Genomic DNA, 55752 nt, shown 5'->3' on the forward strand with positions numbered 1-55752 from the left:
CGGAACGCGCTGAAGATCCGCTCCAGCAGGGACCCCATGTCGCCCAGGGCCTTCTGCGAGTCGACGGTGGCGTTCTGGATGCGCGGCATGATGAACAGCATCATGACCGTGACCATCGCGACCATGGCCATGGTGGTGCCGAACAGGACCGGGTCGAGCCAGGCCATGAGGCCGATGCCGCCGAGGATCATGAACGCGTCGGTGACGCCGCCGATGACGGTGGTGCTGGCGACGGTGCGCAGCAGGTTCGTGTCGGAGGTCAGCCGGGACACCAGGTCGCCGGGCTTGAGCCGGTCGACCTCGGCGACCTGGAGGCGCACGAGCCGCCCGATGAGCTGCTTGCGCACGGTCAGGACGACGTCCTGACCGGCGATCTGCATGAGGTAGGGGCCGAGGGCGCTCAGGGCGCCGCCGACGATCACGACCGCCCCGAGGTACAGGAGCGGGCGCGTGAGGGACTCGCCGTTGGAGAGGGTGTCGATCACGTCCATCGCGATGAGCGGCTGGACGAGGCCGACGAGCCCGCCCGCGAACGAGAGCGCGCCGCCGATGAGCAGCAGGCGCAGGTGCTGGCGGGCGTACGCCCACAATCGGGTGATCGGGGCCCTGGCCGGGGCCTCGGGTCCGGCGTCGGTGGCCGGGGTGGTGTCGGTCATCCTGGTTCCTTCGATAGGCGCAGCGTCGTCGCTGCTCCCGCCGGGTGTTGCGGGACCCTGTCGAAGCTACCCGGGGCGACCGACACCGGCCTCCGCTCACGGGAGTAATTCGTGCTCCACCGGAGGTCGTAAGACCTCAGTCTTCGGCGAGCACGATGATCTTGTCGGTGGGCTGGACCATGAACTGGAGCGACTTGTCCGGGTTCAGGTGGACGCCGTAGCTGGGGGCCTGCTGCGCCTCGGCCACGACCCGGTACCCGATCGCGGTCTCGCCGCGGCGGCGCGCCGACTCGGCGACGGTGTAGAAGTTGACCGGCACCCCGGGCCGCACGTAGTGGTCGGCGGGCTTGAGGTAGATCTCCGAGCCCTCGGGGCTGAACAGGTTCCCGAACACGTGCGACAGGTGCGGGTTCTCGGCGGTCTGCGTGAGCAGGAGGCTGATGAGCTTGTCGCTGACGATGAAGTCGTCGGCCTGTGTGACCTGCGCGAGCGTGCGGTTGCGGTCGTCGGCCATCTCGGAGACGACCTTGAAGCGGGTGTTCGCGCGCTGCGACATGTCGCGCAGGTGGAGCAGGGTCACGAGCGTCCGGGAGTCGGCGAGCTGCGGCGCCACGTCGTCGGAGCACAGGGCGATGATGTGGTCGTACGAGCCGGGGTTGAGCGATTCGAGCAGGACCCGGTCGGTCGTGTCGTCCTGCTTGAAGTTGAGGCCCTGGACGCGCATCGTGGGGCCGATCTTGCGGATCGCCTCGGCCGCGTCGGGGTGGTCGGTGACGACGTCGGTGACCGAGCCGGGCGCGACGTACTGGTCGAGCTGCTCCAGGACCATGCGGGTCTTGGCGTTCCAGCCGAGGATGAGGGTCCGCTCGGGCCGGTGCGCCGGCTCGGCGCGGGCGACGATCGCGGACTCGTCGATGACGGGCCGCGAGCCGTCGAGGCGGATCGCGGAGTCGTCGGAGGCGATGAGGATGAGCTTGTCGCCGGGCTGGAGCTGCGCGTTCGAGGGCGGGTTGACGATGCACCGGCCCTCCTTGGTGAGGACGCCGAGGAACGAGGACGTCCGGTAGGAGTGCAGGGCCTGGCTCAGGGGGCGGCCGAACAGGTTCGGCTCCTCGACCATGTAGATCTCGTCGCCGCCGAAGTCGAGCAGGTCGGTGTAGACGACCGAGAGGCCGGACTGGCGGCAGGTCTGGACCATGAGGCGGGCCATGAGGTCGTTCGCGTCCACCACGTGCGCGCCGCGCCCGCCCGCGAGGCGGGCCGCGGGCAGGTTCCGGCTCTCGGCGACCGCGCCCACGACGTGGCACTTCAGCGCGCCCTGGCCGCCCTGGGTGACGGCGAGGAGGCTGCGCACGAGCTGCGCGTCGGGGTCGTCCTCGCCGGAGGTGAGGAGGATGACGCTCTTGGCCTGGCCGGGGTTGACGATCCCGATGTCGTCGGGGTCGGCGGGGTCGCCGGTGCGGCACACCACGTGCGTGGTCTTGAGGTCGCCGATCTTGGAGCGGATCTCGTCCTCCATCTCGACCTTGTCGCGGTCGGCGAGGATCGCGATGACCGCGCGCTTCTCGCTCTCGTTGGCCTCCACCAGTTCCGAGATGATGATGAAGACCTGATCGGACCATCCGAGAATGACGGTGTGATCTTTCTCAACGACGAACGAGCGCCCTTTGCGGAGGTCTTCGAGCTTCGCGTCGAGACCGGTGGTGAGGACACCGACGAGCGACGACAGGATGATCAGGCCGCCGATGGTCGTGATGAACATGACGACCATGAACGGATAGCCGACATCGGAGTCGCCGGTAATGGTCCCGGCGTCGAGGATGTGCGCGAAGGAGGTCCACAGTGACCCGCTGAGGCCGTCGCCGCCGCCGACCATCAGCAGGAAGAGGGCACCGATCGCAGTGAGCACCAGAGTGATGACGGTGAGCCATCCGATGAGCGCTTTCGTGCCCTTCGACATGGTGTTGTCGAACCAATAGCGTGCCCGCTGCTTGAATGTCGGATCGGACATCGGGGGCGTCCTTTCTCATTTCACGTGTTGTCGTCCGACCGACTCGGGGCGGAGGCGAGTGGGGCCGGGAGGGTTTCGGAGCGTCGACCATTCATAGCGCATTGCGTCCACTGCGACCGGTCGAAGCGAATTCGCTACTCGGGGTCACCCGCGGCCTTTCGGGGGCCGCGAGGGGGCGGGCGGCGGCCGTCGGGTGCTGAACCCCTCCACCCTAGAACGGGCGTCGGGGAGGAGTCGGGCGGGCCGCTACCCGAGGGCGCCGGACACGGGCGCGACGCGGATCGCCAAGCGGGTGTGGCGCTTCGGGACCGTGAAGCGCACCCCCGCGGCGTCCTCGGGCGGCCCGCCGTCCCGGTACGCGGCGATCTGGAGGCTCACGCCGTCGCGGCACTCGCGGTCCCACAGGTTCGCCTGCGCGGCCACCCGCGCCGCCAGCGCGGCGCCGTCGGGGCCGTGCCCGCGGACCCCGATCTCGTTGCCGCCGGGGACTTTCCGGCACACGACGTACGCGAAGTCGGAGCCCTCGACGACCGCGGGGTTGGCCCAGCGCATGAGGAGCCGCTGGAGGCCGTGGTCGCCGAAGGGGGCGCTCATGCGGCCGTAGCCGGGGAACGCGCACGCGAGCCACAGGGAGAGCTGGTTGGCGTCCTCGTTCACTTTGAGCCGCACGGAGGTCCACACGGTGGAGCCGCGTCCGTCGAGCGCGTTCTCGGCGCCGGCGGCCTCCACCTCCTCGTCCACGTGAAAGGTGAGGATGCGCCCGGAGGCGAGTTCGACGGTGTGGCCTTCGTGGCTGCCGAGACCGCGCATGGGCATGAAGCCGCAGCTGACGATGGAGCGGCTGCGCATGACGCCGCCGCGGTAGTCGAAGGCGACGGAGTGCTCGCACCCGCGGATGCTCAGCGGGGCGACGAGCCGCCCGCCGTCGGCGAGCTGGTCCCACCAGGCGGGCGGGAGGTCCCAGGTGCCGACGGTGGCGATGACGCGGTCGTAGGGGGCGCCGCCGGGCCAGCCGAGTTCGCCGTCGCCTTGGACCGCTTGCACGCGTTCGCATCCGACGTCGTCGAGGGCGCTGCGGGCGCGGGCGACGGCGTCGGCGTCGATGTCCACGGTGGTGACGCCGCCTTCGGGGCCGACGAGCGCGTCGAGGAGCGCGGCGTTGTAGCCGGTGCCGGCGCCGATCTCCAGGACGCGGTGGCCGGGGCGCACGTCGAGCTGTTCGAGCATCTCGGCGACGATGGAGGGCTGGGAGGCGGAGCTGACGGCGTCGCCGTCGCTGTTGCGCTTGGTCACGTAGACGTCGTCGGCGTAGGCGGTCCGCAGGGGCGCCTCGGGGATGAAGCGGTGGCGGGGGACGGCGAGCATCGCGGTCTCCACCGATTCGCTCCGGAGCACTCCGCTGGTCCGCAGGCCGCCGACGAGGCGGGTTCGCAGTTTATGCGCTTCGTTACCGGAGGTATCGATGTGATCACCCACCGGCCAAGCGTACGTCCGATGTGCCACGACCGCCTCCCCCACTTCCGCCCCCGAGACCCCCGCCACCCCGCCCCGGCCCCGGCCTTGGCCCCCCCGCCGCCCGCCGCCCGCCGCGGACTGTCGCACCCCGCTGGCACCGTTGAAGCCGGGGGCGCCTCCGCACCGACACGCCCGACCGCAGGGTACGGAACCCCAGCGCTCGCGGCGAGACTGTCGTACCGGCCGGGCACCGTTGAAGCCGGGGGCGGCCGCGATCCGACACACCCGACCTCGGGGACCGGACCGGCCCCGGCCTTGGCCGCCCGCCGCCTAGTCGGTGCGGCCGCAGCGGTCGTCGAGCATCGCCCACAGGTCCTCGCGCTGGGCGTCGGGGACGGTGATGGGCGTGGGGATCGGGTCGGCGTCATCGAGAAGGACCCAGACGGTGAAGCCGAAGGGCTGCTTGGCGTCGCCGACCGCGTGGCCCTCGCAGCGGAAGGCGTCGAAGACGAGCGGGACCGTGACGGTCTCGCCCGGGTCGCCCTGGAGCGGGGCGTCGGCCAGCGGCGCGGACTCGACCGTGAAGATGACGCTCCCGCGGACTTCGGTCGCGCCGACGGCGGCCCCGTTCAGCGGCCGCAGTGTCAACCCCCCTTCGAGTGTGCCGTCCGCCGCCGCGGTCAGCTCGCCGAGTTCGATCGCGGTGGCGGCGGCGATCGCCTGGGCGGCGCAGGCTTCCCTGAGCAGCCGGTCAAGCGTGCCGTTGGGGTACGACAATTCGGCGGCGACCTCGTGGGCCGCGCCGTCCTCGGTCTCGACGTGCAGGACCGCGGTCGACGGCGCGGCGGTGGAGTCGACGCCGTCGGGGCAGACGGCCTCGCCGTACGCGGTGAGCAGGTCGCGGGTCCGGTCCTCCCCGGGGACCTCGGCGTCGAACTCCTGGACGCCCAAGGGCGCGAAAGAGTCCGAGACGAGTTCGACGCCGGTGACACGGACGGGCGCGTCCCCGTGGTTGGTCACCGCGACGGTGACGCTCCCCGGCGCCATGAAGGAGCGGCGGATCTCGGCCGTCGCGGTCAGGTCCGGCGGCGCGGAGGGCCCGGCGGCCTCGACACCGGTCTCCGGGTCCTCCACGCCGTCGCCCGCGGCATCGCCCTCGGCGCCGGTCCCGGGCCCGGCGTCGCGGCCCGCGACGCTCCCGCCGAGCGCGGCCCCGCACGCGGCCAGCAGGAACAGGCCGATGACACCGATCCGGACCCATCGCATGGCGCCTCCCTGCGGCACTCGCGTCCCTCGAATCCGTCCAGTCTGGCACCGCCGCCCCCGCAGGGGAAGCCCCCGCGGCCGCGGCAGCGCTTGCGCGCCAACCGGACCGCGGCCGCGAAGCGGGGCGCTGTGGCTACTCGGGGACGGCGGCCACGGTCAGCAGGTGGTTGCTCGCGCCGATCAGCGACGGCTCCCGCTCGATGACGCGCAGGCCCTCCATGAGGTGCGCGCGGGCGTCCTCGTCGTCGATGAGCGCCTCCAGCTCGGGGAGGTACCCCGGGAAGCCCTGCACCGCGTACTGCTGCGCCGCCAGGCCCGCGTCCGCGAACTCCGAGGCGGTCTCGGACGGGTGGGAGAGGTGCGCGGTCGTGAACATCTCCTGGTCGTGGAAGCGCAGCTGCCCGTCGCGCAGGACCTGGAGGCTGTCCTCGGCGGTGATGTGCCGGTCGATGCCGTGGGCCATGAACAGGAGCCAGTCGTTCCAGGCCGCCGCCCGGTTGATCGTCACGGCCGCGACGATCCCGCCGGGACGCGCGCACCGCCGCGCCTCCGCGACCGCGCGCACCCGCTGCTCCCGCTCGGTCAGGTGGTACAGCGGCCCCATGAGCAGCACCGCGTCGAAAGCCGCGTCCCCGCAAGGGAGGTCGCGCGCGTCGCCGACGACCGCGTCGACCCCCGGGATCTGCGCGGCGACCTCGACCTGGCTGGGGACCGGGTCCACGAGGGTCACCTTGTGGCCGTCCGCGGCGAGCCAGGACGCGTGGACGCCCGTGGCGCCGCCGACGTCGAGCACGTCCAGGCCATCGCCGGGCAGCACCCGGCGCAGCAGGTCCTGCATGCGCGCGAACTCCAGGCGGCCGCGCGCGTTGCGGCTCAACCGCTCGCGCTCGCCGCCGCGCTCGTAGTACGACGCGATCTCGGCTTCGAGTTCCCATTCATTCATGGGCACGATTGTCTGACGGCGCGTCCGCGGCCCGCCACCGGGTTTCGCGCACAGGAACGGCGGCCGGACTGCCGGGTCCGCGCGCTCCCGCAAGCGCGCAGGCCCGGTCGGCTGGCCGCCGCTGTGCTATCTCACCGCATCGCCCCGCGCCGCCCGCGCGCGGCTCCCCCGGGAGTCGGTCAAGCCATGGCGCGCAACGGAAGCGGTGTCAGTTCGCGGCCACGCGGATGCCGAGGGCGACCATGACGGCCCCGGTCGCACCGTTGAGCCAGGCGCGCACCCGCGGCCGCTCCAGGACCTTGCGCATGAGCCCGATCAGGTTGGCGAGCAGCAGGTAGAACCCGCCGCTGACCGCCGTCCCGACGGCCGCGAGCTCCACGATGACGGTCCAGTCGCCGCCCGTCCCGAGGAACTGCGGCATGAGCGCGGTGAACAGCACGACCGCCTTGGGGTTGAGCAGGTTGCACAGCAGGCCCGACCGGAACGCGGCCCAGCTGCTCATCCCCCGGTCGAGCGCGATCGCCGCGGCGGGCCGGCGCCGCTCCCGGACCGCGGTGACGATCGCGCGAACCCCGAGGTAGACGAGGTACACGGCGCCCGCGAGCTTGACGGCGGTGAACGCGATCGCGGAGGCCGCGAGCAGCGCGGCGAGCCCGACCGAGGTCGCGACGACCCACACGGCGATGCCGAGCCCGATGCCCAGCGCCGTCCACATGCCGCTCCCGCGGCCGGACATGACGGTGTTGCGCACGACCATCGCGAAGTCGGGGCCGGGGACGACGGCGGCGAGGAGGATCGCCAGCCCGAAGATCAGCAGCACGGTCATGCGGGGCTTCCTTTCCGGTGGACGCCTCCGATGGTGCCACCGGCGGGGCCGGGCCGCATCAGGCGATCGACCGGGTCGGGGTACCGGGTCGCGAGGTCGCGGCGACCGGGACGCCCCGAACGCGCGCCCCTAGCGCCGGCCGTCAGGCCGGGTCGGAGAGCCGCCAGTACTGCTTCTTGTCGCGGTCGCGCACGACCACGTCGATCCCGGCGAGCTCCTCGCGCAGCTCCCGCAGGTCGCCGTCGTTGGACTTCTCCAGGGCGCGCTCGCGGGCCTTGAGCAGGGCGTCGGCCCCGCGCGGGAGGCCGTCGGCGCCGGGGACCCAGCGTTTGAGCTCGCCGCCGTACGGGTCGCCGCCGGGCTGCCACGTGTAGCCGTGGCGCCGCAGCGCCGCGGCGAGCTCGTCGCGGTCGAGGTCGAAGTCGACCTGCGCGAGCTCCTGGCGGCGGTGGCCGAGGACCACGAGCCGCTTGCCGTCGAGGAACACGGAGGCGACGTCGCCGCGCGCCACCTCCTGCTCGTCGTCGCCGCGCTTGAACCGCAGCGCGTCGCGCCCGACGGTCACCTTGAGCAGCTCGCTGACCACCCACAGCGCGAGCACGAGCCCGGCGACGAGCCCGAGCGCGGTCCCGCCGATGAGCTGCACGGCCCGCGGCAGGTCGGTCACCAGCTCGAACAGGCCTTGGAACGGGAACCACGACAGCCCGGTGATCCACTCCGCGATGAGGACCAGGCCCCACCCGAGCGCCGCCCCCACGATCGGGAGCGCGATGAGGGCCGCCGGGGCGACCCAGGGTGCCTCGGCGACGACGGTGCTTCCGTCGCCGTCGGTCCTGGTGTGCTCGGTGGGCATGGGGCCGCCGCCTTTCCGTTGAATGCGAACGGCACCAGCATATAACATCCCTTCCCACCTGCATAAACTCAATCCTTAAGGACTAGTTCGCAAGGAGGAGAACGGATGCGGGCGGCGATACTTTAGTCGCGCCGGGCCCGACTTCGGTCAGCTCCGCGCCGCCGCGACGGCTTCCCGCCGGGGCCGCGCCGCCTCGAACGGCAGGTGCTCGGGCACCCGCTCCTCCAAGAGCGCCAGCTGCGCGCGCTGCAACCGCCGCTGCGCCTCCCGTTCCGGGCCGTGAGCGAACGCGCGCAGGAACCGGCGGCGCGATCGCCGCCGCGACAGGCCCCCGGCCTCGTCCTCCGAGAGCGTCCCGGCCGCGACCTCCTCCGCGGAGACCGCCGCCCACCGCGCCCGGAACCCGCGCCGCACCGTGAAGAACACGACCAGCAGCACCGCGAAGTTGAACAGCGGCTTCCCGACCGCCCCCGCGACCCCTTCGAACCACGGGCTGTCGAACAGGAAGTGCATCCCCATCGCGACCGCCAGGCACGCCGCCGCGACCCACACGCGCCGCGCCGCCGACCGCCCCGTCGCGCCCACCAGGTACCCGATGCCCGCGCCCGCGACGGCGCTCATCGTCCAGTGCGACCCGATCCCGGTCAGCCCGACCCGCACCACGACCGTCTGGAGCGTCGCCGCGAACGGCTCCACGCCGCCCGCCATCACCACCCCGTTGAAGCCGTACAGGAAGTTCTCCACCACCTGGAACCCGAAGCCGACGAGCGCCCCGTAGACGAGCCCGTCCGCCGCGCCGCGCACCAGCCGCGTCGAGACCGCCGCGAGCAGCACCACCCCGGCGATCTTCGCGACCTCCTCGTTCAGGGGCGCCGTCAGCGCCGCCGACCAGCTCCCGGCCGTCTCCAGGTCGAACGTGCGCGACCAGATCGAGAACGTCCGCGTGTTCATCAGCAGCGCGAGTCCGCACGCGGCGAACCCGCCCCACATGAGCGCCAGCCAGGTCCCCGACCACGGCGGCGCCTGCACCGGCCGCATCGTCCGCCGCGCCAGCCACACGCCCACGACCAGGCACACCCCGAGCACCGCGACGTTCAGCGCCGCCGACTCCGGGAACGCCAGCGCCATCGGCAGCAGGTTCTTCTGGAGCGTCCACAGTCCGAACGCGGAGGCGGCGATCATCGCCCACAGGGCGAGGGACTTGACGTCGACGGCGGGCCGGACGGCGGTCTCGGGCCTGGCGATGGCGGTCATGCGCGCTGCTCCTCGTCGTCGAAGGCCACGGAGTCGATGATCGACATCGCGGAGTCCCACACCTCGGCCCGCGCGTGGAGGGGGCCGAGGACCTTGGCCTCGACCGCTTGGGTGCCGTCGGCGGCCGGGAGGACGAACGCGGTGCCGATGCGGGTGTCGATCTGGAGGGTGCCGTAGAGGCCGCCCTCGATCCACTTGGTGTCGAATTCGGAGGGCTCGCCGAGGGCGACGTCGGCGCCGGAGTGCCGTTCGATGTCGAGCACGCGGTCCATGCCCTCCCACATCTCGGTGACGTCGGGTTTCGCAGCGTTGAAGGCGATGAAGCCGAGCTGCACGGAGACGTCGCCTTGGGTGAACGCGAGGCCGGAGTCGGCGCTGCTGGCGTCCTTGTCGAGGGTCCAGCCCTCGCCGACCTGGGCGGAGACGTCGCGGTCGCTGCCGAACTCGATGACGGTCCCGGCGGGGAGCTCCTCGCCCGCGGGGAGCGCTTTGGGGATGAGTCCTTCGACGGCGGTGAGCGCGAGGAGCACGCCGACGACGGCGAGGGGCACCCAGATGCGGCGTGCGCCGTGGACCGCGTTCCCGGCCCTGTTGAAATCGTCCACCAGCTCAACATAACGGCTGGACTGTGAGCGAGCTGGGGAAACGGTGAGCAGTCGGGTGTGCGACGGCGCGGGAACGCGAATTTCGATCATCATCCGTACTACGCTCGGTGGATGGCGATTCGATGGACGACCGCGTTCTGGGACTTCCCCGCCGAGGGCTTCGAGGCCGGTGTCGCGTTCTGGCTCAAGGCGACCGGTTCGACGCTGTCGCCGCGCCGCGGCCCCGGCGGGTCGTTCGCGACGCTGGTGCCGCCGGGCGCGGACCCGTGCCTGCGGGTGCAGCGGGTGCGGGAGGGCAAGGGCGGCAACCACCTCGACCTGCACGTGGACGACGTGGAGGCGGAGGCCGAGCGCGCGCAGGTCCTGGGCGCGGCGCCGGTGTTCGCGGAGCCGGGCCTGGTGGTGCTGCGCTCCCCGGGCGGGTTCGCGTTCTGCCTGGTGGACCACCACGGCGAGGTGAAGGTGCCCGCGCCGGAGGCGTGGCCGAGCGGGCAGCGCAGCCGGGCGGACCAGTTGTGCCTGGACGTGCCGCCGCAGGCGTTCGACCACGAGCTGGTGTTCTGGCAGCGTCTGACGGGCTGGCCGCAGGTGCCGTCGAACTCGCCGGAGTTCCGGCGGCTCCTGTCCCCGCCGGACCTGCCGCTGCGGTTCCTGATCCAGCGCCTCGACGCGGCCGAGCGCGGGCAGTCGAGCGCCGCGCACATCGACCTGGCGTGCTCCGATGTGGACGCGGAAACGCTGCGGCACACGGGGCTCGGCGCGACGGCGGTGCGCCGCCACCACTGGTGGCAGGTCATGCGGGACCCGGCGGGCCTGGAGTACTGCATCACCTCGCGCGACCCGGACACGGGCGCGGTCCCGGCCTAGACCTGCGATCCTGGAGTCATGCTCCTCGAACCGGTGACCCCCGATCCGCCGCGGCCGGTCGGCCGGGCGCTGATGACGCAGTCGTGGCTGGACCTGGCGTTCCTGCACTGGGAGGCGGACCCGGAGGAGGTGGCGCTGCTGCTGCCGCCGGGGACGGTCCCGGACCTGTTCGAGGGGCGGGCCTATGTGGGCCTGGTGCCGTTCCGGATGCACCGGGTCGGGTGGTTCTCGCTGCCGGGCGTGCCGTACTTCGGGACGTTCCCGGAGACGAACGTGCGGCTGTACTCGGTGGACGGCACGGGCCGTCGCGGCGTCGTGTTCCGCACGCTCGACGCGTCCCGGCTCGTCCCGGTCCTGGCGGCGCGCACGGGGTTCCGGCTGCCTTACGTGTGGTCGAAGATGACCATCCGCACCGAAGGCGAGGTGACGGTCTACGAGAGCCGCCGCCGCTGGCCGGGGCCGGAGTACCCGACGAGCCGGATCGCGGTGCGCAGGGGCGCGCCGATCCGGGAGCCGTCCGATCTGGAGCATTTCCTCACGGCCCGGTGGGGGCTGCACACCGTGATCGCGGGGCGCCTGCGGTTCATCCCGAACGAGCATCCGCGGTGGCCGCTGCACCGGGCCGAGCTCGTGGAGTGCGACGAGGACCTGGTGGAGAACGCGGGCCTCACCGTGGGCGGCGGTCCGGTGAGCGTCCTGTGGACGCCGGGGGTGGCGGTCCGCTTCGGACGGCCGATGACCGTCAGTTCGTGAAAAATCCGGCAGGACACCGTTTCCAGGCTCTTGTGCGGTTCGACGGAGAAAGTTACATTTATCTATAAGGAAGGCTTCTTAATGATATGAGGTGATCCAATGCTCCGTCGACCCCGCCGGAAGCTGATCGCGCTGATCGGCGCGTTCGTGTTCTCCCTGGCCCTGGCCACCGGCATCTCGATGTCCGCCGCCAACGCGCAGACCGCCTGCGCCGCGGCATGGAACGCGGGCTCCGTCTACACGCAGGGCAATGTCGTCTCCTACAACGGCAACAACTGGACCGCCCAGTGGTGGACGCAGGGCGAGACGCCCGGCACCACCGGCGAGTGGGGCGTGTGGCGCAACCCGGTCGCCTGCGGCGGCGGCACCGACCCGGGCAACCCCGGCACCCCCGCCGGCCTCGACGTCACCGAGGCCCAGTTCAACCAGATGTTCCCCGGTCGGAACTCCTTCTACACCTACCAGGGCTTCGTCAACGCGACCGCGTCCTACCCGGCGTTCAGCAACACCGGAAGCGCCACGGTCCAGAAGCAGGAGGTGGCCGCGTTCCTCGCCAACGTCTCCCACGAGACCGGCGGCCTCGTCCACATCGTCGAGCAGAACACCGCGAACTACCCCCACTACTGCGACACCAGCCAGTCCTACGGCTGCCCCGCCGGCCAGGCCGCCTACTACGGCCGCGGCCCGATCCAGCTGAGCTGGAACTTCAACTACAACGCCGCGGGCAACGCCCTCGGCCTGCCGCTGCTGACGAACCCGTGGCTCGTCGAGCAGAACGCGACGGTCGCGTGGCAGACCGCCCTGTGGTACTGGAACACCCAGTCCGGCCCGGGCACCATGACCGGCCACACCGCCATGACCTCCGGCGCGGGCTTCGGCGAGTCCATCCGGTCCATCAACGGCTCCATCGAGTGCAACGGCGGCAACCCCGCCCAGGTCCAGAGCCGCGTCACCAAGTACCAGTCCTTCACCTCGATCCTCGGCGTCGCCGCGGGATCGAACCTCTACTGCTGATGAGGGGATGAGGACGCGGGCCGGCCGGGAACCCATCGCCCCAGCCGGCCCGCGCCGTCTACATCAGCTCGCCCGTGTACCGGTTGCGGCGCACCTCGATCACGCCGAAGCGGATGCTGTGCCCCGCCGCCCACTTCTCCCCCGGGATCTCGGCGGCCTGCTCCTTCACGGCCGCGTTCAGCCGCCGCTCCGGAATCCGCACCCCCGGGCCGCGGTCGATCCGCCGCACCCCGTTCGACGCGGCCAGGCCCAGCGTGCCCATGGCGGCGAACACGCAGATCATCGGCGGCCACGCGAACCCGCCGGTCGTGAACAGCACCACCGCCGCCGCGACGAACGCCGCCGCCAGCCCGAACAGCCCCAGCACGATCCCGTTGCGCCGCCGCTGGACCCGCACGTGCTCCTCGGGCGCGGACACGAGCACCGGCAGCCGCAGCCCGCACTCGGGGCAGGGCAGCTCGACCAGCTCTGCGCCGGTATCGGGCACATCGACCGAGGCCGCGAGGTCGATCCGGCTGCTGCGGATCATGTTGTCCTCGGCGTGGTACATCGTGCCGTGAAGATGGCCGACGACCACCGGCGTCGAGGTTGCCATTGCGGAGCTCCTTCATGGGGTCCGTTGCAGCGCAGAGGGGAGCACAGCAATCCGTCCCACTCTAGAACCGAACCCGCCGCCCGGTCCAGTACGGACGGAGCGGGGGGCCGGCCGGGGCTCCACCAAGCCCCGACCGGCCCGCGCAGGGCCGCGCGCATCCTGGGGAGATGCGGGCCCTTCAGGCTCCGCGGGCCGCCCGAGGTTCAATCGCCGGGCCGCGGAGTGTCTTTGATGGTCAAGCAGTGTCCGGCGCTTTGATCAGGCCCGCGCACTGCTGCATGATCCACGGGCACCACGGATCGCTGTTCCACGCCCTGCTCCAGGCCGGGGCGTCGTCGGGCTCGTCGGTGAACCGGCAGCACTCCCGCGCGCCCGCGCCGTCGTCCACGTCCAACAGGTAGTCGGTCACCTTCACCAGCCGACCCGGATGGTCGTGGCCCAGGTCGTAGAGCGTGAACACCGCCGGGCCCCTGCGGAAGTCGCCGAGGTAGCCGTCCACCCCGGGCTTGCCGTCGGAGCGGAGGTTGTACGGGCCCTCGTCCCGGACGGCCGCGCTACCCATCGCAGAACCGCGACTCATCAGCCGCCGCGAGCCGCGGCCGGTAAAAGGCCCGGAACGCCTGCTCCTCCACCCACACCTTCGCCTGCGGCTTCAACGTCCGCCAGAACCGGCCCCAGGTCGCCTTCAGGTCCCCCGAGTTCAGGCCCGAGACCACCAGCACCACATCGTCCCCTGCCGCTCCGGTGACCACCTGGAACGAGTCGGGCGCATCGACACTCGACGCGATGACCGTATAGGTGCGGTAGTCGTCCCGAAAGCCTCCTACCGCATTTCGGTCGCCCATAGAACGCCTCCAATTCAGACTGTCGGCTTCCCGACACATTCTCGCCCTTCAGTCGGGCGACCTTCGATGCATTGAATCTATGTGCTTCTCAAGGGAGACAGAAGACTCGACACCGAAGAAGTTCATGCAGGTAAGAGGCATACGAAAGCCTTGCCGGAAAGTTCTGCGCCGCAACCTTTCCGGTGCCCAATCCCCTATTGCGGGCCGCGAAAGCGTCTGTGTACTGTCTCGTTACGGTCCGTTCCCACCAACGAACTCAGGGAGGCGCCATGCCGCTCGCAAAAGTCGCGGATTGGTATCTCAAAGCCGACCTCAACGCACTGGTCTCGGAAACCCGACTCACCCTCGTGCAGATCGCCGCAGAACTCGGTGTCAGCACTAGGACGATCAACAACTGGCTCTCCGGCGAGACTCGCCCGAAGGCCGGCATGGTCGCTCGGTTCGCCCAAATCTGCGGTGCCAGCGAGAAGCGGATCAACTTCCTGGTCCATGTCGTCAACCAGCTCGACAAGGGAACAGTGGTCTCCGACCTGGACAAGCGCAATATCTTCATAGTCGAGCGGGCCGAGGCGACGGCAGGTGAGTTCTGGAAGTTCGAGCCCTTGTACGTCCATGGGCCGCTACAAGACCGGCGCTATCACACGGAGATGCTCCCGGGCCTCGGAAACTCGACGCCGAACTGGCAGCGGAAGCTCCGGCGCTTTCAGACGCTTCAGAATCGGCGCCCTGCCCCGATTGCGCGTTATCTCATGAGCTCCAATGTGCTTCGGAGGCTCAGAGGATGGGAGGGTGCTGGCGGGCTGTTCGACCACCTGCTTCAGGTCGATCGGTGGCCTAACACAGAAATCCGCATCCTCGACGAGCTGATCTACGGTGCCGAACACGCTTTCGACATCTACCTTCCTGGCGGATTCTTGAAGGCACCGCCCTCTCTCGTCTACGTCGAAACTCTCGATCAGAGCCGACACATCGAGGAGGAGGCAACCGTCAGCTTGTACACTGACCGGGTCAAGAGGATGTGGTCGGCAGGCCAACGAATTGGAGGGCGCCTCGATGACTGGATACGGTAGCTGGCGTAAGAGCACCCGCAGTGCCGGACAAGACGACAGCAACTGCGTCGAATGCCGCTCGACCTGGCGTAAGAGCACCCGCAGCGGCGCGCAGAACGACAGCAGCTGCGTCGAGGCCCGCCAACAGCACACCGGCGATTTCCAGGTCAGAGACTCCAAGCTCGGTCACGACTCCCCGATCTTCAACCTCACCACCCCCGACTTCAAGGCCCTCCTCACCTCCGCCGAGTAGTCGCCTAGACATCGCCCTCTGCGGGCCACCAGTCCCATTCGAGTACTCCGATATCCGAGCCCGGCGGGAACCGAACCGAGAACAAGCTCCGCTTGTCCCGCTGGTCGATGTCGGAGGGGTCGTCCCATCAATCGCCTCATCTCCCGTCGTCGGTGGCCTCGGAGGCATCCACGACTTCGACGCCTATGGACGTCCATAGCGCGGCGCTGTCTTCACCGTCATCCTCTCGGGGCACTTCATCCGGGTGCACGGACGGAAAGTATCCCGTCCACATCAACAACGGCTCGCCGTCGTATCCGGGCGGGTTCGCCTCCTCGACACTGACCGGCCGACCTTCAACATGATGGGGTGGGCGCAGGCCAAGACTCATCGCATACTCGCCGAGCTCAGCACTACCCAACACCTCGGCCTTCGCTTTGAGGTCGGCGAGCTGCTCGGGATCAGTGGTCACTACCCATCGTTCGAAGTCATCAGTCATCTTTCAGCGCCTCTCCGGTTCCGCGGTACGTTTTCACTCGTGCGCCGCCATGTTCATACTCCGTGTGGACACGGAGCGTGTAACCCCGCGGAAGGATCTTCGGCAGGTTGGCGTCACAGCCGTTGGGGTCGGGGTCTGCAAAAGGGCCGTAGTCTCCGCATGCTGGAAGATTCAGCCACAGCGACATCTCCTTCGTCTCCGTCGACCGCATGTAAGCTGCCGCTCCTCCTTCGATGTGCCACGAGGTCTTCATCTCTGGTCTACGCCATTCTGGCTTGAGATCGGGCGTGTTATAAACCTGTCCACTCTTCAGCGCTCGCAGCGGAGCATGAAGGACCTGCTTGCCCGAGCCGTCGTAGAGCAACCCTCGCGCCGAGGTCTTCCCGTCGGGTCGCCTGGGCCAACCGAACCGACGAACCGCCGCCGCCTTCGCTGGATCGCGCCTCCGCGAATCAAAACCGCTGCCGCTGGCGCGGCCGCCCGTCGCGGGTGGCCCTGATCCGCCGCCGCTTGCGATCGCGGCGATGTATTCGCCCATCCGATCCGAGCCCGCTTTGAGGGCGGCGAGGGCTTCGGCGAGGCGTTCGAGGACCGCGCTGAGCGCTCCGAGGCCTTCGTGGGCGTCGTGGTTGGCCGAGTCTGAAAGAGCCGCTCGCAGGGGAGCGAGCGCGCCCTCCACCTGCTCATCCACCGCGCGAACCTGGTCCGCCGCCTCATCAGCGGAGGCCACTGCCGTGCGGAGGGCCGCGGCGACGTCGCCGATTGAAGCCATGTCGTGCCTCACCGTAGGGGACCGACAGCGTATGAGACCCCTTGGCGGCGCGCAAGGGCCGACCCGGGAGGCGGGTCGGCCCTTGCGGGGGGCTCAGTTCTCGCGGGGGCGTCTGGGGCGGGCGAAGATCGGGACGAGGATTGCGGCGACCACGACGTGCATGAGGATGAGGACGGCGGTGGTGCCCGGGGTGGCCTCGGTGTAGAAGGGCGGGACCATTTCGAGGGCGAAGATGACACCGGCGCCGATGAGCCAGAGGAGGACGGCCTTGCGGGGGGCGAAGCGGTCGAGGAGGGCGCGGGCGATCCAGCCGAGGCCGCCCGCGAGGAGGGTCATGAAGGCCCCGGCGAAGAAGCCGACCTCGATCGGGTCCTGGCCGGGGTTGGCGGCCCGCATCTCGACGCCGAGCGCGGCGGCGATCACGGCGGTGAGGCCGGCCGCGACGGCGGCGGCCACGAGGGCGATGAGGCGGGCCCGCCAGACCGGGGCGGTCTTCGCGGGCACTGCGGTGTCGGTGTCGGACATGGGGTCTCCGTTGCATAAGTGTGGAATCCGGTGGACACCGTCGACGGTAGAGGGACCCTCCGACAGCGCCAATCCGCGAGCGTCCTCGCTTCATGTCCGATCGTCCCGGCCCGGCTAGGCTTCAGCGATGGACGTGCTCAGCGATGTCATGACGGTGCTGCGGACCGGCAGGCCCTTCGCCGCCCGGTTCGCGAAGTCGGGGCCGTGGTCCGACCACCGGATCGGCCGCCCGAACGGGTTCGGCGTGCAGCTCATGGTGCGCGGCACCGCGGTCGCGGTCACCGAGGGCGGCGAGACGTTCAAGCTCGGCCCCGGCGACGCGCTCCTGGTCCCCCACGGCGCCCCGCACCTCGTCGCCGACTCCCCCGACACGCCGCCGGGCCCCAGGTGCGAACCGGGGCACGCGTTCCCCGGCGCGGTGCTCCGCTCCGACGACCCCGACGCGACGCACGTGATCATCTGCCTCGCTTACGAACTCGCCCCGAACCGCACGCACCCGCTGATCGGCACGCTCCCGGACTTCGTCCACCTCCCGGCCGACCCCGAGGCCCGCCCCGGCCTCGCGAACGCCGTCGCCATGCTCGACGGCGAGCTGGCCTCCGAGCAGCGCGGCGGCGACACGCTCGTCCCCGCGCTCCTCGACGCGGTCCTGATGTACCTGCTGCGCGCGCTCCTGGGCCCCCGCACCGCCGAATGCCGCTTCGCGGGCTGGGCGAGGGCCCTGGCGGACAAGGCGGTCGGCCCCGCGCTGGAGGCGATCCACGCCGACCCGGCCCGCCAGTGGACCGTCGCCGCCCTCGGCGGGGTCGCGGGCCTGTCGCGCTCGGCGTTCTCGCGGCGGTTCACCGAGATGGTCGGGCAGCCGCCGCTCGCGTACCTCACGTCGTGGCGGCTGACGGTGGCCGCGCGGCTCCTCGCCGACACCGAGGCGCCCCTGGCCTCGATCGCGCGGCAGGTCGGGTACGGGTCCGAGTTCGCGTTCGCCGCCGCGTTCAAGCGCGACTTCGGGACCCCGCCGGGCCAGTTCCGCAAGCACGCGCCCGCGTGCGACCCCGCCGCGGCCGAGCCGTTCCGGCGCGAGCCCGTCGCGGCCTGAATCCCCGCCCGGAACCTCCCGGTTTCGGTACGCTCCCGCGCATGGGGAAGCGGATGAGCGGGCGGATGCGGGCGAGCCGGGCGTGGCACGGGGCGCTGTTCACGATCGTGCTGGCGGCCTTGATCACGCAGGTGGTGCTCGTCGTGCAGGGCGGCACCGACGTGAACGCCGCCGAAGCCGAGCCCGCGGAGCTCCAGGAGCGGCTGATCCGCCTGTTCAGCTACTTCACGATCCAGAGCAACGTCCTCGTCCTCGCCGCCTCCGGGCTCCTCGCCGCCGACCCCAAGCGCGACGGCCGCGCCTGGCGGGTGCTGCACCTCGACGCGCTCCTGGGCATCGTCATCACCGGGATCGTGTTCGCGCTGGTCCTCGCCCCGCTGGTCCACCCCGTGGGCGTGGCGTGGTGGGTGAACGCGGCGTTCCACTACGTCAGCCCGGCCGCGTTCCTGCTCAGCTGGCTCGTGTTCGGGCCGCGCGGGCAGGTCGACGGGGGCACGGCGTGGCTCGCGTTCCTGTGGCCCGCCGCGTGGATCGGGTACACGTTCTGGCGCGGGCACGCGACCGGCTGGTACCCCTACCCGTTCCTCGACGCCGCCGAGCTCAGCTGGCCGCGGGCCGCGCTGAACACGGCGATCGTGCTCGGCGCCGCGCTGCTCCTCGCGGCGCTCGCGCAGCTCGTCGACCGGTGGCTCAAGCCCGCTTCCGGGCGCGCAAGGCGATGAGCACGACCGGGACGAGCAGGGCCGCGCCGATCCACAGCACCGTGTTCGGCCCCGAGCCGTCCACGGCGTAGCCGCCCGCGAACGAGCCGGCGGCGATCGACAGGTTGAACATGACGGTGTTCAGCGAGGTCGCCACCTCGACCTCGCCGGGCTCGGCCGCGTTCATGTACCAGGTCTGCACGGCCGGGGAGACGAGGCCGTAGCCCGCGCCCCACAGGACGAGGACCGCGGCGGCCGAGAACAGGTCGCCGACCGCGAACGCCATGAGCGCCATGCCGAGCGCCATCATCACGCCGAGCGCGGCGAGCGTCCCCTTGAGGTGCCTGCCGATGAGCGAGCCGGACGCGACGGTGGCGATGAGCGCGGCCGCGCCGAACACCAGCAGCAGGCCCGAGACCTGCGAGGCGGCGATGCCGTGGGCCTGGAGGATCGGGCTGATGAACGTGTAGGCGATGAAGTGGCCGGTGACGATGAAGAACGTCAGGGCCAGGCCCGTGCGCACGGCCCTGTTGCGGCGCACCAGCCTCGGGAGCGACGCGAACGAGACCGTCGTGACCGACGGGAGCCTCGGCACGAGCAGCGCGATCGCGGCCATGGCCGCCAGCGCGAGGACCATGAGCGTCAGGAGCGCGGCGCGCCAGCCGAAGTGGTCGCCGATGAGCGTCCCGGCGGGGATGCCGAGGACGGTGGCCGCGCCGATGCCGCCGTAGACGACGGCGGTCGCGCGGGGCACGTCGCGGGCGGGGACGAGGCGCAGGGCGATGCCGCCGGCGACGGCCCAGAACGCGCCGATGGAGACGCCGACGAGGACGCGGGCGGCCAGGAGCGGCCCGAACCCGTCGGCGGTGGCGGCGCCGAGGTTCGCGCCCGCGACGAGGAGGGCGAGGCCGAGGAGGACCAGGCGGCGGTCGACGCGGCGGGTGAGGACCACGGCGAGGGGCGCGGAGACGGCGGCGACGAGGCCGGGGACGGTGACCATGAGTCCGGCGGTGCCTTCGCTGACGCCGAGCTCGGCGCTGATGGGCGTGAGGAGGCCCACAGGGAGGACTTCGGAGGTCATGACGACGAAGACGCCGAGGGAGACGGCGGCCACGGCGAGCCACTGCTTGGGCGTGGCGCGCTCGGGTGCGGCGGCGGTCGGTGAGGCGGCGCCCGCAGGGGACGCGGGGCGGTCGAGGGTGGTCACGGCGGTACTCCAGGTGCAGAGTCGGTTCTCGGCAGGACCCTTGCGGGTCGTATTGCCGGAACCGGTCCACCACTCGGTCCGCGCGCGGGCGATGCGGGCCGCGTCCGTACAGGGGCCGCGGCCGGTGGGCCGGGGCCGGGGCGCTGAGGGCCCCTTGGCGGTGTACGGGCGCCTGCCCTGACCGGGTGCCGGAGCTCCCGGGGCGTCGCCTGCCTCAACGGTACCAGCGTTCGGGGGCACACCGCCCGGTCGAACGGCGGTAGCGTTCACCACCGGACGGGACGGCGCCCGCTCCCCGGATGGGGGGTGGCGGGCCCATGACAGACTCGTCCTGCGCCGCATGCAGCGCGCGCACGTTCATGGAAGGAATCACGGGCGCATGTCAGCAGAAGGCGGCACCAAGGCGATCGTCGCGGCACTCGCGGCGAACACGGGGATCGCGATCAGCAAGTTCGTGGCGGCGGCGATCACGGGCTCGGCGTCGATGCTCGCCGAGGGCGTCCACTCGGTGGCGGACGCGGCGAACCAGGTCCTGCTCCTGATCGGCGGCAAGGCCTCCCGCAAGGCCGCGAGCCCCGCCCACCCGTTCGGGTACGGGCGCGAGCGCTACATCTACGCGTTCATCGTCTCGATCGTCCTGTTCTCCATCGGCGGCGTGTACGCGCTGTACGAGGGGTGGCACAAGCTTCAGGACACCGGGCACGGCCTGGAGTCGCCGCTCGTGGCCGTGGTCGTGCTGCTGGTGGCGATCACGCTGGAGTCGTTCTCGCTGCGCACGGCCGTGAAGGAGTCGAACGCGGTGCGCGGCAAGCAGTCGTGGGTGCAGTTCATCAAGGGCTCCCGCTCGCCCGAGCTGCCCGTGATCCTCCTGGAGGACATCGGCGCGCTCGTGGGCCTCGTGCTCGCGCTCCTGGGCGTGGGCCTGACCTGGATCACCCACAACGGGCTGTTCGACGCACTGGGCACCATGAGCATCGGCGTGCTGCTGGTGTGCATCGCGGTGGTCCTGGCGATCGAGATCCGCTCGATGCTCATCGGCGAGTCGGCCACGGCCGAGGACATCGCGGCGATCGAGGGCGCGATCAAGCAGGACGGCACGAGCGCCCTGATCCACCTCAAGACCCTGCACGTGGGCCCCGACGAGCTGCTGGTGGCCGCGAAGGTCGGCATCGACCGGTCCGAGACGGGCGCGCAGGTCGCCGCGGAGATCGACGCGGCCGAGGCGCGCATCCGCGCGGCCGTCCCGAAAGCGAAGCTCATCTACATCGAGCCGGACATCCGGCGGACCGGGGCTTAGGCTGCGGTCATGGCGAAACTGGTGCTGGACCTCCACGACATCTTCAACAAGGGCGACCAGATCGAGAAGGCCCTGCGGGACGTGATGGAGGAGGCGGTCGCGAAGAAGATCGACCTCGTCGAAATCATCCCCGGGAAGGGCTCGGGGCAGCTCAAGAAAAAGGTGCTGCGGTTCCTCGACCAGAAGGACGTCAAGGCCATGTACCACCGGGTCGACAAGGACTCGAAGAACTTCGGGCGGCTGTTCGTGCACTTCCAGCACAAGGACAAGCGCAAGAAGCGCTAGAACGTCGACGGCGGCGCGGTCCTCCTCCCCAGGGGCCGCGCCGCCGCGCTGTATTCACCTGTGCGGTTCAGGCCGCCGGGACCCCTGCCGGGCCCCGGCCGGGCTCAGTCGACCCGGTCGCCGTCGGCGCCGAGCACCTCCAGCAGCCGCAGCACCGGGACCCGGTAGCTGTGGCCGATCCGGAGGACCTGGACGGGGAAGTCGCCGTCCTTCGCCAGTCGGTACGCGACCGTGCGGCCGATCCCCAGGATCTGCGCCGCGGTCTCGACATTGGTCATCACGCCGAGCTGCTTGACTCGGTCGACCGTCCAGATGTCGTCCATGGTGGCGACACTCGAAGGCCCCACCTTCGCATTCGGTGTCATGTTCGTCCTCTCCGGCGTCCCGCGCCGACACGGGGTGCATCGGCGCGATGTTGCCAAGGACCAGTCGAACCCACGCGGCACGTCCGAGTCCAGAGCGGCGCGCCGGTTTTCACTCTTACGCGTGGTGTGCGCGTCCTCACCGGACTAGGGTCCGTTTGGGCGCGAACGGGATTCATTGCCATATGGACCCCTCCCGACCTGCGGGAACCGAGTGTTCCCACTCTGTGACCTTGCGAGATGCAATCGAGACCGACGTAGGTTAGCCTTACCTACATGCCAGACGACGCAGGCTTGAACGGCCGCGCCCTCCGACTCGCCTACTTCGGCGACACCGTCGTGCACGACGCCGACCTCGGCCTCCGCGGCGGCGAGGTCACGGCCCTCCTGGGCCCCAACGGGTCCGGGAAGTCCACCCTCCTGCGGGCCCTCGCGCGCCTCCACCGCCCCGAGGCCGGGACCGTCGACTTCCCCGACGGCGCCCAGGCGGCGTCCCTGAGCCCCAAGGAGTTCGCCCGCCGCGTCGCGCTCCTCTCCCAGTCCCGCCCCGTCCCCGGCGGCATCCGCGTCCTCGACGTCATCGGCTACGGCCGCCACCCCCACCGCGGCCGCTGGCGCCACAGCGACCCCGACGGGCCCGCGAAGATCCAGCGCGCCATGGAGATCTGCGGCGTCGAGCACATGGCCGAACGCGGCATGGAAGCCCTCTCCGGCGGCGAGCGCCAGCGCGTCTGGCTCGCCTCCTGCCTCGCCCAGGACACCGCCGTGCTCCTCCTCGACGAGCCCACCAACCACCTCGACCTGCGCTACCAGGTCGAGATCCTCGACCTCGTGCGCGACCTCGCCGACGACCACGGGACCGCCGTCGGCGTCGTCCTCCACGACCTCGACCAGGCCGCCGCCGTCGCCGACCGCGCCGTCCTCCTCCACGACGGCCGCGTCAAGGCCGCCGGGACCCCGGCCGAGGTCCTCACCGCCGAGAACCTCACGGCCGCATACGGCATCGACATCCGCGTCGACGCCGACCCCGCGACCGGCCTGCTCACGGCCCGGCCCATCGGCCGCCACCACTCCCGCAGGCTCGCGGGCACCACCACCGAATAGAAGGAAAACCCGATGCGCATCGCCCTCAAGACGTTCGCCGTGCCCGCGGCACTGGCCGCGGTCCTCGCCGCCACCGCCTGCGGGACCACCGAAGACGACGGCGCGGACGGCGGCTCCGACACCGGCGCCGGCCCCGTCTCGGTCACCGACTTCCTCGGCCGCACCGTCGAACTCGACGCCCCCGCCGAGAACGTGGTCGCCCTCGAATGGGCCGAGGTCGAGATCGTCGCCAGCCTCGGCCTCATGCCCGTCGGCGTCGCCGACATGGAGGGGTACACGACCTGGGCCGGAGCCGCGGTCCCCCTCGACGACACCGTCACCGACGTGGGCACCCGCCAGGAGCCGTCCATCGACGCCATCGCCGGACTCGGCGCCGACCTCGTCGTCATGGAGACCGACGACGAGGACCTCATCGCCTCCATCGAGGAGTTCGTGCCCGTCCTCGTCACCGAGGGCTCCAACGAGACCGACAACATCGCCCGCATGCGCCGCGACGTCGACATGATCGCCGAGCTCACCGGGAAGACCGACGAGGCCGAGACCCTCTGGGCCGACTTCGAGGCCAAGATCGCCGACACCAAGGCCGCCATCGAGGCCGCCGGGACCGGGACCGTCCCCTACCTGTACGCCGACGGCTGGGCCGAGGGCGACGCCGTCTCCGTGCGCCCCTTCGCCGCCAGCTCCCTCGTCGGCTCCCTCGGCACCGCCGTGGGCCTGGAGAACGCCTGGACCGGCGAGACCGACGGCGCGTGGGGCCTGGGCGGCACCGACATCGAGGGCATGGCCCAGTACACCGACACCGACCTCAAGTTCATCTGGAACAACGCCGACGGCGGGAACATCTTCACCGACGGCGTCGCCGGGAACGCCATCTGGGAGAACCTGACCTTCGTCAAGGACGGCACGATCTACGAACTCCCCCACGGCGTCTGGACCTTCGGCGGCCCCAAGTCCTCCGAGGCGATCCTCGACTACTTCGCCGAGGTCTACGCCAGTTGAGCACCCTGAGTCCGCCGGCGCGACCGGAGGCTCCGGCCCCGAGGGCCCCGCGCCTCCTTCCCACCGCGGCGGCCTTCACCATCGCGGTCGGAGCCCTGGTCGCGCTGGCGGCCCTCCACCTCACGCAGGGCACGTCCGAGGTGGACGCCGGAGACCTGCTCGCGCTGGTCTCCGGCAACGCGGACGCCGGCGTGTGGCACGTCCTCCAAGGGGCGCGCCTGCCGCGCCTCGCCGGGGCGGTCCTCGTCGGGATCGCCCTGGGCGCCTCGGGCGTGCTCCTCCAGTCGGTGGCGCGCAACCCGCTCGCCAGCCCCGACACGCTCGCGGTCAACGCCGGGGCCTATCTCGCGGTGACCGCGGTGGCGGCCTTCGGGATCACGCTGCCGTTCGTCTCCGGGCTCGGCGTCGCGTTCATCGGCGCGCTGCTGACCGCGGGCCTGGTGCTCGCGCTCTCGGCGGGCGGCGGCGAGTCGGCCACGACCCGGCTGATCCTCGCCGGGTCGGCGACGGCGATGGCCGCGAACTCCCTCGTGTCGCTGCTGATCCTGCTGTTCCAGGAGGAGACGACCGGCCTGTTCGCCTGGGGCTCGGGGAGCCTCAACCTCGCCGGGTTCCACTCCATGGCGCAGGCCGCGCCGCTCGTGGTCCTCGCGGTGGCCGCCGCGATGCTGTGGGCGCCGCGCCTGGACCTGCTGCGCCTGGGCGACGACACCGCGTCGAGTCTCGGCGTCCACGTGCGGCGCACCAGGACCGTGGCCGTCGTCTGCTCGCTGCTGCTGGCGGCATGCGCGGTCACGATCGCCGGGCCCATCGGGTTCGTCGGCCTCGCCGCGCCCGTCATCGCCCGCCAGATCGCCCGGCGCTTCCCCTCGCTGCTGGCGCACCGGGTCCTCATCCCGTTCGCCGCCCTGTGCGGCGCGCTCGTCATCGTCGCCGCGGACCTGGCGATCCGCGCGATCCTCGGCGCCGACAAGAGCATCGAGATCCCCGTGGGCGTCACGACGACGATCCTCGGCGCGGCCGTCATGGTCTGGCTCGCCCGCACCGTGACCAGCGCGGGCTCGGAGGACCGCCCCGCGATCCTCCACGGCGCCGCCAACCGGTCCCGGACCGCGTTCGTGCTCATCGTGACCGGCCTCGCCGCCGCCTCGCTCGGCGCGCTGTTCGCCGGGATGCTCTCGGGCGACACGATGCTCCTCGGCGGCGACCTCCTCAACTGGGTCGCGGGCAAGACCGGCGCGAGCTACACGTGGATCATCGAGCAGCGCTACCCCCGCGTCCTCGCCGCGGTCCTCGCCGGCGCCGCCCTCGCCTGCGCGGGCGCGGTCACGCAGGGCATCCTGCGCAACCCCCTCGCCGAACCCGGCCTCCTCGGCGTCACCGCGGGCGCGGGGATCGGCGCGGTCACGCTGATCACCTGGGCCCCTTCGTCGGGCGCGTGGGCCGTCACCGGCGTCGCCGCCGTGGGCGGGCTGGGCGCGTTCGCGCTCGTGTACGCCCTCGCGTGGCGCGGCGGCCTCGACACGTCCCGCCTCGTCCTCGTCGGCATCGGCGTCTGGTCGATCGGCATGGCCGCGATCACCCTGATCATCCTGGCCTCGGACCCGTGGAACACGCCGAAGGCGATGACCTGGCTGTCGGGGACGACCTACGGGCGGACCTCGGACCGGCTCATCCCGCTGCTCGCCGCGATCGTGGTGGTCCTGCCGCTGATCATCGCGCACCGTAAGGAGATCGACCTCCTCGCGCTGGACGACGACACGCCGCGGACGCTCGGTGTGCGCCTGGAGCGCACGCGGCTGCTCCTGCTGGGCGCGGCCGCGGTCCTGACCGCCGCCGCGGTCGCCGTCGTGGGCGTGATCGGCTTCGTCGGCCTGGTGGCCCCGCACCTCGCCAGGGGCCTGGTCGGCAGCCGCCACTCCCGGGTCCTCCCGGTCTCGATCTTTCTGGGCGTCCTCCTCGTGAGCCTCGCGGACACTTTGGGCCGCACGGTGATCGCCCCGGCGCAGATCCCGGCGGGCCTGGTCTGCTCGCTGATCGGGACGCCGTACTTCGTCTGGCTGCTGTGGAGGACGCGCACCAGAAGCGCCTGAGGTTGGGAAGGGGTTCACTGGCGGTTCATCGGCGGGGTCGAGGATCGATCCGACAACTGAACCCTTCCCATCAAGGAGGACCCTTGCCGTCCCGCACCCTCGCCCTCACCGCCCTCGGCGCTCTCACGCTCCTGGTCGCCGCCCCCGCGCAGGCGCACCGCGACGACGAACCGGTGACCGCGATCCTCGAAACCCCCGCCCTGTGGTCCGAGGACGACGCCGACGCCGACGACCCCGCGATCTGGATCGACCCCGACGACCCCGCCGACAGCCTCGTCATCACCACCGCGAAAGAGGCCGGCCTCTACGTCTACGACTTGCAGGGCAACGAACTCCAGCACGTCGCCCCCCGCCCGGCCCCCGGCGAGGACGACGCCCCCGGCCGCTACAACAACGTCGACCTCATCGAGGACTTCAAGCTCGACGGCGAACGCGTCGACCTCGCCGTGGCCTCCGACCGGGGTATGGACGACCTGGGCATCTTCAAGATCGAGGACGGCCGACTGGTCGACGTGACCTCCGAGTCCGCCGGGACGATCTTCACGCAGTCGCAGGAGGAGATCAACGGGGAGCACACCGCGTACGGCCTGACGACGTTCCAGAACCGAAGCGGCAGTTACGCCCTCGTGAGCCGGAACTCGGAGACCGAGGTGGCCCTGCTGAAGCTGAAAGCCGAGGGCGACAAGGTCACCTGGAAGAAGGTCCGCACCCTCGAACTCCCCGCCTCCTTCGAACTCCCCGACGGCACCGAGTGGACCACCTGCGACGACCCCGGCCAGTACGCCCAGGTCGAAGGCATGGTCGTGGACGAGCACAGCGGCACCGCCTACCTCGGCCAAGAACTCGTGGGCATCTGGAAGATCAGCGCCGATCTCAAAGGCGAACCCGAACTGGTCGACACCGCGGTCGAGTTCGGCATCCCCGGCGCCTACAACCCCGAGACCGACCAGTGCGACTACGGCCCCGACCCCGGCTACGGCGGCGACGTCCTCCGCACCGACATCGAGGGCCTGACCGTCTACTCCACCGGCCGCGGCACCGGCTACCTCCTCGCGTCCTCCCAGGGCGACAACACCTACGCCGTCTACAGCCTCCGCGGCGCCAACGCCTACCTCGGCTCCTTCTCCATCGCCAACGGCCCCGTCGACGCCACCCAGCACAGCGACGGCGCCGACGTCGTCAACATCCCCCTCCCCGGCTACCCCGGCGGCCTCCTCGTCGTCCAAGACGGCGACAACACCCCCGAAGGCACCGACGAATCCTCCACCAACTTCAAATACCTCGCCTGGCAAGACGTAGCCACCAACCTCGACCTCCGCTCGAACTGCTCCCGCCGCTGACCACGCCGACAACGGGGCCGCCTGATCCGATCGGATCAGGCGGCTCCGTCGCGTCCGGCCCTCAGAGGCGGTGCCTCGCATGGGAGCTGTCGAGGAGCTCGCAGTGGGCGAGGCGCCAGCCGTGGCGGGTGGCGGTGAAGGAGAAGGTCATGGCGAGGTGGGAGCGGCCGTTGTCGACCATCGCGACGACTTCGGCGGTGGCGGGGGTGGGCAGGGTGGCCTTGCGGACGCGGACCTGGGTGAAGTGGCCGGGGACGCGGCGGCGGACCCGGGCGAAGGCGGCCCAGCCCTCGTCGGTGGCGAAGAGGCGGGCCTCGGAAGCGGGCTTGCGGCCGGTGAGCACGTTGAGGAAGAAGGTCGAGTACGAGACGGCTTGGCGCGGGTGCGGAGCGATGTCTTTGCGGCAGTTCATGGTTCCTCCAAGTCGACAGGTGGGTGTCGCTGAAGGAGAATCTAAAGGCGACTTTGAGTGAAGTCAACGACACCCAAAGTGATGACAGTGCTTGACCGGCGCGATTTTTGTCGGACCCGCACGATGAGGCTCGCTTGTGGACAGGCTCGTAAGCGACAGGCGCCCGTCAGTTAGCGAATCCGCCTGCGGAACCCTACAAAAACCGGAAACTTCGCTTCAGCGTGTCGCGCAATCACTGCCGTGGCATGCGAGCGACGATCAGGTCCCGGTTGATCGCGTGGTCCACGCGGTGCTCGAAGTCCAGGTACGGGGGCGCGTCCAGGACCTCCAGACCCGCGGCCTCCAGCATCCCGGCCATCTCCGCGCGCTCCGTCATGTACGTGTTCCACGACAGGCCCATCGCGCCCCCCGGCCGCAGCAGCTCGGCCCACACGGGGATCGCCGCCTCCAGCAGCTCCGTGGGCCGCCGCGACAGCGCCCGCGACTCCCGCACGGCCGCATGCTGCACGCCGTACGGCACGTCCGACACGATCAGGTCGAAACTCCGCCGCCGGTACACCTCGCCGCTGCGCAGCGTGTCGGCGTTGACGATCTCGACCACCTGCGTCTCACCCGCCCGGTGCAGCTCCTTCGTTGCCGAGAACTCCACCCGCGTCTGCTGCCCCACCCCGCGGCCGTCGCGCTTGACGCGGCTCGTCAGGGCCTTGTGCTTGAGCCGCTTGTCCTTCAGCCAGCGCTGGAGGAACGCTCCGTACGCCTCGAAGTCCCGCTTGTCGACCTCGACGCCGAACGCGTCGAACCCGTACATCGCCGCCTGGTTGAGCGTCGTGCCCCGCCCGCACATCGGGTCGAAGACCTTCAGCCCGCCCGCGAGGATGCGCTCCGCGCCGAACGCGCTCGCCGCCGTCACGTTCAGCAGCAGCTTCGTGAACTGCTCGTTCGTCTTCCCCACGTATTTGAGGATCGACACCAGGTCGTCGTCGTACCGGTCCATGCGCTGCACCGGGACGGGCTCCAGCATCGTCCCGTGCACCTCGAACAGCGCGAACAGCGCAGACGTGTTTGACAGCAGCCGCACGTCCCGCCCGCTCAGCGACGCCGACCGGAACACCAGGTACGGCACCCCGCCGAGCACCCGCTCCTCGACCCCCTCGACCGCCCCGTCCAGTGCTCCCAGCCCGAGCACGGCGATCTCATTGGCCACCATCCGAACCGCGGCCCGGGCGTACACGCGGTTGGCGGAGGGGGCGATCAGCATGGCGTACTGCTGCATTCTCGATGTTCCTAGCGGTCCTCACGGCGAATATTGCGCAGACGAATATAGCAGCGGCAACACCGGCCTCTCAGGCAGTTCACGCAGTCCATCAGGGGGTCCAGGCCCGAAAAATTCAGCCACAGCAAACGCCACTAGTCGCAGAAGATGTCAGACGGCACATTCCTGTACCCAAACGATTGCGCCGCTTCGGTAGTGTCCGAACTTGCACCCACCGACCGGCCGACCGGTCGGTTTCGCACCGAGGAGGGCCGGCATGGGCACCCACATCGAAGTCGATCCCGACGAGCTCGACGCCCACGCCGCCAACATCCTGACGCTCCACCAGCGGTTCGACGCGGTCCTGTCCGCGATCGACACCGTCAGCCAGGACGACCAGGCGTACGGGATCATCTGCCAGTTCCTCCCTCCCATTCTCGAAGGCCGCCAGTCGACGCAGCGCGAGCTCACCTCCATGGAGCAGGGCAACCTGGAGCGGCTCGCCCAGGCGCTGAAGGACACCGCGGCCAGCTACCGCGACGTGGACGACGCGGCGGCGGCCGACCTCGACCAGATCGAGGGCGAACTGTGACACGCCGAGAGGAAGCGCCATGGGCGATTTAGTAGCCACCGAGAGCGACGTCCCGCCCCAGCCGGGCGAATCGGTCGCCGGAGCGGGCATCGTCGAGTCCTACGCCGGTCTCGCCACCGCCATCGACTCAGGTTCGTGGATCGACGCGTCCGTCGCCGGGCTCGGTGCCGCTTTGGAGACCGTGGGGGCCGTGGTCGATCCGATCGGCACGCTCGCGGCGGCGGGGGTCGGGTGGCTGATCGAGCACGTGGAGCCGCTGCAAGAGGCCCTCGACATGCTGGCGGGGAACCCCACGCTTGTCGAGGCGCACGCGATGACCTGGGACAACGTCGCAAACGAGTGCTTCGCCATGTCGGAGGCGATGGAGGCGTTCGTCGACGCCGACATCGAAGGATGGGACGGCGACGCCGCCGACGCCTACCGCGACAAGGGCGACACCAACGCCGACGCGATGGGCTGCATCGGCGGCACGGCGCTGTCGCTCGCCACCGCGACCCGCGGTGCGGGCGAGCTGGTGACGATGGTCCGCGAGTTCGTGCGCGACTTCGTCGCCGAATGCATCGGCGCCCTCATCGCCTGGGCCGCAGAGGTGGCGTTCACCGTCGGCGTCGGGGCCGCCTGGGTCATCCCCAAGGCGGTCATCAGGATCACCGAGTGGGTCGGCAGGATCTTCGGCTGGATCACCGGCCTCATCGACTCCATCTCCGCCCTCCGCGACCTGCTGTTCGGATGAGGGCGACCACATGAAGAGACTGATCCTCCGCGCCGCCGCCGTCTACGTCCTGGTCGTGCTCGTCGGCCTCCACGGCCGCAAGCGGAAGAAGCCCCGCACGCAGCACGACGGCAACAGCCTGTCGGGCGACCAGAGGAAGTCCGAGGAGGTCGTCAAGGACGCGGACGTGGACCAGGCCGACGCCCCCGCGGCCGCGCCTCCGCCGCCGAGGAAGCCCAAGAAGCCGAAGCCCGCGTTCAAGGCCAGCGAGAAGTCCATCAAGCACGCCTGGGACGACCACAAGAAGGGCAGCCAGTACGACAAGGACGGCAAGAACGAGAACATCTGGCACGACGACAAGATGACCGAGCAGCGGCTCCGGGACATGATCGCCACGGTCCAGAACCCCGGGCCCGGGCAGGTGCAGGTGAACCCGCGCAACCCCACCGACCCGCGCGGCGGCAACTACCATGACTACAACACGCACGACGCGAACAACCCGACCGGGCGCAACGGGCAGACCGGCATCCGCGTGGTGGTCGACGGCGACGGCAACATGCTGACCGCGTTCCCTTGGCCGCACAATGACGGCATGTGATGGAGGGCTCCCGAAATGACCACTGAGGACACCGCGATCCGGTTCGACCCCCGCCACGAGGACGAGTCCTGGAACCCGTCCTGGACCCCGTCCCTCACCCTCGGCGAGGACGACGAGACGACCTCCTGGGAGGACCTGCCCGAGGCCGAGTTCCTGGCGTTTCGCTTCCGCGTGAACGCCGTGCTCACCGTTGCGGGACAGGACTTCTCGACCACCTACATCCCGGTGCTCGACTTCGCACTGGCCTGGTCGTGGGTGCCGCGCGCCCTCGCCGACGATCCGCGGGCCGAGACCGCGATGACCGCCGAGGGCCTCGTCTACCGCTTCCTCAGGCAGCAGGACCAGGTCCGCATCTCCTCGAACCTCCACCCGGCCACGGCGTCCGTCCCGCTCCCCGTGCTCACGGGGCTGGTCGACGACATGGTCACGAAGGCGTTCGGCCTGCTCTACGGCGCCCATCCGCAACTGCGGGGCAACCGCTACCTCCTGGACGTGAGCCGCCGGATCGGCCGCGGGTAGGACCGCGCACGTTCGAGGGTTGTGGCGGAGGGTGACCAGGCGCTACCGTCCGCACATGGCAGACAAGGAAACGAAGCCCCGGCGCTCCCCGCTCCACGACCGCCATGAAGCGCTCGGCGCGCGCTTCGAGGAGTGGAAGTGGGGCCTGCGGGACACGCAGCTGGTCCCGATGGACTACGGCGACACCTACGGCGAGCACGCCGCCGTCCGCGAGGGCGCCGGCGTCTTCGACCTGTCCCACCACGGGCAGGTCATGCTGCAAGGGATCGGCACCGGCGACGCGCTCAACGCGATCCTCACCAACGACATCGACCGGCTCAACAGCGTCGGCAAGTCCCAGTACAGCCTCCTGTGCAACCGCGACGGCGGCGTCATCGACGAGATCCTCGTCAACCGCTTCACCAAGTCCAGCTTCGTGCTCCTCGGCACTGCCGCGAACTGGCTCGACGCGGCAATCGTCATCAACGACTACCTCCCCGGCATGGTCGAACTGGCCGTCCTCGACGGCGCCCAGACGATCCTGGAGGTGCACGGCCCCGAAGCGGAGCTGGTCCTCGACCGCCTCGGCATCCCGGTCGGCCACCCGCATCTGGACTTCGAGATCGCCACGGCCGCACTGTGGGAGGGCGCCTGGTCCTGCCGCACCGACCGCTTCGGCGAGGAGAGCTACCTCGTGGTCCTGGACAACGAGCCCGCCCTGAAACTCTGGGACGCCCTGCTCGCCTCCGGCGCGACCCCGTGCGGCCTCGACGCCTACGACCTACTCCGCCTGGAGCACGGGCTCCCCAAGTACGGCACCGAGATCGGCCCGGACATCAACCCCGTCGAGGCCCGCATGGGCTGGGCCGTCGGCTGGAGCAAGGAGGCCTTCCACGGCAAGGAGCCACTGGAAACCGTCCGCATCTCCGGCCCCGCCCGCCGCCTCTGGGGCCTCGAAGCCCTCGACGACGCCGTCCCCCTCGCCGACGAACCGGTCTACGACGGCGAACGCCAGGTCGGCGCCACCACCTCCGCGGGCTACTCCCCCACGGTCGACAAGGGCATCGCCCTCGCCTTCCTCGACCCCGACCTCAAACCCAGCACCGAACTCCACACCCCCGGCCCCGAAGGCCCCGTCCCCGTCCGCATCGTCAAACCCCCGTTCACCCCATAACACAACAAAAAACCCGGCCCCCTCTTTCGAGGAAAGACCACGAGCGCCTCCGCGGCGGCTCGCGCGACGCCATGCTCCAAGCGGCCTACGCCAACACCGACGACACCACCCTCGCCACCTGGGCCCGTGCCGACCGGATCGCCGCCGGGCAGGTCGCCGAGACCGGCGTGGCACTCGGGAACGGACAGACCGCAGGGCGCGGGGACTGGATCGTTACCCGCCACAACCAATACGACCTGAAGTACTGCGGCGGGAAGGACTTCGTCCGCAACGGCGCCACCTGGGACGTGGTCTCGACCCATGCGGACGGATCGCTGAAGGTCAAGTCCCGCGAATCCGGCGGCACCATAGTGCTCCCCGCCGATTACGTGGCCAAGCATGTCGAACTCGCCTACGCCGCCACCGTCCACCGCTGCCAGGGCATGACCGTCGACACCGCCCACCCGATCCTCACCGGCCAGATGACCCGCGACGCCCTCTACGTCGCCGCCACCCGCGCCGCCCTCACGACCACCCTGTACGCCATCACCCACAGCGAGATCCCGGCCGACACCGACCGTCAGTTCGATCGCCCGAAATGGGACCCCGATGCCACCGCCGCCCGCGAAGTCGCCGAACAGATCCTCGCCCGCGAACCCGACAACCTGTCCGCGACCGAGACCGACCAGCGCCTCACCGCCCGATCCGGCGACCTCCACGAGCTCGTCCCCCGCTACCGCACCGCCACCGACATGGCCGCCGACCACCACTACGCCGACCTCATCACCCGCGTCCTCACCTCCGTCCTGGACGCCGAACACTTGGCCGACATCGAAGCGAACGGCCGCGGCGCGCTCGCCGGGACCCTCGCCAAAGCCGAGGCCGCCGGGTGGAACCCCGAGCAGATCCTCACCCTCGCCATCGCTCGCGGACCGGTCGACGACGCAGGCTCGGTCAGCGCCGTGCTGATCGGGAGGATCAACGGCCACATGGACAGCCACACCCCGCCCCCGGCAGGCGCCGAACCCAGACCCGACGACCTCGATCGCTACAGGGAACTCCTCCGGCCCCACTACCCCGAGGCGAACCTCGACACCACGACCGCACTCCACCCGGGGCCCGTCCGGTTCCCGGTCAACGCCGCACACGAGGCCGAGCCGACACGGGCCGCCGACCGCTATCGGACTGAACTCGCCGACATCTTCGGCTCGGAACTCGCCGACCGCGTCACCGCCGAGCGGGCCTGGCCCGCGGTCATCGGGTCGCTGCGTCGTGCTGAGGAGGCCGGCCAGTATTCTGCCGAAGCGCTCTATCGCGCCGCGGCGCAACGCGACTTCGACGGCCTCGACCACATCGCACCCAACCTCGCCTGGCGGATCGAACGCCAGACCCGCCTGATTGAACTCGACCCCACACATGCGGGCCAAGCCTGGACCGTCAAAGCCTGGGAAAACGCAGGAGGCAACCCTGCCGAACTCATCGACGAACTCGCCCCAGACCGCTCTCTCACCGGCCTCGCGCTCGAAGCCGGCCACGAACTCACCTGGCACCAACGCCTCCAAGCCATCGAACACGCACCACACCCGCTCCCCTGGGCCACCACACCCACGTCACTCCACACAAGCGTCGCGAACTCCGCGACTACCTCGACCACGTCGCAGGCGCCATCCAAGCCCGCGTCGACCACCTCACCGACCACGCCATCACCGAACGGCCCGCCTGGACCGAAGCCTTCGGCGAAACTCCCACCGACGAAGCCACCTACGACCGCTGGCGAGCCGCCATCGCTCTCGCCGCCGCCCACCGCGACCAGCTCCGCACCGACACCGACGACCCCGCCCACCCCTTCGGCCCCTAGACCGAAGAAGGCCGCGCCGGACACCACGCCTGGTGGGCCGCAGCAAGCGCCGCCCTCGCCATCGACCAACCCGACGCACCGGCGACTTGCACCGGTCTCGCCGAGAGGGGCGAACAACAGCTCGTCATCACCATCGCGCACGATGTCTACGCCGCGCTCCCAGCAACCGACCGCAACTCCATCCACGACGAGCTCGCATCCGCGTGGGGACCGACCTGGCGGTTGATCGCACCAGACCCGTCAACGGCAGCAACGCAAGCCGCCCTTGCTGCGGACCTCGTACACGCGCTGTCCAGGCGCGGAATCCTGACGCCGGAACTTGCCTCGGAACTCCGGATCACGGCACCGCACCTTGCAGCAGAACACGAGGCACACCATGCGCAGTACGAGCCTGACTTGGATCATCAACTTGCACCAAGATCTGCCCGTACCGTCACTCCTCCGCGGCCGTGATGCGGCTTCCCGCTTCTTCATCCTTCGTGTGCTTCGATCTCCGCTTCCACAATGCTGCCCATCGAGGTCGCGTCCGCGCGAAGAGTCGACCGGCTAGTGGCCCGGCGACACTCGCCAGTAGTAAGGGGTGCAACTCGAAGAGCCAGACGATCAGCGCCCCTGCGATCAATGTCGCTGTACCGATCGGCAGGCTCAACGCCACGGCCAGCACGAGTGTTCTCCAGGTTCGTCCAGGCTCGTCGAGCGCTCGATCCATCAATTCGATCAACGTCTGGGCACGTCCCGCTTCCCGTTCTGAGCGCGGCGCTTCGTCGCTCATCGCCTGCCCCCGTTCCTGCTGTTCGATACAGGCGGAAGTGTCTGTGCGGCTTGGCTTCCGATGATTGCCCGAATCTGCAACACCGGGGTCTTCCCACGGTCAGGGCCAGCGGATGTCCGTATCGGAAATTCGCCGCCGTCCTCAACGACCGTGATGGTGCTGTACTCGTGAACGCTCCAGGAGGAGGCGAACTGGGGGTACAGGGAGATGAAGCCTGCGACGGGGTGCCTGAGTTTCTGTGCTACTTCGGGGATGCTTCGGCGCCAGGGGGATTGGAATTCTACGGTGTAGATGCCTCCTGACACCGCCCACGCATCCAGGATGTTGCTCCCGGCGATCAACCCGATTCGTCGAGCCAGTTTGCTCGCCATCACGTGGTGTCTGTGCCAGTGCAGCACTTTGTCGAGTGCTGCTTCTTCCACTTTCCCTGGAGGTTCGTCTGAGATTGGCGACCGATAGAGTCGGCGACTGGCATCCAGATACTCGATGTATTCGAGAAGGTCATTCCATGCATTCTGATGGACACCGGGCACCTTCAGACGGGCTCCTTCGGGGTGCGAGCGTGACCCGATCAGCGAGACCTCTACCTGCTGTCTCTTCCGCTTGAAGCGAATGCAGGGCAACCCGTCCCCCCTGGTGCGGCCGTTGTCGCTTCGAGTAGCCACCAGGGTGGCGAGGAAGGTCGACTCCATGCCGGGGTGGCAGTGGACCACAAGATGATCCTGGTGAGGGGAGACCGAAGCGACGACTTCGCTTCGGTCTGCTGCTTCGGCTCGCAGGGACAAGGGAAGGTGCTCGAACTCGCGCAGCGAGATCAATACGAAGAGGTCCAGGAGTTCCTGCTGCCAGGAGTTTGCGTTCGGGAGCACCGCGGAGCGTAGCTTGTCGAGCAAACCGTACCCGTCTCGCGGGATGTAACGCGTCAGTTCGGGGTCGACTAGTTCAGGCATCGCCCGAAGGGCTTCCAGAACATCGCCTCGCACGGATGTTTGGATCGCATTGAGCGCCTGCAACCGGGACTCTCCGGTATAGGCCTTCCGCAGCTTCGCCGCACGCTCGGTGACAGAGTTTTGGTTGGTCATGGGAACACCTCAACTCGCCGCCCGGCTCGGCGAATGGAAGTTGTACATGACGACAACGGCCTACATGGCTGACTCAGGGCATAGCTCTGCCCTGAGTGGTGGCGAGTTGTTGAACCCTTTTGCGGCCTTGTCATCGTTCAACCGGGCGATGACGCCAGCAGCGCCTCCACACTTGGCACTCCGTCAGTCTACCCAGTGTCCGCTCATCGTGCGGAGCCACTAGGCGGCTGTTCGATCAGACCCGTTGGAGGCGAAGCAGAGCGTCGCCAAGCTTGAGGTCGGCTGAGCTGGTGCGCTGTTGTATTTCGATTTCTGGCACGCCGAAGACCGGATCTGCGAGCATGTCGACGATGTCGCGGACCGTGGGGTACAGCGTCCAGCGGAGGCTCCAGACCTCCCCGCCCCCTGACAGGCCCCGGCTGTAGTCGGCACCAACGCCTTCCGATTTGCGCCCCATCGGTGGGCCTTCCCAGCTCCCGGTCGCCCAGCGCCCACCGGGATCTCTCGAGTTGAAGCGCGCGACCAGCGCGGCCAGTATCCGCTGAATGCCGATCGACATCGGGGGCATCAGCTTGTGGTTGAAGGCTTCAGAGTCGGCCATCTTCATATCAACCCCCACCCACATTTCACTGCCGTAGCCAGGCTTCCCGACTTCACGTGTGGTGTCAGGGTGGCTTGTGACGATGAACTTCGCACCGGTGGGGACATGCACCGTCTCGTACCGCTCATACTGCGGGCGATCAGGGCCGTCAGACCCCTCCTCCCATCGCACCGAGTGGGTAAGCCGAAGGCCAGGGAATACTGCCTCGGGAGCATTGAAGAAGTAGCCGAGCACGTTCACGGGCGCGCCTTTCGCGACGAGCACCAGCTCTTTGTATCGCGCCGAGACCACCGGGCTATACGAGGCAATCCTGCTGATTGTGGATTCGTAAGGAAGGGTACTGAGCCAGCCACGGTTGAACAGGTGCCACGCGAGGCGGCTCCGCATCTCAAGTTGCGCAGGGATACAACGATCGAGACCAAGGTTGCCCTGTCGGCCTCGTCCGTACTCCGCGGCAATCGGGGTTTCACCTGTAAAGGCGGCGCGCTTGCGTGCAGTAGCCGTATGCACTGAACGGGACATCGTGACTCCTCGCGCTGCTCGGCCAGCATCGGTCACAGCGTCCATCAATCATGATGCAACGTCGGTGGAAGATGGGTGATGGAGCGGGCGAACCACGCCCTCACTTGCGAGCAGGGTCCAGGATTCCGAGCTAAACCCACAATGCCGCAGTCGGACCTCCATCGCGGCCGATAAGCTACATAATACAACCCGTCCTGTGACCTGCGAAGGGCCCCACAGACTTTCAGGATAGGGCACTTCAAATCACCAATCATGTGACCAGAGTCACACAGGAAAGCGTGCCCATGCCCAGGCGTCCCAGTGCATGCTGGAACGTCAAGACAAGCGAAATCCAAGCGGAGACCACGATGATGGCATTGCAGGCCAGAAGCTATGCTCCTGACCTGCAATTTCTGGTCGGGTTGACAGGATTTGAACCTGCGACCCCCTCGTCCCGAACAAAAAGACAAGCAGTTACGACCCATCAACAAACTGTTCCCTGCCAAAAATCATAATTTTGCCCATAGCGCGCTACGATCGAGCGGGTTCGGACGCCGATACGAGAAGCCAGAGTACTTCATCGATCTCCAGACCAGCTGCGCCTGCGGGCCGTCTGGAAACCGGTTCTCAGCGAAAGTATACGTCCATTTCTTCCGCAAATAGGATGGCCTTTTCCCACCCCGCTTGTACTAGCGATTCAATCAATTTCCGAACCGCTGAGGTGCATTCGGAATCGCCAATAATAAGTTCGCGATGATTAGCCATGTAACGTTTAATTAGTTTCAGTACCGCATCAACGGCAAGTGACTCATACGCATACGAATCGTTTGCTGTAGCCGCCTGTGTTGCGATGAGTAGAGCGTATTTCGGGTTGAGCGATGCAACGTAATCGATAGTCTCGATTACATGGTGCACCACCGCAGGGTAGTGAACGGCTGCATACTCTTCAAGCAGCGGTAGCGCAAACTCCGAGAACCTATCAAGATCTCTCTTGTCTGACTCTTGCGGTGACCTCTCCTTCTTCTGCGAGGTGGCACCGCTCGCGTAATAGATCTGCGAAGTCGCTCCCTCGGCAATGCCCACTGCATTGCTGAGAACTTCGTCCTGGTCAGGTGAACGTGTGGCTGACTTTGCCAGTTCGCGCCAAACTGAGCAGACTGATGCGACTGGGAGTTCTAGGAGTTTGAAGGCGCGCTCTTGCGCTTCCAGCAACGAGGGCTCGTGCGGATTGAGGTAGTCACGCAGGTAGGAAATCACTCTGATAGTCCGATTGGGATTCGCGAGCGGCTGCGACATCCATGCTTCCACCGTTCGTCTCGCATAGGGAGTGCCATGTACTGCCGCCAGGCCAGTGATCGCGTGAAGAGGTATATCGAGATGATCCTCACTCTTCAAGGCCGCGTCTGCTACTGGTTCAGCGGCAAGTATTGCCCAATGCGACTGTGCCGCAAGCCGATCAAGGATGCCATCTACTTCAAGTGGGTCCTGGGAGACTTGTCTTCGCAACACCTGCATCAGGACCGCGAGGACGGGATAGTGGCGTTCACGAGAGAGCCGAACTTCAAGTTGTTGCAGCACTTCTGCTGAACTAGTAAATATCGAGGCAAGTACCTGACCACTGAGTAGTCGGTAGATGGGACTTGGCGAATCCAGGTAGGGATGCAGGAGGTTCGAGAGCTCTTCGCCGCGTGCTGTTCGCCAGGTCGACCAGCGAATAAGGGTAGCGATGCCTTGCAGTGCTTCCGTATCGACCGTCACGCCCCAGGCACCACTCCAATCTGCGGGCAGGGAGTCATCTTGCTGCTGTTCAGCGACGGGAGGCAGTGCCGCCCGCAGGGTAGCGATGACGCGGGAGCCCAATTCAGAGTCTGGCACGGTTTCGGAGTGGTGAGCCAGGCTGCAGGCACCGCGCATGAGTACCAGTTGCGATTCATGGTCATTCGAGGGGTCGCGGTGGGTCTGAGATTCCAGTGCTCGACTGAGGTCTAGCCAGCTATCAGCCAGGCGCCTCCAGCCTGCAGCACGTTGGTCGTCATGGTTGGACTGGACTTGGTCTACGGCGCCGGCAACTTCACGCAAGGCTCGGTTTAGTCCCGAGTCGGCGCCCGATGTCTCAGGGGCCTCGTCCTCTTCAACCGTCCACTCGGCGTCGTGTCGCTCTTCGGGCGAGACGAGGGGTGGCAGTGACCTGCTCTCCCTTCCGCTCTCCATCAGGTCTTGCAGGTGTTCCTGGGCAGAGGGATGGCTGATATGTTCTGGGTCAGCTGCACGCAGCAGTGTGTCGCGTCGATGCAAGAGCCATTGCTCCTCTTCGGGACCACGGGAAGGCTCGGTGGCGGACAAAATCGCTGCCTCGATTGCATAGTGTTCTTCTGCCTCGAGCACTGGGGAAGTTCGCTGGAACAGGTGGCCGGCCGCGAGCCATGTGTCGTCACACGCGAATAGGCTGCGGCTGAGCAGGGGCGCCAAGTGCCGAGCCATCGCCAGCGATGGGGCGGACGCTGCATGGTAGAGGAGCCGCTCCCAAACACCGCTGTGCGTGAGCTTCTCAGCCAGCAGGTCAACGACTTGGCTCAGGTCGATGCCGGATGACTGCACTTCATCGGAGTCGGGCTGCAGGCCCTGGTCGAGGACACGATCCGAAGCCGTCTGGATTTGGTCGACTAGAGCGTCGGCAATGGTGGCGGCGGCACCGTGGCCGCCTGTGTAGCGCAAATTGTCGCCGTAGCGGACGTGCGGAGGTGCTCCCGCAGAGATAGCCGTATGCCAGCTCTGCAACATCTGTGTCCGTTCGACAATGCGCAACAGAAGTTGTGCCGCAGCCGTCAGGTTGCTCGCTGCCATTTTTGGAAAGACTTCGCCTACGGTGTACCGGAGGCTCTCAAGATCCTGCTTTCGATTGCTCCTCAGATCAAAGATCTGACTATGCATCATCGACGTGGCTTCGTCACGGGTTTCTTCGAACTCCCAAACGCTCGCAGCGATCTCAACGGCTGCAGCCGGGTCCTTGACGATGATTGCTGGAATCTGATCGATAAGGCGTCGCACCACGTCGTAGTCCCAGACGCTCATGGTCGCGCTCGAGATCACCTCCATGAGCGCAGCCTTGGTTCCGTCCGGGTCGAGGACTACCGACGTTGCGAACACGTTGGCCGAGCCTGCGCCGAGCCGAGGCCGCCCGTCAGCCGACGGGTCTGCCAGCGCGACCTCCATACATGCGATAGCCGCTTGAACCAGGTTTCGGGCTGCTGGTGAATTCGGATCAAGTTTGCGCATGCCGACAGCTCGCGTGAGCAATTGGGAGGCGAATAGGGAGAGGTCAACCTCATCGTTGTTGTGAGCGAGGTCGGCCAACTCAGCGGTGAAGGCGGTGTATGCCTCCAACTGCGGCCGATTGCCTTCTGCAGCGCCGATTGCGGCAGCAATCAAGAAGGCAAGTTTTCGCGCATCAGCAACAGTCCATCGCTGTCGTTCAGCACTTCCTGGCCTGCTCGTACAAGCGTCAACGAGGTCAGCAAGGTCTCGAAGTGTTCGCAGCTCACGGCCGCAGACTGCGGCAGCAGCCGCAGCAGCAATTTCGTGCCCAGGGTCTGAGGCTGCCAACCGCAATGCCAGCCGCCAGAACCCGCGGTGGGACGAGTCTCTGCGCCACTCGAGCGCGAGCCGGTAGTCCAGACTAGGGCGAGCCACTAGAGCAAGGTCTGGGTCAGCATCGAGTTGACCTGCGAGGCTCTGTGAATCCGAAACGTCACCCAGCGCCAGGACAGCGACGGCGTAGTCGAACAATACTGGGTGCGCAAAGGAGATCGAAGCGTGCGGCTGACCGAGCACTCGCGGCAACTCATGCAGCACATTGTCACTGACGAGCCCTGACAGCACACTCCCTGAAACTTCGGCGGGGAGCTCTGCGGGGAGATTGAGGTGCTGCCGGCGTTTCGCGAGCATTCGTTCGGATACCAGTCTGAGCGCGTTCGAGCGGTCGTAGCCGGCAGCGTCATCGCCTACTACCCTCTTCTGCCAGTATCGGTCCAGCAATTCCAGGCGGCTGTCGAACCGGTCTGTCTCAGTGAGCGCCCCTTCGGTGAGGAGCTGGGCAGAGATGTTGAGGTTGAACGGATTGGCAAGGATCTGACGGTATCCCTCCTCAGCAACGTCGAGCAGCCCCGCGAGACCGGGACTAGCATCGCTGATCCAGCGCAGCTCTCCAACGGAGAAGTCGCTTACGAGGAGATGTCGGACGTTGCTGAGGCCAGGGTCAATGTGTGCGGAATCGATCGGTTCACCCTGAAATGTGGCCCTCCATCGGTCGCTATGGGCAAGATCGAAGCTGCGGATACTCGCAACGATTCTCCAGCGACTACCTTTGAGGGTGCGGGCCAGCTTGAACAGCCAGCTTGACGGGTCTCCTCCGCGGGTTTGATCGAGACCGTCGAGGATGAGGACCGCGGGGTGTGCCCCTGTCCAGCCTTGCAGTACTGCATCGATGTCGTACTTGAGGTTGAGTTCTTCCCTCGTTTGCCCAGCGGTGGGGCGCAGTTGGTCGGCGCTGAGGAATAGGACATCTTGCTTGCGGGAGAGTAGGTCAGCGGCGAGGGTGCACAGCAGGCCGGTCTTGCCGGTACCCGGTTCACCAGTGACTGCCAAGTTGCCGGTGGCGTCTGCCAGCACAGATTCAAGGATTCTTGGAACTACCAAGTTCCCTTCAGGCGTGGCGAGAGTTATCTCGTTCGAGCTCGGATCGAGATTAGCGGCCGTGATACGTCGAAGTTGTTCGATGTCAGGGCGCAAGCGGGCGACAGGTCGAAGCACGATCCCTTGTGTCTCAAGCTTCGCTACCAGCCCTGCTCGGTCGGCCCAAGTCCGATCTGTGGCCAGCTGTACTCCGATCGCTAGCAACGCGTGCCAGAGGGATTCCGCCTTTTCATGATCGGAAACCAGCTCTGTGAGCATCACTTGCACAGCGCGACGGTCGCTGCCGCCCTCTTGCAATTCCAGGCAGAAGACGCCGAGCGACCGGAGGAGGAGCCGCAGATCGGTCTCGGCAAGCGTGACATTTCGCTGCTCCATCCAGCACCGCCCCAGATGCTGAAACAGCACCTCTCGTGCCGCACGCTCCTTCTCATTCGTCCCAGCTTCAGCGAGAGGAACGTTGTTAGGCCAACGGCGGAGACGTTGCACGACGTTGCTGAGTGCTGTCGCCACTGTCTGCGGCGACTTGTGATCCCCTAGGATCAGCAGACAGTCGATATCGGGTTCGAGCGGGCGCAATGCCTCAGATGCCCGCCGCTCTGGCACACCTTTGCAGGTCGCCTCCACCGCTTGGGCCAGGGCCTTGCCCAGGGGGCTATCGGATTTCGTTCCGAGAGACAGCCCTTTCTTCGCCTGAACCTGAACCCAGCCGCCTTCTTCGGTGAGAGCACCAATGTCATCTACCGGCCGCGCTGTCTGACCCCCAACCCCGACAACACGTCCTCCAGTAGCCCACTCTGGGAGCCTCTGCTCAGCGAGGAGATGGGCGGCAAACCAAGCCAAACATTGAGCTTCGAAACCCACACCACCTGCCGCTGCGGCTCCCCCCGATGAAGACCTGCTTGCCATGCCCACCATCCAACTTCAGTCAGCAACCCATAGCCACTCAGGAAACACGATGTGAGGAGTGAGCGCCTGATGCGCGACCCCATGTCGACAAGGCTGGGTATCAATCGCGGCTTCCGCAGGACATGCCTGCCGCTGCACCAAGCGCAATCAAGAGTGACCTATATCATAGAACATAAGCATTCCATACCCGAGAACACCGAGGCATCCTGGGGAGTCACCGCAAGCGAACGACAAGCGAGAACCAGAAGAGCCGGTCCCCTCTCTCGAGGAAACCGGCTCTCAGCTGGACTTTCTTTGTAGCGGGAGGCGGATTTGAACCACCGACCTCCAGGTTATGAGCCTGGCGAGCTACCGAGCTGCTCTATCCCGCGTCGGTATGTAAAGAGTACATCATCCTAGAAACCACCTGCCACAGCGGGTTCGGTGAGTGGGGTCACGCCGTGTTCACCTGGGGTTTCGGGCCCGGCCCCCGGGTGGGGGCCGGGCGGGGGCGTTAGAAGCCGAGGCGTTCGAGCATCTTGGGGTCCTTCTGCCAGTCCTTGGCGACGCGGACGTGGAGGTCGAGGTAGACGCGGCCACCGATGAGCTGGGCGATGCCCTTGCGGGCCTTGGTGCCGACGCGCTTGAGGCGGTCGCCGCCCTTGCCGATGACGATGCCCTTCTGGGAGTCGCGCTCGACGTAGATCTCGGCCCAGATCTTCTTGCGGGGGCCGCCGTCGGAGTCCTCGTCCTCGACGTCCTCGATGACGACGGCGAGGGAGTGGGGCAGCTCGTCGCGGACGCCTTCGAGGGCGGCCTCGCGGATGAGCTCGGCCATCATGACCCGCTCGGGCTCCTCGGAGATCATGCCGTCCGGGTAGAGCTGCGGCGACTCAGGCAGGTGGCCGGAGAGGACGCCGACGAGCTCGTCGAGGTTGTCGCCGGTCTTGGCGGAGACCGGGACGATGTCGGCGAACTCGCCGAGGGCCGCGACGTTGGTCAGGTGGCGGACCAGGGCGTCCTTGGAGACGAGGTCGATCTTGGTGACGACTGCGACGACCTTCGCGCCGAGCTTCGCGATCTCGCCGGTGATGAACTTGTCGCCGGGGCCGGGCTTCTCGTTGGCGGGCAGGCACAGGCCGATGACGTCGACCTCGGACCAGGTCTGGCGGACCAGGTCGTTCAGGCGCTCGCCCAGGAGCGTGCGCGGCCGGTGGAGGCCGGGCGTGTCCACGAGGATGAGCTGGGAGTCCGGGCGGTGCAGGATCGCGCGGACGACGTGCCGCGTGGTCTGCGGCCGGTTCGAGGTGATCGCGATCTTCTGGCCCATGATCGCGTTCGTGAGCGTGGACTTCCCCGCGTTCGGGCGGCCCACGAAGCAGGCGAACCCTGCACGGAACTCGTTGCTAGGCAAGACGGTTCACCTCTTTCCGGATGACCGAGTACGCGGCCACGTCGCTGCTGATCTCTTTCGCGGCCTTGAGGCCGTCCTCGTCCGACTGCGCGCCGAAGACCACGGCCGCCTCCAGCGCCTCGGCCCCCGCCGCGAACGCCTGCGCGACCGCCGCCTGGAGCGCGGTCAGGCGCAGGGACGGCAGGTCCACCGCCGCCGAGGCGTAGGTGCGGCCGATGCCGTCGCGCACGGCCGCGCCGGTGGTCTGCGAGACGCGCCCCGCGGCCCCGCGGGCCAGCGTGACGAGTTTCGCGTCCTCGGCGTCGAGGTCGTCGACGTGCAGGTCAGACATTGAGTTCGTGCCTTTCGTCAGTGGAGGTCGAGGGCGCGGCGTCGTCGGCTTCGGGCAGCCGCGCGACGCGCACCGTCTCGATGCGGTTGCGCCGGCCCACGGTGCCCTCGGCGGTGAGCTCCAGGCCCGCGAGGCGGGTCCGGTCGCCCGCGAGCGGGACCTTCCCCAGCTCGGCGGCCAGGAGGCCCGCGACGGTGTCCACGTCGACCTCGGGCAGGTCGACGTCGAAGAGCTCGGCGAGGTCCTCGGGCGAGAACCGGGCCGTGACGCGCGCGGTGCGGTCGTCGAGCCAGGCCACGGGCGGGAGCTCCTGGTCGTACTCGTCGGTGATCTCGCCGACGATCTCCTCCAGGATGTCCTCGATGGTGACGAGCCCGGCGGTCCCGCCGTACTCGTCCACGACGCCCGCGATGTGGATGCGGGCGGTCTGCATCTCGCGCAGCAGGTCGTCCACGGGCTTGGAGTCCGGGACGATCGAGACGGCGCGCATGACCTCGCCCACGGGCGGGTTCGCGCCGTCGTCCAGGCGCACCAGGTCCTTGAGGTAGACGACGCCGCGGAGGTCGTCGAGGTCCTCCCCCACGACCGGGATGCGCGAGTAGCCGGAGCGGAGCGCGACCTGCTTGGCCTCGTCCGCGGGCGTCTCGGCGCTCACCCACACCATCGCGGTGCGCGGCACCATGACCTCGCGGACCACGGTGTCGCCCAAGGCGAACACCGACGCGATCATGTCCCGTTCGTCGTGGTCGACGGTCCCCTGCGCCTCGGCCGCGTCAACCAGCTCGCGGATCTCGATCTCCGAGGTCGCGAACGGCCCCTCGCGGAAGCCCTTGCCGGGCGTGAGCGCGTTGCCGAGGAGGATGAGGACCTTCGCGAGCGGCCCGAGCGCGGTGCCGAGCATCGACACCGGGCCCGCGACCGCGAGCGCGACCGGGTAGGCGTGCTGGCGCCCGAGCGTGCGCGGGTTGACGCCGATGACGACGAAGGACACGACGGTCATGACGGCGGCGGAGATCCCGACCGCCGTCCACGAGTCGTTCCAGGTGTCGAAGGCGATGACCGCGACGATCGCGATGGCCGCCGCCTCGCACGCGAGGCGCAGCAGGATCAGCAGGTTGAGGTACTTGGGGAGGTCCTCGGTGATCTTCACGAGCGATTCGGCGCCGCGGCGGCGCTCGCCGGCGAGTTCGGCCGCGCGGGCCGGGGAGACCGCGGTGAGGGCAGAGTCGACCATGGCGGCGGCCCCGGCGACGACGATGAGCGCGACGGCGGCTGCCAGCAGGGTGTACGGCATCGGGGCCTAACTCTCCGCCGAGGCCGTGCGTTTGGAGCGCCAGGAGTCGAGCAGCCGGTTCTGGAGGCCGAACATCTCCTTGGCCTGCTCCGGTTCGGCGTGGTCGTAGCCGAGGATGTGGAGCACGCCGTGGACGGAGAGCATGTGCATCTCGTCGGCGGTGGAGTGCCCGGCGTCCTTGGCCTGCGCTTCGGCGACCTCGGGCGAGAGCACGAGGTCGCCGAGGATCGGCGTGCCCGGCTCCGAGGAGTCGGGGCGGGCGGGCATCGCGTCGTCCATCGGGAACGAGAGGACGTCGGTGGGCCCGGTGCCGCCCATCCAGCGCTTGTTCAGCTCGGTCATGTGCTCGATGTCGACGATGAGGACCGAGAGCTCGGCGAGCGGGTTGACGCCCATCTCCAGGAGCGCGAACTCGGCGACGGCGCGGATGCCCGACTCGTCGACTTCGCGCCCGGACTCATTGATGATCTCGATGCCCACGGTTCCCTCGTTGCCCTTTCCCGGCGGGCGCGCGATGGCTGTCCTTCGCGGCGTCCCACTTCTCGTAGGCGTTCACGATATCGCTGACGAGCTGGTGACGGACGACGTCTTCCGCCCGGAGCGTGGCGAAGTGCACGTCCTCGACGCCTTCGAGGATGTCGCGGACCACGCGCAGCCCGGAGGTGGTGCCGCCGGGCAGGTCGACCTGGGTGATGTCGCCGGTGACGACGATCTTCGAGCCGAAGCCGAGGCGGGTGAGGAACATCTTCATCTGCTCGGGCGTGGTGTTCTGCGCCTCGTCGAGGATGATGAACGCGTCGTTGAGCGTACGCCCGCGCATGAACGCGAGCGGCGCGACCTCGATCGTGCCCGACTCCATGAGCTTCGGGATCGAGCCCGGGTCGATCATGTCGTGCAGCGCGTCGTACAGCGGCCGCAGGTACGGGTCGATCTTCTCGAACAGCGTCCCGGGCAGGAACCCGAGCCGCTCCCCGGCCTCGACCGCGGGGCGAGTGAGGATGATCCGGCTGATCTCCTTGGCCTGGAGCGCCTGCACGGCCTTGGCCATCGCGAGGTAGGTCTTGCCGGTGCCCGCGGGGCCGATGCCGAAGACGATCGTGTTGTTGTCGATCGCCTCCACGTAGTGCTTCTGCCCGATGGTCTTGGGGCGGATCGCCTTGCCGCGCTTGGAGACGATGTTCTGCGTGAGCACGTCCACCGGGCGCTCGCCCGGGGCGGACTTCAGCATGTTCTCCGTGCGCCGGATGATGTCGGGATCGACGTTCTCGCCGTTCTCGATCAAGGCGAGCAGCTCCTTCACGAGTCGTTCGGCGGCCCGCGGGGCGCCGTTGATGCCGGTGAGGGTGATGGTGTCCCCGCGCACGTGCAGGTCGACGCCGGGGAAGCGGCGTTCGATGTAGCGCAGGTTCTCGTCGGCGCGACCCAGCAGGGCCATGAGCGCGCTCTGGTCGCCGACGGTGATCGTGGACGTGATCGTCGAGGTGGTGTTGACGTTGTCAGAGCGGTCGGTCATAGGCTTCGCCGCGAGGGCTGTTCGCCACCTGCTTCCTCAAAAGAGACTTCGAGCGGCCCCTCGGGGGCCGCGGTTTCCATGCCCCAATGGTAGTTCCTGCCTGCGACAAGGGACAGCGGGTAAACGCTGCCGCGGTGTGATTTCATGCCGCGAGCAGCGGCTCGAACGATTTGCCGCCGAGCACGTGGAAGTGCACGTGGAAGATCGTCTGCCCGGCTTCGGCCCCGGTGTTCCCGAGGAGGTTCCACCCGGTTTCGGCGATGCCCTCCGACTCGGCGATCCCCGCCGCGGCCGCGAGGACCTCCCCGGCGAGCGCGGGGTCCGCGGCCGTGAGTTCGGCGATGTTCGCGTAGTGGGTCTTCGGGATGACCAGCACGTGCGTGGGCGCCTTCGGCTGGATGTCGCGGAAGGCGAGCACATGCTCGGTCTCCAGCACCTTGGTCGAGGGGACGTCCCCGGCGACGATCTTGCAGAACAGGCAGTCGGTCATTTCGAGGATCTTACTTACCAGCGGCCGAGTCGGGCCTGGAGCACTGCGAGGGCCGCGGGGCCCGCGGTGGAGGTGCGCAGGACGGTGTCGCCGAGGCGAACCGGTTCGCCGAACTCGGCGAGCGCGGCGAGTTCGTCGGGGCTGATGGAGCCTTCGGGGCCGATGACGAGGGCGATCTCGCCGGCCGAGGCGAGCGGGACCTGCGAGAGGGGCAGGGTCGCCTCCTCGTGGAGGACGAGGACCTGCGCGGCCGTGCGCAGGCGCTGCACCAGCTGCTTGGTGGTGTGCAGCTCGGCGACGTGCGCGAGGTGGGCGCGGCGGGCCTGCTTGGAGGCTTCGCGGGCGGTCGCGTCCCATTTGGCGCGGGCCTTGTCGCCGCGCGGGCCCTTCCACTGGACGATGGACCGCGATGCGGCCCAGGGGATCACTTCGTCGACGCCGATCTCGGTGAGCATCTGGACGGCGCGCTCGCCGCGGTCGCCCTTGGGGAGGGCCTGGACGACGGTGAGCTTCGGGTCGGGGCCGGGGAGCGTGCGGTTGTCGAGGACGTCCAGGCGCAGGAGGCCGCGCTCGGCGTGGGCGACGCGAGCGGAGGCGACGCCGCCGGAGCCGTCGGCGAGGAGCAGGGTCTCGCCGGGCTGGAGGCGCTGCACGTCGGCGGCGTGGTGCCCTTCGGGGCCGTCGAGGACGTATTCGCCGACGGCCGGGAGGGCGTCGACGAGGAAGACCGGATCGCTCACCGCACCAGCCTAACCGGAGGTCAGCGGGTGAAGTCGACGGCGCGTTCCCAGCGGAGGCGGCCGGTGATCTTGCGGTAGAGGCCCTGGTCGCCGATGCGGCCGAAGGAGTGGTCGAAGCGGCGGCGCGGCAGGTGGACGGGGATGAGGTCGACCCAGCCGTCCTTGTCGGCGGGCGGCTCCCAGCGGTTCGCGGGAGCGGCGACGCGCCATTCGGCCTCGCGGGGCGCCTGGGTGGTGCATTTGAGGACCCAGTAGCCGGAGCCGGAGTAGCCGATGACGAGGACGGGGCGCTCCTTGGAGCGGCGCGGCTCGTCCTCGAAGGGGACGTCGGCGAGCCAGCGCTCGCCGGTCTGCGGGCCGCCGGAGGGCGGGGCCGCGTCGAGCCGGGGGCCGCCGCGTGCGGGGGCGCCGCGGCGGCGCAGGACCACGACGAAGGCGACGAGGGCCGCGATGAGGAGGACGGCGATGACGGAGACGGTCGCGGGGTCGAGGCTGATCACGGGGCCGGAGTGTAGCGGAGCCCCGCTCCCCGCGCGGGAAGGCGGGGGCGGGGCTCATGGGGCGGGGTCCTAAGCGTGGCCGTTGAACGCGTCGCGCATCCGGCTAAAAAAACCCGATCCGCCTTTGACTTCCTTGATCTCCTCGTCGCGGAGGCTCGCGAGCTTGCGGAGGAGCTCCTCCTGCTCGGCGTCGAGCTTGCCGGGGGTGCGGACATCGAGTTCGACGTAGAGGTCGCCGCGGGCGCCGCCGCCGCGGAGCTTGGGGACGCCGTGGCCGCGGACCTTCTTGATGGTGCCGGGCTGGGTGCCGGTGGCGACCTCGACCTCGACCTGGTCGTCGAGGGTGTGGATGTTGAGTTTGGTGCCGAGCGCGGCCTGCGTCATGGGGACGCGGACGCGGCAGCGCAGGTCGGAGCCCTCGCGGGTGAAGACCTCGTGGGGCTTCTCGTGGACCTCGACGTACAGGTCGCCGGCGGGGCCGCCGCCGGGGCCGACCTCGCCTTCGCCGGAGAGGCGGATGCGCATGCCGTCCTCGACGCCGGCGGGGACCTTGACGGTGATGCGCCGGCGCGAGCGCACGCGGCCTTCGCCGCCGCACTTGCGGCACGGGTCGGTGATGATCGTGCCGTAGCCGGAGCAGGCCGAGCAGGGGCGCGCGGTGCGGACCTGGCCGAGGATCGTGCGCTGCACGACCTGGACCTCGCCGGAGCCGCCGCAGGTGGTGCACGTCTGCGGTTCGCTGGCGCCTTCGGTGCAGGAGCCGTCGCAGGAGTCGCAGAGGATCGCCGTGTCGACGGTGAGCGTGGACTCGGTGCCGAACGCGACCTCTTCGAGGTCGAGGTCGAGGCGGAGGAGCGCGTCGTTGCCGGGCCGGGTGCGCGAGCGCGGGCCGCGGCGGCCGAAGCCGCCCATGGAGCCGCCGAAGAACGCGTCCATGATGTCCTCGAAGCCCATGAACGGGGCCCCGGAGCCTCCTGCGGCGCCGCGCGCGTACGGGTCGCCGCCCGCGTCGACGACCGCGCGCTTCTGGGGGTCCATGAGGACCTCGAAGGCGGCGTTGATCTCCTGGAGCCGTTCCTGCGCGTCGGGTTCGTCGCTGACGTCGGGGTGGTACTTGCGCGCCAGCTTCCGGTACGCCTTCTTCAGCTCGTCCTCGGTCGCGTTGCGCTCGACCCCGAGGATGCCGTAGTAGTCCTTAGCCACGTGGATGCTCATCGTCCTGTCAGCGGTTCTGTTCCAAAATCTCTGATACGTACCGGGCGACGGCGCGGACGGCCGCGATCGTGCCCGGGTAGTCCATGCGCGTCGGTCCGAGCACGCCCATGTGCCCGACGACGGAGCCGGGGCCGTACCCGGCGGTGACGACGGTGGCCTCGCGGAAGTCGGCGACCTCGTTCTCGTCGCCGATGCGGACCGTCAGCAGCGCGTTGGAGTCGGCGCGGCCGAGGAGCTGCATGAGCACGACCTCCTCCTCCAGCGCTTCGAGGATCGGCCGCAGCGATCCGGCGAAGAAGTTCCCGTTGCGGGTGAGGTTCGCGGCACCCGCGACGGCGACGCGCTCCTCGGTGCGGGCGACGACGGAGTCGAGGAGGACGCGGGCCAGCTCGGAGGCGGTGGCGCGCAGTTCGACCCGGGCGAGCCCGGCGAGTCCGGCGATGATGCGGGGGGCGTCGGCGAGGGCCTTGCCCTGGAGCTGCTCGTTGACGAGGCGGCGCAGGTCGAGGACGTCGTCCTCGGTGAGCTCGGAGGGGACCTCGACGTAGCGCTGCTCGACGCGTCCGGTGTCGGTGATCATGACGAGCATGAGCCGGGTGGGGGTGAGGGACACGAGTTCGAGGTGGCGCACGGAGGAGCGGTTGAGGCTCGGGTACTGGACGACCGCGACCTGGTGGGTGAGCTGGGCGAGGAGGCGCACGGTGCGGGTGACGACGTCGTCGAGGTCGATGGCCTCGGCGAGGAAGCGGTGGACGGCGCGGCGCTCGGCGGCGGAGAGGGGCTTGATCTTGCCGAGGCGGTCGACGAAGAGGCGGTAGCCCTTGGCGGTGGGGATGCGGCCCGCGGAGGTGTGGGGCTGCTGGATGTACCCGGCCTCTTCGAGGTAGGCCATGTCGTTGCGGACGGTCGCGGCGGAGACGCCGAGAGCGTGGCGCTGGGAGACGGCCTTGGAGCCGACGGGCTCCTGGGTGGCGACGTAGTCCTCGACGATGGCGCGCAGCACTTCGAGCTTGCGGTCGTCCATCGCCACGTCCCCTCGGTCTCGGTGCCTTCGCGGTCCGGCAGGCCGAGCGGAAGCTCAGTCTGCCGGACTCAAGTTTGGCACTCCCTGTCCAGGAGTGCCAGTGTACGTGTGGGGTCAGACGCCCGGGATGATGAGCGCGCCGTCGTCGGCGACGGTCACGCCGCTGTCGCCGAAGTCGCCGGCGAGCTCGTTGAGGTCGTCGAAGGCCCCGTTGTCCTCGTCGATCGTCGGGTAGCCGTCGCCGTTCATGCGGCTGGCCTGGGCCTTGGCGGCGACGATGGTGCCGTCCTCGCGGATGGTGACCGAGAGGATCGCGGAGCGGCCGAGGGCGCCGTCCATGCTGAAGAGGTTCTGGCCGCCGCCGAAGTTCCCGAGGGAGTAGGCGATGAGCTTGCCGTTGTAGACCTCCATGCCGCGCAGCACGTGGGGGCCGTGGCCGAAGACGAGGTCGGCGCCGGCGTCGACGCAGGTGTGGGCGAAGGCGCGGGTGTCGCCGCGGTCCTCGCCGAGGTAGTTCTCGACGCCTTCGGGGACGTGGCGGTAGTCGGTGCCCTCGGCGCCGAGGTGGGCGGTGGCGACGACGATGTCGGCCTGCTCCTTGGCGGCGGAGACGAGGGCGGCGACGGCGTCGAGGTCGCGGTTGTCGGTGTAGAACGTGTAGGGCGCGAAGCCAACGAGGCCGACGGTGAGGCCGGACTCGGTCTCGACGAGGGCGACCTCGTCCTTGATGCCGCAGATCTCCATGCCGGCGGCGCGGACGGCGTCCTGGGTCTCGGTGGCGCCGTCGGGCCCGGCGTCCCAGCCGTGGTTGTTGGCCTGGTTGAGGACGTGGAAGCCCGCGTCGGCGAAGACCTGGGCGTACTCGGCGGGGAGGCGGAAGTAGGTGCAGGCGCCGCCGCCGCACTTGTCGAACTCCAGGGTGGAGAGGGCGCCTTCGAGGTTGGCGACGATGACGTCCCCGGCGAGGTGGTCGCGGACGCCGTCGAAGAAGCTGGCGCCTTCGTCGGAGGCCATCTGGTTGGGGTAGGAGCCGGGCATGGTGTCGCCGACGTGGGTGATGGTGATCTCGCGGGGCGGTTCGGGCGAGGGGGACTCGGAGGGGGTCTCCTCGGCGGCGCCGGCGCCGCCGTCGTCCGCCGGGGGCGGCTCCTCCTCGGAGCACGCGGCCAGGGCGAGTCCGGCGAAGGAGGCGGCGAGGACGCCGCGGCGGGTGGCGGCGGGGGATGGCGTGTGCATGGGTGCTCGGGCTCCGGTGTCGAGGATTCAGGGGTCGGGGCCTGGGGGTTCCGTCCGGCGCTTGCGGACGGGACCTGGTGCCGGGGGTCGGCGCGGCCCGCGCCGGCGTCGTCGGCTGGGGACCGGCGCGCCGCGACGGCCAACGTGAAGGTGGCTCGTCCGTGACGGGCTCAAATCTACGGGGCGCCCGTTCGGGCGTCGTCAGCCGGTGAGGTCTCTCACCACGGCGTCGGCGAGGAGGCGACCGCGGAGCGTGAGGACGAGCCGGTCGTCCTCGATGTCGGCGAGTCCTTCGGCCGCAACGCGTTCGGCGGCGGCGCGGCCGTCGGGGCGCAGTTCGGCGAGGGGGAGGCCGCTGGCGAGGCGGGTGAGCAGGAGCACCCGCTCCAGGTAGCGGTCGTCGTCGGTGAGGGTCTCGTGGCCCGCGACGGGCAGGCCCTGCGCGAGGGCGGTGCCGTACGTGGAGGGGTGCTTGTGGTTCCACCAGCGCACGCCCGGCAGGTGCGAGTGGGCGCCGGGCCCGGCGCCCCACCAGTGGCCGCCCTCCCAGTACAGGAGGTTGTGTCGGCACCTGGCGGTATCGTTCTTGGCCCAGTTCGAGACCTCGTACCAGGAGAACCCGGCCGCGGAGAGGGCGGCCTCGGCGGCGAGGTAGCGGTCGGCGGCGACGTCGTCGGAGGGCTGCGGCACCCGTCCGGAGCGGATGCGGCGGGCCAGCGCGGTGCCGTCCTCGACGATGAGGGCGTACGCGGAGACGTGGTCGACGCCGGTGTCGACGGCGGCGGCGAGGCTGTTCGCGAAGTCGGCGGCGCTCTCGCCGGGGGTGCCGTAGATCAGGTCGAGGCTGACGTGCTCGAAACCGGCCTTGTGCGCGTGGGCGACGGCGTCGAGGGCCTTCTGCGGGGAGTGCTCGCGGTCGAGGACCTTGAGCACGTGGGAGGCGGTGGACTGCATGCCGACCGAGAGGCGGGTGAAGCCGCCGTCGTGGAGTTCGGCGAGGTAGTCGGCGTCGACGGACTCGGGGTTGGCCTCGGTGGTGGCCTCGTAGCCGTCGGCGAGCCCGAACTCGCGGTCGATCTCGGCGAGGATCGAGGCGAGGTCGGCGGCGCTCAGGAGCGTGGGGGTTCCGCCGCCGAAGAAGACCGTCTCGACCTTCGGGCGCGCCTCGCTGTGCTCCGTGAACTGGGCGGCGGCGGAGCGGATCTCGCTGCGCACGATCGAGGCGTAGGTGTCGCGGGAGACGCCCGCGCCCAGCTCGGAGGCGGTGTAGGTGTTGAAGTCGCAGTACCCGCAGCGCGAGACGCAGAACGGGACGTGGACGTAGAACCCGAATCCGGCGCTCCCGGCGGAGGGGTCGGCGGCGGCCGCGGCGATGTCGGTCGCGGGCGAAGTCGCGGCGGCTACTGGCGAAATGGCGGGCACACCCATTACGGTACTGGCGTGGACAGCAACGACGCACCCATCGGCTACCGCGCCCACGAGGCAGTGGCGACCATTACCCTCAACGACCCCGCCAGGCGCAACGCCCTGTCGACGCACCTCATCGGCGAGCTGCGGCGGGCCCTCGCCCGCGCGGTCGCCGACCGCGAGGTGCGGGTCGTGGTCATCGACCACGCCGGGCCGGTGTTCTGCGCCGGCGCGGACCTGAAGGAGTCCGCGGCGGCGCACAGCGCGGCCGCGCTCCCCGCGGTGCACTTGGCCGAGGCGCTCGCCGACATCGCCGAGGCCCCGAAGCCGGTGGTGGCGGTCGTGCGCGGGCCCGCGCGCGGCGGCGGCCTCGGCATCATCGCGGCCGCGGACTTCGCCGTCGGGTACGACGAGGCCGAGATGGCCTTCAGCGAGGTGCGGCTCGGCGTCGTCCCGGCGGTGATCGCCCCGGTGGTGCTGCGGCGGCTCGGCCCGGCCCGCACCCGGGAGCTGTTCCTGGCGGGCGGGGCGCTCGTGTCCGACCACGGCGACAGCTTCACGGGCGACGACGCCGAGGCGTGGGGCCTGTTCTCGTTCGCGGTCGCCCCCGAGCACCTGGACGAGTCCGTCGCCGAGCTCGCCCAGCGGCTCAAGCTCGGCGGCCCGTCCGCGCTGGCGGGGGTGAAGTCGCTCACGGCCACACCGGATCTGCGGGAGGAGCTGCGCGCGGCCGCGGCGCTGACGGCCGAGTACTTCTTCGCCGAAGAGGGCCGCGAAGGGGTCCGTTCGTTCATTGAGAAGCGGCCCGCCTCTTGGGTAGGCTTACCGCCCGCCGACCCACCTGATCGGAGTCACCTGTGCGCGCACTCCTGGCCCTGACCTCCCTGCTCGCGGCGCTCGTCCTCGCGGGCTGCACCGAGGAGGCGCGGGACGCCCTGCGCCCCGCCCAGACCGGCTGCTACTTCACCACCGGCATCGGGGAGACCCACCTGACGTCGGAGCAGGCGTCGAACGCGGCGACGATCAGCGCGGTCGGGCTGCGCGACGGCATGGACGAGCGCGCCGTGGCCGTGGCGATCACCACGGCGTTCCAGGAGTCGGAGCTGAAGAACGTCGAGTACGGCCACGACGACTCCCTGGGCCTGTTCCAGCAGCGCCCGAGCATGGGGTGGGGCTCCGAGGAGGAGCTCATGGACCCCGTCTACGCCTCCTTCAAGTTCTACGAGAAGCTGCGCCGCACCGACGGCTGGGAGGACATGACGCTCGCCGAGGCCGCGCAGGCGGTCCAGGTCAGCGCCTACCCGGAGCTGTACGAGCAGTGGGAGGAGCGGGCCACCGTGATCGCGGCGGTCTTCGCCGGGGGCAAGGAGGGCGGCATCGGCTGCGTCAAGGGGAACGCCCCCGAGGTGGCGTCCGACCCCGGGCTGCTCGCGGAGGCGTTCGCGTACCATTGGGGCGCTGAAGTATCCGAAGTGG

The 55752-nt window shown here is 69.2% G+C and carries 56 protein-coding genes and 2 tRNA genes (2 of these 58 running past the window's edge); 21 read left to right on the forward strand and 37 right to left on the reverse strand.

The annotated features are described in order from the left end of the window. From ACFFXY_RS21275 to ACFFXY_RS21315, 9 genes are all read right to left on the reverse strand, one after another. On the reverse strand, nt 1–656 hold the 5' end (the start) of the coding sequence (locus ACFFXY_RS21275) for an ABC transporter ATP-binding protein (protein WP_382355237.1). Its footprint begins 1129 nt before the window's first position; 656 of the gene's 1785 nt are visible here — the first part of the coding sequence; it begins with the start codon at nt 654–656; the stop codon falls past the left edge of the window. A 136-nt stretch (nt 657–792) separates the two neighbouring features. Then, complete coding sequence (locus ACFFXY_RS21280) at nt 793–2667, reverse strand: CASTOR/POLLUX-related putative ion channel (RefSeq protein ID WP_382355239.1); 1875 nt, start codon at nt 2665–2667, stop codon at nt 793–795. A 246-nt stretch (nt 2668–2913) separates the two neighbouring features. After that, complete coding sequence (fxlM, locus tag ACFFXY_RS21285) at nt 2914–4407, reverse strand: methyltransferase, FxLD system (RefSeq protein ID WP_382355242.1); 1494 nt, start codon at nt 4405–4407, stop codon at nt 2914–2916. Between the two features lie 45 nt (nt 4408–4452). Further along, complete coding sequence (locus ACFFXY_RS21290) at nt 4453–5388, reverse strand: hypothetical protein (RefSeq protein WP_382355245.1); 936 nt, start codon at nt 5386–5388, stop codon at nt 4453–4455. A gap of 133 nt (nt 5389–5521) precedes the next feature. After that, complete coding sequence (locus ACFFXY_RS21295) at nt 5522–6331, reverse strand: class I SAM-dependent methyltransferase (protein WP_382355248.1); 810 nt, start codon at nt 6329–6331, stop codon at nt 5522–5524. A gap of 208 nt (nt 6332–6539) precedes the next feature. Beyond that, nucleotides 6540–7157, reverse strand: a complete 618-nt coding sequence (locus tag ACFFXY_RS21300) for a LysE family translocator (protein ID WP_382355251.1) — start codon at nt 7155–7157, stop codon at nt 6540–6542. 142 nt (nt 7158–7299) lie between these two features. After that, the gene (locus tag ACFFXY_RS21305; protein ID WP_382355254.1) at nt 7300–8010 is read right to left on the reverse strand and encodes a YqeB family protein; all 711 of its coding nucleotides are present in this window, start codon (nt 8008–8010) and stop codon (nt 7300–7302) included. Nucleotides 8011–8157: 147 nt separating this feature from the next. Next, nucleotides 8158–9264: a PrsW family intramembrane metalloprotease gene (locus ACFFXY_RS21310; protein ID WP_382355257.1), complete on the reverse strand. Its 1107-nt coding sequence runs from the start codon at nt 9262–9264 to the stop codon at nt 8158–8160. Beyond that, nucleotides 9261–9869 (reverse strand): hypothetical protein, encoded by a 609-nt coding sequence (locus ACFFXY_RS21315; RefSeq protein ID WP_382355259.1) that lies wholly within the window; start codon nt 9867–9869, stop codon nt 9261–9263. The genes ACFFXY_RS21310 and ACFFXY_RS21315 overlap by 4 nt, the downstream gene beginning before the upstream one ends. Before the next feature lie 111 nt (nt 9870–9980). Between ACFFXY_RS21315 and ACFFXY_RS21320 the strand changes: the two genes are divergently transcribed. The 3 genes from ACFFXY_RS21320 (at nt 9981) to ACFFXY_RS21330 (ending at nt 12503) form a co-directional block, all read left to right on the forward strand. Continuing rightward, on the forward strand, nt 9981–10736 hold the full coding sequence (locus ACFFXY_RS21320; RefSeq protein WP_382355262.1) for a VOC family protein: 756 nt from the start codon (nt 9981–9983) through the stop codon (nt 10734–10736). A gap of 18 nt (nt 10737–10754) precedes the next feature. Next, nucleotides 10755–11489, forward strand: a complete 735-nt coding sequence (locus ACFFXY_RS21325; RefSeq protein WP_382355265.1) for a YqjF family protein — start codon at nt 10755–10757, stop codon at nt 11487–11489. A gap of 99 nt (nt 11490–11588) precedes the next feature. Further along, on the forward strand, nt 11589–12503 hold the full coding sequence (locus tag ACFFXY_RS21330; protein ID WP_382355268.1) for a glycoside hydrolase family 19 protein: 915 nt from the start codon (nt 11589–11591) through the stop codon (nt 12501–12503). A 58-nt stretch (nt 12504–12561) separates the two neighbouring features. On the opposite strand, the gene ACFFXY_RS21335 is transcribed toward ACFFXY_RS21330, so the two are convergent. The 3 genes from ACFFXY_RS21335 to ACFFXY_RS21345 form a co-directional block, all read right to left on the reverse strand. After that, nucleotides 12562–13098, reverse strand: coding sequence for a hypothetical protein (locus ACFFXY_RS21335; RefSeq protein WP_382355270.1), 537 nt, complete (start codon nt 13096–13098; stop codon nt 12562–12564). Nucleotides 13099–13333: 235 nt separating this feature from the next. Then, entirely contained in the window at nt 13334–13660 is a 327-nt protein-coding gene (locus ACFFXY_RS21340; protein ID WP_382355273.1) for a hypothetical protein, read from the reverse strand. After that, a complete protein-coding gene (locus ACFFXY_RS21345) occupies nt 13653–13943 on the reverse strand; it encodes a hypothetical protein (RefSeq protein WP_382355276.1) in 291 nt (96 codons plus the stop codon). The genes ACFFXY_RS21340 and ACFFXY_RS21345 overlap by 8 nt, the downstream gene beginning before the upstream one ends. 269 nt (nt 13944–14212) lie before the next feature. Between ACFFXY_RS21345 and ACFFXY_RS21350 the strand changes: the two genes are divergently transcribed. Further along, nucleotides 14213–15013 (forward strand): Scr1 family TA system antitoxin-like transcriptional regulator, encoded by an 801-nt coding sequence (locus ACFFXY_RS21350; RefSeq protein WP_382355279.1) that lies wholly within the window; start codon nt 14213–14215, stop codon nt 15011–15013. Next, nucleotides 14997–15245, forward strand: a complete 249-nt coding sequence (locus ACFFXY_RS21355) for a DUF397 domain-containing protein (RefSeq protein ID WP_382355282.1) — start codon at nt 14997–14999, stop codon at nt 15243–15245. Before ACFFXY_RS21350 ends, ACFFXY_RS21355 begins: the two co-directional genes overlap by 17 nt. A gap of 136 nt (nt 15246–15381) precedes the next feature. Here the strand turns inward: ACFFXY_RS21355 and ACFFXY_RS21360 are convergent, their stop codons facing one another. The 3 genes from ACFFXY_RS21360 to ACFFXY_RS21370 form a co-directional block, all read right to left on the reverse strand. Then, nucleotides 15382–15723, reverse strand: a complete 342-nt coding sequence (locus tag ACFFXY_RS21360; RefSeq protein ID WP_382355285.1) for a hypothetical protein — start codon at nt 15721–15723, stop codon at nt 15382–15384. After that, nucleotides 15716–16495 (reverse strand): DddA-like double-stranded DNA deaminase toxin, encoded by a 780-nt coding sequence (locus tag ACFFXY_RS21365; protein ID WP_382355288.1) that lies wholly within the window; start codon nt 16493–16495, stop codon nt 15716–15718. The genes ACFFXY_RS21360 and ACFFXY_RS21365 overlap by 8 nt, the downstream gene beginning before the upstream one ends. 93 nt (nt 16496–16588) lie before the next feature. After that, the gene (locus tag ACFFXY_RS21370) at nt 16589–17020 is read right to left on the reverse strand and encodes a DUF6069 family protein (protein WP_382355291.1); all 432 of its coding nucleotides are present in this window, start codon (nt 17018–17020) and stop codon (nt 16589–16591) included. A gap of 127 nt (nt 17021–17147) precedes the next feature. Between ACFFXY_RS21370 and ACFFXY_RS21375 the strand changes: the two genes are divergently transcribed. Next, nucleotides 17148–18116 (forward strand): AraC family transcriptional regulator, encoded by a 969-nt coding sequence (locus ACFFXY_RS21375; protein WP_382355293.1) that lies wholly within the window; start codon nt 17148–17150, stop codon nt 18114–18116. Nucleotides 18117–18157: 41 nt separating this feature from the next. Then, complete coding sequence (locus ACFFXY_RS21380; RefSeq protein ID WP_382355296.1) at nt 18158–18838, forward strand: Pr6Pr family membrane protein; 681 nt, start codon at nt 18158–18160, stop codon at nt 18836–18838. Here the strand turns inward: ACFFXY_RS21380 and ACFFXY_RS21385 are convergent. After that, nucleotides 18807–20024 (reverse strand): MFS transporter, encoded by a 1218-nt coding sequence (locus ACFFXY_RS21385; RefSeq protein WP_382355299.1) that lies wholly within the window; start codon nt 20022–20024, stop codon nt 18807–18809. The two genes, ACFFXY_RS21380 and ACFFXY_RS21385, sit on opposite strands and share 32 nt — an antisense overlap. 379 nt (nt 20025–20403) lie before the next feature. On the opposite strand from ACFFXY_RS21385, the gene ACFFXY_RS21390 reads away from it, so the two are divergent. Both ACFFXY_RS21390 and ACFFXY_RS21395 read left to right on the forward strand, forming a co-directional pair. Then, the gene (locus ACFFXY_RS21390) at nt 20404–21321 is read left to right on the forward strand and encodes a cation diffusion facilitator family transporter (RefSeq protein WP_382355302.1); all 918 of its coding nucleotides are present in this window, start codon (nt 20404–20406) and stop codon (nt 21319–21321) included. A 9-nt stretch (nt 21322–21330) separates the two neighbouring features. Further along, a complete protein-coding gene (locus ACFFXY_RS21395; protein ID WP_382355305.1) occupies nt 21331–21606 on the forward strand; it encodes a Smr/MutS family protein in 276 nt (91 codons plus the stop codon). A 104-nt stretch (nt 21607–21710) separates the two neighbouring features. Here the strand turns inward: ACFFXY_RS21395 and ACFFXY_RS21400 are convergent, their stop codons facing one another. Then, a complete protein-coding gene (locus ACFFXY_RS21400; RefSeq protein WP_382355307.1) occupies nt 21711–21971 on the reverse strand; it encodes a helix-turn-helix domain-containing protein in 261 nt (86 codons plus the stop codon). 273 nt (nt 21972–22244) lie between these two features. Between ACFFXY_RS21400 and ACFFXY_RS21405 the strand changes: the two genes are divergently transcribed. From ACFFXY_RS21405 to ACFFXY_RS21420, 4 genes are all read left to right on the forward strand, one after another. Next, a complete protein-coding gene (locus ACFFXY_RS21405) occupies nt 22245–23072 on the forward strand; it encodes an ABC transporter ATP-binding protein (RefSeq protein WP_382355310.1) in 828 nt (275 codons plus the stop codon). A 12-nt stretch (nt 23073–23084) separates the two neighbouring features. Beyond that, nucleotides 23085–24071 (forward strand): ABC transporter substrate-binding protein, encoded by a 987-nt coding sequence (locus tag ACFFXY_RS21410; RefSeq protein ID WP_382355313.1) that lies wholly within the window; start codon nt 23085–23087, stop codon nt 24069–24071. Then, nucleotides 24068–26164 (forward strand): iron ABC transporter permease, encoded by a 2097-nt coding sequence (locus ACFFXY_RS21415; RefSeq protein ID WP_382355316.1) that lies wholly within the window; start codon nt 24068–24070, stop codon nt 26162–26164. The genes ACFFXY_RS21410 and ACFFXY_RS21415 overlap by 4 nt, the downstream gene beginning before the upstream one ends. A gap of 83 nt (nt 26165–26247) precedes the next feature. Next, complete coding sequence (locus tag ACFFXY_RS21420) at nt 26248–27504, forward strand: phytase (RefSeq protein ID WP_382355318.1); 1257 nt, start codon at nt 26248–26250, stop codon at nt 27502–27504. A 61-nt stretch (nt 27505–27565) separates the two neighbouring features. On the opposite strand, the gene ACFFXY_RS21425 is transcribed toward ACFFXY_RS21420, so the two are convergent. After that, nucleotides 27566–27916, reverse strand: a complete 351-nt coding sequence (locus ACFFXY_RS21425; protein ID WP_382355321.1) for an Rv3235 family protein — start codon at nt 27914–27916, stop codon at nt 27566–27568. Between the two features lie 232 nt (nt 27917–28148). After that, on the reverse strand, nt 28149–29189 hold the full coding sequence (locus ACFFXY_RS21430) for a TRM11 family SAM-dependent methyltransferase (protein ID WP_382355324.1): 1041 nt from the start codon (nt 29187–29189) through the stop codon (nt 28149–28151). A 256-nt stretch (nt 29190–29445) separates the two neighbouring features. Here ACFFXY_RS21430 and ACFFXY_RS21435 point away from each other — a divergent pair, with 256 nt between their 5' ends. The 6 genes from ACFFXY_RS21435 to ACFFXY_RS21460 all read left to right on the forward strand — a co-directional run bounded on the left by ACFFXY_RS21435 (nt 29446) and on the right by ACFFXY_RS21460 (nt 34805). Beyond that, entirely contained in the window at nt 29446–29760 is a 315-nt protein-coding gene (locus ACFFXY_RS21435) for a type VII secretion target (RefSeq protein WP_382355327.1), read from the forward strand. Between the two features lie 19 nt (nt 29761–29779). Next, a complete protein-coding gene (locus tag ACFFXY_RS21440; RefSeq protein WP_382355330.1) occupies nt 29780–30493 on the forward strand; it encodes a hypothetical protein in 714 nt (237 codons plus the stop codon). A 10-nt stretch (nt 30494–30503) separates the two neighbouring features. After that, nucleotides 30504–31070 (forward strand): hypothetical protein, encoded by a 567-nt coding sequence (locus ACFFXY_RS21445; protein ID WP_382355333.1) that lies wholly within the window; start codon nt 30504–30506, stop codon nt 31068–31070. Nucleotides 31071–31085: 15 nt separating this feature from the next. After that, entirely contained in the window at nt 31086–31589 is a 504-nt protein-coding gene (locus tag ACFFXY_RS21450; RefSeq protein WP_382355336.1) for a hypothetical protein, read from the forward strand. A 55-nt stretch (nt 31590–31644) separates the two neighbouring features. Further along, nucleotides 31645–32742 (forward strand): aminomethyl transferase family protein, encoded by a 1098-nt coding sequence (locus tag ACFFXY_RS21455; protein ID WP_382355339.1) that lies wholly within the window; start codon nt 31645–31647, stop codon nt 32740–32742. Nucleotides 32743–32909: 167 nt separating this feature from the next. Beyond that, on the forward strand, nt 32910–34805 hold the full coding sequence (locus tag ACFFXY_RS21460; protein ID WP_382355342.1) for a hypothetical protein: 1896 nt from the start codon (nt 32910–32912) through the stop codon (nt 34803–34805). A gap of 207 nt (nt 34806–35012) precedes the next feature. Here the strand turns inward: ACFFXY_RS21460 and ACFFXY_RS21465 are convergent, their stop codons facing one another. The 18 genes from ACFFXY_RS21465 to hemW form a co-directional block, all read right to left on the reverse strand. Then, nucleotides 35013–35351: a hypothetical protein gene (locus ACFFXY_RS21465; RefSeq protein WP_382355345.1), complete on the reverse strand. Its 339-nt coding sequence runs from the start codon at nt 35349–35351 to the stop codon at nt 35013–35015. Then, nucleotides 35348–36433 carry a rhodanese-like domain-containing protein gene (locus ACFFXY_RS21470; protein ID WP_382355347.1) on the reverse strand — a complete coding sequence of 362 codons (1086 nt, stop codon included), beginning with the start codon at nt 36431–36433 and terminating at the stop codon, nt 35348–35350. Before ACFFXY_RS21470 ends, ACFFXY_RS21465 begins: the two co-directional genes overlap by 4 nt. Before the next feature lie 235 nt (nt 36434–36668). Beyond that, nucleotides 36669–37556, reverse strand: coding sequence for a hypothetical protein (locus ACFFXY_RS21475; RefSeq protein ID WP_382355349.1), 888 nt, complete (start codon nt 37554–37556; stop codon nt 36669–36671). A gap of 393 nt (nt 37557–37949) precedes the next feature. Then, nucleotides 37950–38019 (reverse strand) — tRNA-Leu (locus tag ACFFXY_RS21480). Between the two features lie 143 nt (nt 38020–38162). Then, nucleotides 38163–43133 (reverse strand): NACHT domain-containing protein, encoded by a 4971-nt coding sequence (locus ACFFXY_RS21485; RefSeq protein WP_382355352.1) that lies wholly within the window; start codon nt 43131–43133, stop codon nt 38163–38165. 297 nt (nt 43134–43430) lie between these two features. Continuing rightward, nucleotides 43431–43504, reverse strand: a tRNA-Met gene (locus tag ACFFXY_RS21490). Nucleotides 43505–43626: 122 nt separating this feature from the next. Next, nucleotides 43627–44526, reverse strand: a complete 900-nt coding sequence (era, locus tag ACFFXY_RS21495) for a GTPase Era (RefSeq protein ID WP_091053491.1) — start codon at nt 44524–44526, stop codon at nt 43627–43629. Then, nucleotides 44519–44857 carry a cytidine deaminase-like protein gene (locus ACFFXY_RS21500; RefSeq protein ID WP_382355355.1) on the reverse strand — a complete coding sequence of 113 codons (339 nt, stop codon included), beginning with the start codon at nt 44855–44857 and terminating at the stop codon, nt 44519–44521. The genes era and ACFFXY_RS21500 overlap by 8 nt, the downstream gene beginning before the upstream one ends. Beyond that, nucleotides 44850–46151: a hemolysin family protein gene (locus ACFFXY_RS21505; protein ID WP_382355358.1), complete on the reverse strand. Its 1302-nt coding sequence runs from the start codon at nt 46149–46151 to the stop codon at nt 44850–44852. Before ACFFXY_RS21505 ends, ACFFXY_RS21500 begins: the two co-directional genes overlap by 8 nt. A gap of 6 nt (nt 46152–46157) precedes the next feature. Beyond that, entirely contained in the window at nt 46158–46631 is a 474-nt protein-coding gene (ybeY, locus tag ACFFXY_RS21510) for an rRNA maturation RNase YbeY (RefSeq protein ID WP_382355361.1), read from the reverse strand. Beyond that, nucleotides 46609–47664: a PhoH family protein gene (locus ACFFXY_RS21515; protein ID WP_382355364.1), complete on the reverse strand. Its 1056-nt coding sequence runs from the start codon at nt 47662–47664 to the stop codon at nt 46609–46611. Before ACFFXY_RS21515 ends, ybeY begins: the two co-directional genes overlap by 23 nt. Before the next feature lie 142 nt (nt 47665–47806). After that, a complete protein-coding gene (locus ACFFXY_RS21520) occupies nt 47807–48154 on the reverse strand; it encodes a histidine triad nucleotide-binding protein (protein WP_382355367.1) in 348 nt (115 codons plus the stop codon). Between the two features lie 14 nt (nt 48155–48168). Further along, entirely contained in the window at nt 48169–48894 is a 726-nt protein-coding gene (locus ACFFXY_RS21525) for a 16S rRNA (uracil(1498)-N(3))-methyltransferase (RefSeq protein ID WP_382355370.1), read from the reverse strand. A gap of 20 nt (nt 48895–48914) precedes the next feature. Then, entirely contained in the window at nt 48915–49394 is a 480-nt protein-coding gene (locus tag ACFFXY_RS21530; protein WP_382355373.1) for a hypothetical protein, read from the reverse strand. Nucleotides 49395–49463: 69 nt separating this feature from the next. Continuing rightward, entirely contained in the window at nt 49464–50597 is a 1134-nt protein-coding gene (gene dnaJ / locus ACFFXY_RS21535) for a molecular chaperone DnaJ (RefSeq protein WP_382355376.1), read from the reverse strand. Nucleotides 50598–50616: 19 nt separating this feature from the next. Beyond that, a complete protein-coding gene (gene hrcA, locus ACFFXY_RS21540; RefSeq protein ID WP_382355379.1) occupies nt 50617–51633 on the reverse strand; it encodes a heat-inducible transcriptional repressor HrcA in 1017 nt (338 codons plus the stop codon). Nucleotides 51634–51747: 114 nt separating this feature from the next. Beyond that, the gene (locus ACFFXY_RS21545) at nt 51748–52869 is read right to left on the reverse strand and encodes a CapA family protein (RefSeq protein ID WP_382355382.1); all 1122 of its coding nucleotides are present in this window, start codon (nt 52867–52869) and stop codon (nt 51748–51750) included. Nucleotides 52870–53070: 201 nt separating this feature from the next. Continuing rightward, nucleotides 53071–54297, reverse strand: coding sequence for a radical SAM family heme chaperone HemW (gene hemW / locus ACFFXY_RS21550; RefSeq protein ID WP_382355385.1), 1227 nt, complete (start codon nt 54295–54297; stop codon nt 53071–53073). A gap of 12 nt (nt 54298–54309) precedes the next feature. On the opposite strand from hemW, the gene ACFFXY_RS21555 reads away from it, so the two are divergent. Together ACFFXY_RS21555 and ACFFXY_RS21560 are read left to right on the forward strand one after the other, a co-directional pair. Next, nucleotides 54310–55155, forward strand: coding sequence for an enoyl-CoA hydratase/isomerase family protein (locus ACFFXY_RS21555; protein WP_382355388.1), 846 nt, complete (start codon nt 54310–54312; stop codon nt 55153–55155). Further along, nucleotides 55134–55752: the 5' portion of a hypothetical protein gene (locus ACFFXY_RS21560; protein WP_382355391.1), read on the forward strand. It continues 236 nt past the right edge of the window; the window shows 619 of its 855 coding nt (coding positions 1–619); the start codon lies at nt 55134–55136; the stop codon falls past the right edge of the window. The genes ACFFXY_RS21555 and ACFFXY_RS21560 overlap by 22 nt, the downstream gene beginning before the upstream one ends.

Source organism: Glycomyces mayteni, assembly GCF_042428885.1.
Lineage (GTDB): Bacteria > Actinomycetota > Actinomycetes > Mycobacteriales > Micromonosporaceae > Glycomyces > Glycomyces mayteni.

Coding starts and splice junctions, on each gene's coding strand:
- ACFFXY_RS21280 (WP_382355239.1), bottom strand. CDS start 2,667: ATGTCCGATCCGACATTCAAGCAGCGGGCACGCTATTGGTTCGACAAC.
- ACFFXY_RS21290 (WP_382355245.1), bottom strand. CDS start 5,388: ATGCGATGGGTCCGGATCGGTGTCATCGGCCTGTTCCTGCTGGCCGCG.
- ACFFXY_RS21295 (WP_382355248.1), bottom strand. CDS start 6,331: ATGAATGAATGGGAACTCGAAGCCGAGATCGCGTCGTACTACGAGCGC.
- ACFFXY_RS21300 (WP_382355251.1), bottom strand. CDS start 7,157: ATGACCGTGCTGCTGATCTTCGGGCTGGCGATCCTCCTCGCCGCCGTC.
- ACFFXY_RS21305 (WP_382355254.1), bottom strand. CDS start 8,010: ATGCCCACCGAGCACACCAGGACCGACGGCGACGGAAGCACCGTCGTC.
- ACFFXY_RS21310 (WP_382355257.1), bottom strand. CDS start 9,264: ATGACCGCCATCGCCAGGCCCGAGACCGCCGTCCGGCCCGCCGTCGAC.
- ACFFXY_RS21320 (WP_382355262.1), top strand. CDS start 9,981: ATGGCGATTCGATGGACGACCGCGTTCTGGGACTTCCCCGCCGAGGGC.
- ACFFXY_RS21325 (WP_382355265.1), top strand. CDS start 10,755: ATGCTCCTCGAACCGGTGACCCCCGATCCGCCGCGGCCGGTCGGCCGG.
- ACFFXY_RS21330 (WP_382355268.1), top strand. CDS start 11,589: ATGCTCCGTCGACCCCGCCGGAAGCTGATCGCGCTGATCGGCGCGTTC.
- ACFFXY_RS21335 (WP_382355270.1), bottom strand. CDS start 13,098: ATGGCAACCTCGACGCCGGTGGTCGTCGGCCATCTTCACGGCACGATG.
- ACFFXY_RS21340 (WP_382355273.1), bottom strand. CDS start 13,660: ATGGGTAGCGCGGCCGTCCGGGACGAGGGCCCGTACAACCTCCGCTCC.
- ACFFXY_RS21345 (WP_382355276.1), bottom strand. CDS start 13,943: ATGGGCGACCGAAATGCGGTAGGAGGCTTTCGGGACGACTACCGCACC.
- ACFFXY_RS21350 (WP_382355279.1), top strand. CDS start 14,213: ATGCCGCTCGCAAAAGTCGCGGATTGGTATCTCAAAGCCGACCTCAAC.
- ACFFXY_RS21355 (WP_382355282.1), top strand. CDS start 14,997: ATGACTGGATACGGTAGCTGGCGTAAGAGCACCCGCAGTGCCGGACAA.
- ACFFXY_RS21360 (WP_382355285.1), bottom strand. CDS start 15,723: ATGACTGATGACTTCGAACGATGGGTAGTGACCACTGATCCCGAGCAG.
- ACFFXY_RS21365 (WP_382355288.1), bottom strand. CDS start 16,495: ATGGCTTCAATCGGCGACGTCGCCGCGGCCCTCCGCACGGCAGTGGCC.
- ACFFXY_RS21370 (WP_382355291.1), bottom strand. CDS start 17,020: ATGTCCGACACCGACACCGCAGTGCCCGCGAAGACCGCCCCGGTCTGG.
- ACFFXY_RS21375 (WP_382355293.1), top strand. CDS start 17,148: ATGGACGTGCTCAGCGATGTCATGACGGTGCTGCGGACCGGCAGGCCC.
- ACFFXY_RS21380 (WP_382355296.1), top strand. CDS start 18,158: ATGGGGAAGCGGATGAGCGGGCGGATGCGGGCGAGCCGGGCGTGGCAC.
- ACFFXY_RS21390 (WP_382355302.1), top strand. CDS start 20,404: ATGTCAGCAGAAGGCGGCACCAAGGCGATCGTCGCGGCACTCGCGGCG.
- ACFFXY_RS21395 (WP_382355305.1), top strand. CDS start 21,331: ATGGCGAAACTGGTGCTGGACCTCCACGACATCTTCAACAAGGGCGAC.
- ACFFXY_RS21400 (WP_382355307.1), bottom strand. CDS start 21,971: ATGACACCGAATGCGAAGGTGGGGCCTTCGAGTGTCGCCACCATGGAC.
- ACFFXY_RS21405 (WP_382355310.1), top strand. CDS start 22,245: ATGCCAGACGACGCAGGCTTGAACGGCCGCGCCCTCCGACTCGCCTAC.
- ACFFXY_RS21410 (WP_382355313.1), top strand. CDS start 23,085: ATGCGCATCGCCCTCAAGACGTTCGCCGTGCCCGCGGCACTGGCCGCG.
- ACFFXY_RS21425 (WP_382355321.1), bottom strand. CDS start 27,916: ATGAACTGCCGCAAAGACATCGCTCCGCACCCGCGCCAAGCCGTCTCG.
- ACFFXY_RS21430 (WP_382355324.1), bottom strand. CDS start 29,189: ATGCAGCAGTACGCCATGCTGATCGCCCCCTCCGCCAACCGCGTGTAC.
- ACFFXY_RS21435 (WP_382355327.1), top strand. CDS start 29,446: ATGGGCACCCACATCGAAGTCGATCCCGACGAGCTCGACGCCCACGCC.
- ACFFXY_RS21440 (WP_382355330.1), top strand. CDS start 29,780: ATGGGCGATTTAGTAGCCACCGAGAGCGACGTCCCGCCCCAGCCGGGC.
- ACFFXY_RS21445 (WP_382355333.1), top strand. CDS start 30,504: ATGAAGAGACTGATCCTCCGCGCCGCCGCCGTCTACGTCCTGGTCGTG.
- ACFFXY_RS21450 (WP_382355336.1), top strand. CDS start 31,086: ATGACCACTGAGGACACCGCGATCCGGTTCGACCCCCGCCACGAGGAC.
- ACFFXY_RS21455 (WP_382355339.1), top strand. CDS start 31,645: ATGGCAGACAAGGAAACGAAGCCCCGGCGCTCCCCGCTCCACGACCGC.
- ACFFXY_RS21465 (WP_382355345.1), bottom strand. CDS start 35,351: ATGAGCGACGAAGCGCCGCGCTCAGAACGGGAAGCGGGACGTGCCCAG.
- ACFFXY_RS21470 (WP_382355347.1), bottom strand. CDS start 36,433: ATGACCAACCAAAACTCTGTCACCGAGCGTGCGGCGAAGCTGCGGAAG.
- ACFFXY_RS21475 (WP_382355349.1), bottom strand. CDS start 37,556: ATGTCCCGTTCAGTGCATACGGCTACTGCACGCAAGCGCGCCGCCTTT.
- ACFFXY_RS21485 (WP_382355352.1), bottom strand. CDS start 43,133: ATGGCAAGCAGGTCTTCATCGGGGGGAGCCGCAGCGGCAGGTGGTGTG.
- ACFFXY_RS21500 (WP_382355355.1), bottom strand. CDS start 44,857: ATGTCTGACCTGCACGTCGACGACCTCGACGCCGAGGACGCGAAACTC.
- ACFFXY_RS21505 (WP_382355358.1), bottom strand. CDS start 46,151: ATGCCGTACACCCTGCTGGCAGCCGCCGTCGCGCTCATCGTCGTCGCC.
- ACFFXY_RS21515 (WP_382355364.1), bottom strand. CDS start 47,664: ATGACCGACCGCTCTGACAACGTCAACACCACCTCGACGATCACGTCC.
- ACFFXY_RS21520 (WP_382355367.1), bottom strand. CDS start 48,154: ATGACCGACTGCCTGTTCTGCAAGATCGTCGCCGGGGACGTCCCCTCG.
- hrcA (WP_382355379.1), bottom strand. CDS start 51,633: ATGGACGACCGCAAGCTCGAAGTGCTGCGCGCCATCGTCGAGGACTAC.
- ACFFXY_RS21545 (WP_382355382.1), bottom strand. CDS start 52,869: ATGCACACGCCATCCCCCGCCGCCACCCGCCGCGGCGTCCTCGCCGCC.
- hemW (WP_382355385.1), bottom strand. CDS start 54,297: ATGGGTGTGCCCGCCATTTCGCCAGTAGCCGCCGCGACTTCGCCCGCG.